The following is a 56,176-nucleotide window of genomic DNA, read 5'->3' as shown; positions in this document are numbered from 1 at the left end:
TCCCGCGTGTATGAGTATGGCGCAGACCGCCCCTATCTGGTTCGGGTCGAGGAGTCGGTGGTTGACATCGGGTTTTCGCTCTACAGCGCCAATCCGGCGTTGCGTCTGGCACGGCTGGAGGACTTGCGCGCTGCCAAATTTCAGGTGGAATACCGGCGTGGATTGTTGCTGTGTGAGAGTACGCTGAAACCGCTGGTCGCGTCCGAGCACTTGTCGGACGTTTCAACCCGGGAGCAGGGCCTGAAAAAAATGCTGACTGGCCGCACCGACCTGTACTGCGAGATTGACGTTTATGTGCAGCAGGAACTCCATTCACCCGAGTTCAAGAGCCTGGCCAATGTGGCCCAAGTGCGCAGGGTGATCAGCCTGGGCAAGAGCATCCCGACCTATCCCTATCTGAACAAAAAACATGCCGCGCTTGCCCCACGGCTGGCGGCGGTCTTGAAACAAATGAAGGCTCAGGGTTTGATGCAGGTCTACCAGCAACAGGTTGAGCGCGAACTGGGGTGGTTGCCTTGAGTCCGGAATCTGGCAGAACTAACGAACGATGAATTCATTGACCCGCTTGCTGTTTGGCGAAAAAAACCAGATCGGGCGCCGCCTGATCGTGCTCATCATCGCGTTCAGCACGGTGATCACGCTGTTCATCTCGGTGGTGCAACTGGCATTTGAATACCGAGGCCTGCGCAAGGCCCTGGATCGTGAGCTGGATGGCATTGCGATTTACGTGCCTACCATTGCCGGCAGCGTGTGGGACTTTGACGAAAAGCAGATTCAGCGGGCCATTGATGCCCTGATCTTGTTGCCTGACCTGGTGGAGGTGCGGGTGATCGCCGCCGACACCGCCAGAGCTTGGGTGTCGCGCAAGGTAGCAACGCCCAATGTCATCACCCGGCGTTATGCACTGCTGTATGAGAATCGCGGACGGGTTTCGGAGATTGGTGCGCTGGAGGTGGTCAGTAGCCTGGATGGCATCTATCAGCAGTTGCTCAACAGTGCGGTGAGCATTGTGCTCAGCAACGGGGTCAAGACACTGCTGGTGGCCTTGTTCATGGTGGTACTGATCCGCCGCCTGATCACCACGCGACTGGAAAACCTGGCCAACAAGGTACATGCGCTGGTACCGGGCATGTTGCCACTGCGTCAGGCTGTTGAAACCCATCCCCAACCCATGCCTGACACGCTGGACGAACTGGATGCCGTGGAGTGGACGCTGGACCAGACGGCGGCAGACCTGAAGGTTGCCGTGGCGGCACTGAATCAGCTCAACCAGGATCTGGAAAGCCGTATCGTCGAGCGCACCAAGGAGCTCGAGTCGTTCAGCTATTCGGTTTCACACGACTTGCGCACCCCGCTGCGGGCCATTGACGGTTTTTCCAAAATGCTGATGGAAGACTACAAGGACAAGCTCGACGACGAAGGTAAACGCCTGCTGTGTGTCGTGCGCGGCAACACCGAGCGCATGGGACAGTTGATCGATGACATCCTGCAGTTTTCGCGCCTGGGCCGCCAGCAGCTGGCGCTGGCGCCGGTCGACATGGAGCGCCTGGTGCGCACGGTGTTTGCCGAGTTGCAGCCTTGGTATGCGAATCGTGACGTGCGCCTGTCCATAGGGGCTCTGCCTCCCACCCTGGCCGATGCTTCGCTGCTGCGCCAGGTGCTGATCAACCTGCTGAGCAATGCCATCAAATTCACCCTGCCACGTGAGGTGGCTACCATCGAGGTCACGGGTACCGAGGATGGTCCGCACAACGTGTTTTGTGTGCGGGACAATGGTGTCGGCTTTGACATGCAGTATGTGGACAAGCTGTTTGGTGTGTTCGAGCGCCTGCACAGCAGTGACGAATTCGAGGGTACCGGCATTGGCTTGGCGATTGTTCGCCAGATCGTGGTTCGGCACGGCGGCAAAGTCTGGGCTGAAGGTAAACTGGACAACGGCGCAGCGTTCTGTTTCACGCTGCCACACCCCTGAGGACGACACAAGATGAGTGACGCGACGGACAAGGTTGAGGTGCTTCTCGTGGAGGACACCCCGGAAGATGCCGAATTGACCATGCGCACCTTGAGGAAACACGGTCTGGCCAACAACCTGATGTGGGTGAAAGACGGCGCCGAAGCACTGGACTTCCTGTTTGGCACCGGTGTTTATGCAGGACGTCGCATGGCTAGCCCGCCACGTGTCATCCTGCTGGACTTGCATCTGCCCAAGCTCAACGGACTGGATGTGTTACGTCGCCTGAAGGCCGACCCGCTGACCCGGCAGATTCCGGTGGTGGTGCTGACCTCGTCCACTGAAGAAAGTGATATGCGGGTCTGTTATGAGCTGGGTGTGAACAGCTTTGTCAGTAAGCCGGTCGAGTTCGATGCCTTCATGAAGGTGGTCGGCAAACTGGGCTTTTATTGGTTGCTGGTCAACAAACAACCGGGCTTGTAACCTTGCCTCACGCTGGTCATGGATCGTCCGTTACGCATTCTGATTCTTGAGGACACCCCCACCGATGCCGAACTCGCCCAGCGCGAGTTGCATAAAGCCGGTGTGGTGTTTGTTGCACAGCGTGTTGAGACACGTGAGAGCTTTGTCCAGGCCCTGGACACATGGCACCCCGATTTGGTCCTTGCCGATTACAAGCTGCCACATTTTGACGGCTTGAGTGCGCTGGAACTGTTGCGTCAGCGTTCACCGGAGCTGCCTTTTGTGTTTGTCAGCGGCACCATGGGGGAGGAGTTTGCCATCGAAACGTTACACCGTGGTGCCTCGGACTACGTGCTCAAGGGACATTTGGCCAAGCTCGGGCCGGCCGTCATGCGTGCCCTGAAAGTGGCCGAAACCCAAAGCCTGCAACGGGCGGCTGAGCAAGACCTGTTCAACTCGCGGCAGATGTTGCGCACGGTGCTCGACACCATTCCACAACGGGTGTTTTGGAAAGACCTGGACTTCAACTACCTTGGCTGCAACCGACCGTTTGCCGCTGACTACGGGTACGCCAGCCCCCAAAACCTCATTGGCAAGACCGATTTCGACATTGCGCCGGAGGTGTCGGCACAGCGGTGGCGTGTTGAGGACCGGCAGGTCATGGCCAGCGGTCAACCACGGCTGAACATCGAAGAGTCCTACATCAAAGCCGATGGCAGTCTGGGTTGGCGGGTGGTCAGCAAGGCGCCGTTGTGTGATCAGGCGGGTCAGGTGAGCGCCATTCTGTGTACTTACGAAGACATCACCGAGCGCAAGGCCAACGAAGAACGGGCCCGTTTTCTGGTCTACCACGATGGCCTGACTGGCCTGCCCAACCATTTGCTGGCGTTTGATCGTCTGCAGCAAGCCATGGCTTACGCAGACCGGGAAGGTAATAAGGTGGCGTTGTTGTTCCTTGACCTGGACAACTTCAAGACCATCAACGACTCACTGGGCCACACGGTGGGCGATAAGCTGATCCGCAAGGTGGCCACCCGCATCAGTCAGTGTGTTCGTGACACTGACACCGTCAGCCGCCAGGGGGGGGACGAATTTCTGATTGTGCTGCCGGCATTGTCCGATACCGATGCTGGCGCACCCGTGCTCGACAAGCTGTTGCAAAGCATTCACCGGCCCATGACCATTGATGGTCATGAACTGAGTACCACGGTGTCTATCGGTATTGCCATGTATCCCGACGATGGACGGGATTTTGAGTCGCTGATGAAAAAGGCCGATACCGCGATGTACCAGGCCAAGGAGGCAGGGCGCAACACCTACCGCTTCTTCAACAGGCAGATGAACGACGACGTGCTGGAGAACCTGAAGATGCGCAGCGGCATGGGGCATGCGCTGGAACATGGAGAATTTGTGTTGCATTACCAGCCACAAATCGACCTGCGCAGTGGTGCGTTGATGGGTGTCGAGGCCTTGATCCGCTGGCAGCATCCGGCGCTGGGGTTGGTGCCGCCGGGACGTTTTATCCCGGTGGCGGAAGAAACCGGTGTGATCGTGGCGGTCGGTGAGTGGGTGTTGATGGAGGCTTGTCGGCAGGCCGCTGTCTGGCAGCAGTCCGGGTTACCCAAAGTGTCGGTGGCGGTCAATCTGTCGGCCATCCAGTTTCAACGCGGCAACTTGGAAGCGATTGTGCTGCGCGCCCTGTCTCAGTCGGGGTTGGACCCTGCGCTGCTGGAACTTGAACTCACGGAGTCGATCCTGATCCGCAACACCGAGACCATTTTGGCCACGGTACAACGTCTCAAGCTGCTGGGGGTGATGTTGTCCATTGATGATTTTGGCACCGGCTATTCAAGCTTGTCTTACCTCAAGCGCTTCAGAGTCGACAAACTCAAGATTGACCAATCTTTTGTGCGCGATCTGGCGCATGATCCGGACGATGCCGCCATTGTGCGGGCCGTGGTACAGATGGCGCACAGCCTGGGGCTACGCACCATCGCGGAAGGGGTGGAGGATGACCATGTGCTGAACCATCTGCGCATCTTCCATTGTGATGAAGCCCAGGGTTACCACATCGCAAAGCCACTGACCGCCGCCGAAATGACGTCTTACCTGATTGCCGAGCAGCAGCGTGGTGACTTGGCTTCGGCCGGCAATAACGTCGCGCAGCGTTCCTTTTTGACGCAGTGAACGGCGGTCTGGCTCTGTTGGACAATCAGCGTTTTGATTTCCAGCCGGAACCCCTCATGAAAGCCAAACTCTCCAGCAGCGGCCTGGTTTACAGCACCGACAGCGGGCGCATGTGCCCGGCTTGCCGCCAGCCAATAGCGGCCTGCCAATGCACAGTGGCCAAACCCAGACCAACGTCTGACGGCGTGGTGCGAGTGTCTCGCGAAACCAAGGGCCGCGCCGGCAAAGGGGTCACCCTGGTCAAGGGGCTGAGTCTGGACGATGCCGCGCTGGTCGCTCTGGGCAAACAGCTCAAAACCGCCTGCGGCTCCGGGGGCACGGTGAAGGACGGCGTGATTGAAGTGCAGGGGGACCACTGCGAGCGTGTCATGGCGCTGTTGCAGGCCCAGGGCCACCAGGTTAAACGGGCAGGGGGCTAGGTTGAACCCTGAAGATCTGCAACTGCTGGTGACCCGCACCATGCCGTTTGGCAAATACAAGGGCCGCCTGATGGCCGATCTGCCGGGTGACTATTTGCGCTGGTTTGTGCGCGAGGGTGTGCCCAAGGGCGAAATCGGCCGCTTGTTGGCGTTGATGCATGAGATCGACCATAACGGCCTGACCGATTTGCTCAAACCTTTGCGCGAAGGCATTGGTTCATCTTGCCGGGGGCCTGTTTGACTTCAGGTGTCGGCTTTCTCCACCCATTCAAACTGCTCTGCCACCGTGTGGTCAAGGAAGGTGGGCAGCGCGTCATAGTAGCCCGCAGCGTTGAGCAGACCACATGGCTTTGGGTGGATGAATCTTCCTACATTCTGTTGTCGAATTTTTCCGTTGCGACTGTATCCCACAGCCGTGTCCCTGACACCTCCAGATGGGTCAGATACACCCGCACTTCAAACTCCAACTGGTGGTAGCGCGGCTCCATGTAGTTGCAGAGCTGGTAAAACGCCTTGTCGTGCGCGCGCTCCTTGAGGTGGGCCAGTTCGTGCACGGCAATCATCTTCAGGAAGTCCTGCGGCACGTTCTTGAACAGCGAAGCGACGCGGATTTCGCGCTTGGCTTTGAGTTTGTTGCCCTGCACCCGGGCGATGGTGGTGTGGGTGCCCAGGGCGTGCTGCACCACCTGCAGCTTGGCGTCAAACGCCACCTTGGCCAGCGGTTCGGCTCCGCGCAGGTGTTCATTCTTGAGCGCCTGCACGTAATCGAACAGCGCCTTGTCGGTGCGCACGGTGTGGCCCTGCGGGTATTTCTGGCGTAACCAGTCGGCCACACGGTCCTGCTGCAGCATTTTTTCCACCTGCGCCAGCGTGTCGGCCGGGTACCCTTGCAGATAGCGCAGGGGTGGAATGTGAGCATGATTAGCTACATTTGTCATAGCTGCTAGCCCCTTATTTGTGCGGGCTAGAGGTCGATTTTCTACTAAACTTCGCGGCGCAGGGCCGGAAACAGAATGACGTCACGGATGCTGGGGCTGTCGGTCAACAGCATCATCAACCGGTCAATGCCGATACCGCAGCCACCGGTGGGCGGCATGCCATATTCCAGCGCCCGGACAAAGTCATGGTCGTAGTACATGGCTTCGTCGTCGCCGCTGTCCTTGGCTGCCACCTGGGCCAGGAAGCGGGCGGCCTGTTCTTCGGCATCGTTGAGCTCGCTGAAGCCGTTGCCGAATTCGCGGCCGGTGATGTAGAGCTCGAAACGCTCGGTGACGCCGGGCTTGTGGTCGCTGGCACGCGCCAGCGGTGAGATTTCGACCGGGTGTTCACAGATGAAGGTCGGCTGCCAGAGCTTTTCTTCGACGGTTTCTTCAAAGTACAGCACCTGCAGGCTGGCCAGACTGCGGGTGGACAGGTGGTGTTTGGCCTCGGTCAGGCCCAGTTTGCGCAGCGCCGGCAACAGCCATTGCACACTGTCCACTTTCAACCCAGGGCCATCGCCGAGCGGCTGGCCGGCTTCGGTGTATTTGCAGATGGCTTCATGGATGGTCAGGCGCTCAAAGGGCTTGGCCAAATCCACCGGCTGGCCGTTGTAGCTCAGTTGCAAGGTACCCACGGCCTTCGTGGCGGCGTCACGCACCAGCGCTTCGGTGAAAGTCATCAGGTCCTGGTAATCCCAGTACGCCGCGTAGAACTCCATCATCGTGAACTCGGGGTTGTGGCGCACGCTGATGCCTTCGTTGCGGAAGTTGCGGTTGATCTCGAACACACGGTCAAACCCGCCAACGATCAGGCGCTTGAGATACAGCTCGGGCGCAATGCGCAGGAACATTTGCTGGTCCAAGGCATTGTGGTGCGTGACGAAGGGCTTGGCATTGGCACCGCCGGGAATCGGGTGCAGCATCGGGGTTTCCACTTCCAGGAAGTTGTGCGACACCATGAATTCGCGGATGCCACTGACGGCCTTGCTGCGGGCGATGAAACGTTTGCGCGCGGCTTCATCGGTCATCAGGTCAACATAACGCTGGCGGTATTTGACCTCCTGGTCGGCCATGCCGTGAAATTTGTCGGGCATCGGACGCAGGCTCTTGGTCAGCAGCCGGATGCTGCTGGCGTGGATCGACAATTCGCCGGTTTTGGTCTTGAACACCACCCCTTCGGCGGCCACGATGTCACCCAGATCCCAGTGTTTGAACGCGTTGTAGATGTCTTCACCCAGATCGTCGCGCTTGATGTAGACCTGGATGCGGCCGGTGCTGTCCTGCAGGGTGGCAAAGCTGGCCTTGCCCATGACACGTTTGAGCATCATGCGTCCCGCCACCTTGGCCTTGGCACCTTGTTCCAGCAGGCCTTCCGGGGTTTGACCGGCATGGGCGGCAAACAGGTCGGCGGCGTGATCAGCGGGCTTGAAATCGTTGGGGAAGGCCACGCCCTTGCCGTCTAGCTGGGCCAGGCGCATGGCCTTGAGCTTGTCGCGCCGCTCCTGAATCAGCTGGTTTTCGTCCTGGGGTAAGGCGGCAGTGGTGTGTTCAGACATGGAAGGCAATCAATGAGCTGGGGGATAAAAATGGCGCGCCGGAACACGTAGCTTGTGTCCTGGCGAAACCGGCTATTTTAAGTGGCTGGGGTGTGGCTATGATGCGGTGACCTATTTCCTGGATTTTGATGTGCCATGCTGTACCAAATTGTTTCCCTGCTGCTGGAGGTTGTGACCGGTTTTTTGAGCGGGGCCTGTTTGCTGCGCCTGTATATGCAGTACCAGCGCATCCCGATGTCGGCCCGCTCGGGCAACCCGCTGGGCCGGTTGGTGTTTGCCTTGACGGACTGGATTGTGCTGCCGCTGCGCCGGGTGTTGCCTTCGGTGGGGGCGCTTGACACGGCCAGCCTGGTGGCTGCCTATCTGCTGCAATTGGCCGAATTTGGCCTGTTATGGTTGCTGGCGGGGGCAGCCGGTGGGCTGTTTGCCGTGCCGATCCTGGCTGGTTTTGGCGTCTTGCGCATGGCGATTTCCGGCATGACCGGGATGGTGATCGTCTACGCGGTGCTGTCCTGGGTCGCCACCCAATCGGTCGTGGCCGACGTGATTGAACGGCTGGTGGCACCGCCCCTGGTGCCGATCCGGCGTGTGCTGCCGCTGGTGGGTGGGGTGGACTTGTCTCCGCTGGCGCTGCTGGTCATCCTGCAAATTGCCGCCATTGTGCTGGGGCATTTGCAGGCGGCGGCGTTGATGGCTTTTTGAGACGGCACCCTGGCGGGATGTCTATGCCTGCCGGTGGGCTGTTTCTGATCTATCAGGCTACGGCATCCGCGCTTTGGCGCGTCAGCATGGCCAGGGTGTTGGCAATGGTTTTGCGCAGCTCGCGCCGGTCGCAGATCAGGTCCACTGCCCCCTTGGTTTGCAGGAATTCGGCGCGCTGAAAGCCATCGGGCAGCTTGACCCGCACGGTCGATTCAATCACCCGTGGCCCGGCAAAACCGATCAGCGCCTTGGGTTCGGCAATCACCACATCACCCAAAAAGGCAAAACCGGCGCTGACGCCGCCCATGGTCGGGTCAGTCAGCACACTGATAAAGGGCAGGCCTTTCTTGGCCAGATGGGTCAGTGACGCATTGGTCTTGGCCATCTGCATCAGCGACAGCAAGCCTTCCTGCATGCGGGCGCCGCCGGTGGCGGTGAAACACACAAACGGTACTTTCTGCTCGATAGCGGTCTGGACACCGCGGGCGAAGCGTTCCCCCACGACCGAGCCCATGCTGCCGCCCATGAATTCAAATTCAAAGCAGGCCGCCACCAGGCCAATGCCCATGACCGTACCCCCCATAACCACCAGTGCATCGGTCTCGCCGGTGTTTTCCAGCGCTTCTTTCAGGCGTTCCGGGTACTTGCGGCTGTCCTTGAACTTGAGCGCATCCACCGGCAACACTTCCTGGCCGATCTCAAAACGGCCTTCGTTGTCCAGAAAGACGTTGAGCCGCGCGCGTGCGCCGATGCGGTGATGGTGGCTGCAACTGGGACAGACATTCTGGTTTTGCTCCAGATCGGTCTTGTACAACACCGTGTCGCAGGCCGGGCATTTGATCCACACGCCTTCTGGCACCGTGCGCCGCTCTTTCGGGTCGGTATGCTGGATTTTCGGGGGGAGCAATTTTTCGAGCCAACTCATGCTTTTCTCCTGGGTTTGTGAGCCAGGCTGACGGGGGTTGCCAGCCTGTGTCTCGCCAAATGGCAATGGCGGGATTATGAATCCAGCGCGGTGCGAATCTCGCGCAGGAAGGTCTGCGCCGTGGCCGCCACCTGGTCACGCGGCTGTGGGTCGATCAGCTGAATGATCTTGCTGCCAATCACCACCGCATCGGCCACCTTGCCAATGGCTTTGGCCGTGGTGGCATCACGGATGCCAAAACCCACACCCACCGGGACGCTGACATGCTGGCGGATGCGCGGCAACATGGCCTCGACCGCGCCGGTGTCCAGCGCACCTGAGCCGGTGACGCCTTTGAGCGACACGTAGTACACGTAGCCGCTGGCAATGCGGGCCACCTGCTGCATACGCTCATCGGTGGAGGTGGGGGCCAGCAAAAAGATCAGATCCAGCTGGTGGGCCTTGAGTTCGGCGGCGAATTCCTCGCACTCTTCGGGCGGGTAGTCGACGATCAGCACGCCGTCCACCCCGGCTGCGGCTGCATCACGGACAAATGGGCTGGTAGCGCTTGTGGATGGTGCACCAGCTGCTGAGGATGTGGTAGCGCCATGCTTCTGGTTGTAGCGTTCCACCGGGTTGGCATAACCCATCAGCACCACCGGTGTGGTGTTGTTTTGCTGGCGAAAGCGGCGCACCATGTCGAGCACCTGCACCATGCCGATGCCTGCGGCCAGCGCCTTGTCACCGGCTTGCTGGATCACCGGGCCATCGGCGCTGGGGTCGGAAAACGGCACGCCGAGTTCGATCACGTCGGCCCCACCGGCCACCATGGCATGCATCAGCTCGGGCGTGATGTCGGCAAACGGGAATCCGGCGGTGACGAAGGGGATCAGCGCCTTGCGACCCTGGGCCTTGAGTTGGGTAAAAGTGGATGCGATGCGGCTCATTTCACGACCTTCACAATGGCTTCGTCAGCGGCCAGGCTGCCTTTGACCGATTGGCCTTGGCAGCTGGGGCGGCAATAAAAGTCAGCGTGGCTCAGGTCGGCCACGGTTCCGATGTCCTTGTCGCCACGGCCTGACAGGTTGACCAGGATCGACTGGTCTGGACGCATGGTTTTCGCCAGTTTCATGGCGTAGGCCACGGCGTGGCTGGATTCGAGCGCGGGGATGATGCCCTCGGTGCGGCACAGGTAATGGAAGGCTTCCAGCGCTTCCTTGTCGGTGATGCCCACGTATTCGGCGCGGCCAATGTCGTGCAGATAGGCATGCTCGGGGCCGACACCGGGGTAGTCCAGCCCGGCGCTGATGCTGTGGGTTTCAGTCACCTGGCCGTTGTCGTCTTGCAGCACATAGGTGCGGTTGCCGTGCAGCACGCCGGGGCTGCCGCGCTGGATGGAGGCCGAGTGCTTGCCGCTGTCGATGCCCTCTCCAGTCGCTTCCACCCCAATCAGTCGGGTGGCTTCATAAGGGATGTAGGGGTAGAAGATGCCCATGGCGTTGGAGCCGCCGCCCACGCAGGCGACCACCGCGTCGGGCTGGTCGGTTTTGCAGCCTGCGGCTTTGAGCATGTCGGGCAGCTGCACCAGGCATTCCTTGCCGATGACGCTCTGGAAATCGCGCACCATCATCGGGTAGGGATGGGGGCCGGCCACGGTGCCGATGATGTAGAAGGTGTTGTCCACATTGGCGACCCAGTCGCGCATGGCTTCGTTCAGCGCGTCTTTGAGGGTGCGGCTGCCGCTGGTGACGGGCACCACGGTGGCCCCGAGCAGTTTCATGCGGTAGACGTTGGGGCTTTGGCGCTTGACATCTTCGGCCCCCATGTAGACCACACATTCCAGCCCGTAGCGGGCGCAGATGGTGGCGGTGGCGACACCGTGCTGACCGGCGCCGGTTTCGGCAATCACGCGCGGTTTGCCCATGCGTTTGGCCAGCATGGCCTGGCCGATGGTGTTGTTGATCTTGTGCGCGCCGGTGTGGTTGAGGTCTTCACGCTTCAAGAAGATTTGCGCGCCGCCTTGCTCGCGGCTCATGCGCGCGGCGTGGTAGGTGGGGGAGGGGCGGCCGACAAAGTGGGCCAGTTCGTACTCGAACTCGGCGATGAAGGCCGGATCGAACTGGTATTTGGCGTAAGCCTGTTTCAGCTCATGGATGGCGTGGGTCAGCGTCTCGGAGGCAAAACTGCCCCCGTAGATGCCGAAGTGACCGCGTGGGTCGGGTTGTTGGTAGTGGAACATGGCGTTATTAAATTCATAGCGCCCTGCGATTGATTGACGCGGGCTAAGGGGTTATTTGGCATTCAAGAGTTGGTCAGCCTGACGAACGGCGGCGACAAACTCGCGGATTCTGGTGGGGTCTTTGATGCCTTTGTGGCCCGGCACTTCAATGCCTGAGCTGACATCAACCGCCAGTGTTTGACAGCGCGGGCGCACCTGCCTGATGCCATCGATCACGTTGGCAGCGTTCAGCCCACCACTCAAGACGAGGTGAGCGTTGACGTTTGGTGGAAGCTGTGACCAATTGAATGTTTGCCCGGCACCACCATAACCGTCGCTGTGCGCGTCGAGCAGGATGGCTTGAGCCTGTGAATAATCTTGGGTGAATTTTAAAAGATCAAAACCCTGTCCGGCCGCGCCAAGGGGAATACGTGCGGCACGCAAGTAGGGGCGCCGGCCCAGTTCGCTGGCGGCCCAGCAGTCCTGCGGTGATTCATCGCCATGAAATTGGGCCATAGCCCCCGGCAGCAGGGCGCAGTTTGCTATTATTTTTGATAAATCTTCGTTGACAAACAACAAAACCGGGGTCACGAACGGGGGCAGTCGTCTGGCCAGTTCGGCGGCGCGCCGGGCCGATACGTACCGAGGGCTCTTGTCGTACAGCACGAAGCCGATGGCGTCGGCTCCGGCGGCCACAGCGGCATCCACATCCTGCTCACGGGTCAGTCCACACATCTTGATGCGGGTTCGACTCTGCGGGGTCGGGGGGGTGGTTTGTGCATCCGGCATCACGCGGCTCCTGGTAACCCGTCAAGCAGACTGGGGTGATCGGGCAAGCCCCAGATGGGGGCATAACGAGGGCCCAAAAAATACAGGCCATGGGGGGAGAAGGTCGGGGCGGCGGCGTCGCGATCACAGGCCGCCAGTACACCACGTACCCACTCTGGTGACCTGCGGCCATCACCGACCATGATCAGGCAGCCCATGATGTTGCGGATCATGTGGTGCAAAAAGGCGTTGGCTTCAAATTCGAAGCGCCAATAGACACCCCAGCGGGTGATATCAAGACGCATCAGGTTTTTGACCGGCGACAGCGCCTGGCAGGCACTGGCGCGAAACGAGGTGAAGTCGTGTTCACCGAGCAGGTACCCGGCAGCTTGCTGCATGCGCTGCAGGTCCAGCGGCTTGTAGACCCAGCCAACCCGTCCGGTGTCGATGCTGGGCCGCACCGGCGAGTCCAGCAGGATATAGGCGTAACGCCGTGACAAGGCACTGGCGCGGCAATGGAATTTGGCGGGAACGGATCTGGCCCATTGCACGGCGATGTCATGGGGGAGCAGGGCGTTGGGACCGCGGACCCAGGAGGCTTCAGCGCGATCCAGTGAGGTGTCAAAGTGGACGACCTGCATCAGGCCGTGGACGCCGGCGTCGGTGCGGCCGGCGCACAGGGTGGAGACGTGTTGTGCCGAAAACTCACCCAGCGCTTTTTCCAGTTTGTCCTGCACCGTCTGGCCGGATGGCTGACTTTGCCAGCCCTGATACGCCAGTCCGTTGTAGCTGATGCCAAGCGCCAGTCTCACGCTGCTCCCGTGGCTCTGCACAGAAGATCAAAGCTTGCTCAGCGCACGTTGGGCTTTGGCTTTCATGTCCCCCGAGGCTTCTGCAATCACTTCTTCAATCAGCGCACGAGCGCCATCATCATCACCAATGGCCCGGAACTCCTCGGCCAACGCCAGCTTGGTTTCCAGCGGGTCTTCCGCCGTGCTGGCGAGATGGCCCGCCTCAGTGGTCGGCTCTTCGCCCAGATCCAGTGACAGCGAGTCCAGATCAAATGACATCAAATCGCCGTCGGCAGCAGGCGCGGCCTGGGTTGTCGGCTCAGTTGCTGTCAGATTGGGGGCCTGGCTCGCAACATCACCGGCTTTCGACGAGTCGAGTTCGGGCAAGGGCATCGAAAAGTCGAGGTTGCCAAACAGACTGGCGTTGTCGATCTCGGGACTGACGGCGGGGCTGGGTATCGCCGGCGCGGCTGGTGCGGGATCGGGCAGGCTGACCAAGTTGGGTGCTGGCTCCACAGGAGGTGCGATTTCGGGTGGCTCTGTGAGGTCAAGGGAGATGTCCAGGGCGGACAGATCGGGGGCTGGAGATGTCGGTTTTGGCGTGTTTGGCGCCGTCTCGTCCAGAGAAAAATCAAGGTCCAGATCCAGATCCATCTTGCTGTCTTTGGGCAGCGTCAGCTCAGCAACAGGTTCCGGCTCGACAGCCGGCGCCATTGTTGGGGTACTGACCTCCATGGCAGCGGCAGGGGGCGCTGAACTCAGCACGGGTTCTGGCAAGCCACCTGGGCGATACAAGGCGTTGTCGGGGTCGATGGAGAGCCCTTTTTCGCATATTTGTTCCCAATCGCTGCCGCTGCCATTGGTGATGTTGAAAGCCAGCGTGGCGGTGGCCTCAAACCCCTTGGTATCGCGCCGCTTGGTGTAGATCTCCAGCAGCTTGTGGTGAATCGCCAGGCGTTGCGGGTTGTTGCGCAGGGCATCCTTGAGGATTTCCTCGGCCTGAAGGTCGCGCCCGTAGGCGAGATAGACATCCGCTTCGGCCACAGGGTCGACGTCATCGACGGCGTCGAGCTGGCTTGGCGAGTAAACCATGGAGGACCCGGTAGCGATGTTGTCGTCGTTGGTGTCCACGTTCTGGCCACCACTGGCCCCCAGGAACGAGTCGGGCCGCCACTTGCTTTCAACAAAAGAGCTGTCAAGCTGAGCTTCCTTGCGGCGTTGCCGGACTTTGTAAAAACCCAGGCCTGCCAGCAGGGCAATCAGACCGGCAGCACCTGCGGGTAGCAGGGGGTTTTCCAGAAGATCATCCAGGAAGCTTGGCTCCGGCATGGGCGTGGGTGGTGCTGCGGCTGGCTTCGGTTTGGGCGGTGGCGGCTTGACACTGGTTGAGGGGGCCGGGGCTGGTGCAGCCGAGACAGGCAACGCTGTAGAAACCGCCGGCAGTGCTGGCGCGACCGCGCTGACAGCGGGTTTTGAGGCCGCGGCTGGCGCTGGGGCACTGGCGGCAGCGGCAAGTCGGTTGAGTTCGCTGATGTTTTTGGCCAATTCGGCGCTACGGCTGCTGGCTTCTTGTTTGCTGCGTGCCTGAGCCACCTGGTCTTCAGCGGTTTTTCCCTGGATGGCGCCTTTGGATAACGTTAGCTTATCTGGCGTCGGAGCAACAGGAGCTTTGTCAACGACGGAGGCCTCAACCTTGCCACGCACCTCTCGCTTGGCAGGCGTGACTGTGGCCATGGGGGCATTGTCAGCAAATTCACGGCGGAACTTGTTGAAGTCCTGGCTTTGGGCCACGATGATCTGGCGCGCCTGTTCTGGCGCGGTCTCATTGGCCTGCTGCTCCGTGGGCAAGGACAGGATGGCACCTGCCTTGATACGGTTCACGTTGTCATGGATGAAGGCATCAGGATTGGCGCGTAGCAGGGCCACCAGCATCTGATCCAGCGAAACATTGGCCGGTTTGTTGGCCGCTGCAAGACGCCCGGCTGTGTCTCCCGCCTTCACCGTGACCGTTGCTGCCCCTGACTGGCTACGTGGCTCCGCTGTTTTGACAACGGCCACCGGGGGGGGGGCTTTGGCAACTGGGACAGGTTTGACAGGCTCAGGCGCGGGAGTTGGCGCCGGTGGTCTGACGCTGCTGGGTTGAACCGCAGGTACGGTTGGTTCGGGAACTTTGGCTTGGGCTACGGGTGCTGCGACGGTTTGTGTGGTGGTCTGTGCCGAAACGGGAGGCGTTGGTTGAGTCACGCGCAGATTTGGCGGGTCAAACAGCATGGTGTAGTCGCGCACAATGCGACCTGTGCCCCAGCTGGTTTCAAGAATCATGTCAACAAAAGGCTCACTGATGACACGATCACTGCTGATCATGATGTAGGCGCGTCCGCCGGCACGCCGCTGCAATGTGGCCTGGAGATTGCCCATGGCGGGGTTGTATTCAAGGCCGGCAGTTCTGAAAACCTCGGGTGCAGCGACTTTGACTTGCAGGGAGGCCGCTTCTTCCGCGTTGATGTCCAGGACGTCGATTTCTGCTTTGAGAGGTTCGCCCAATGCTGATTGAACGGTGATGCGTCCTAATGACAAGGCGGTTGCCTCGGTACCCCACAAGCCCATAAGCGCTGCAACCGCTATGGCGGTCAATGGCCATTGATGAGACTTCGCAATCAATTCGTGAACTCCGGTTGGAACAGCCAGTCGCAGGTGGTCTGTCTTGGGCGCCTCGCCCGGTATCCTGAAACAATAAAAAGCACCATAACATCAATGGATTAGCCTGACAAGTTAAGACGGCATCTGAACTTGCAGGCAGGGACTTTGCGTTGAATAAGCTGCAATTCTATGTTGTAGAGCGACAACGGCCCGCCGCCCTCTGAGTCAAGGGACCCGGCAGGCCGTTAGGGTGGATACCGTCAGATCAGGCTTGCAGCAAAATGCGCAGCATCCGGCGCAGCGGTTCGGCGGCCCCCCACAGCAGTTGGTCACCGATGGTGAAGGCGCCCACGTATTGCGGGCCCATCGCCAGTTTGCGCACACGGCCCACAGGAATGGACATGGTGCCGGTGACGGCGACCGGTGTCAGATCCTTGACGGTGGCCTCGCGGGTGTTGGGAACGACCTTGACCCACTGGTTGTCGGCGGCGATCATGGCTTCCAGGTCGGCCACCGGCACGTCCTTGTTCAGCTTGAAGGTCAGGGCCTGGCTGTGGCAGCGCATGGCGCCCACGCGCACGCAGAAGCCGTCCACGGGAATGGCGGGGGCGCTGAAGCCTTCGCCCAGACCCATGATCTTGTTGGTCTCGGCCATGCCCTTCCATTCTTCGCGGGACTGGCCATTGCCCAGATCCTTGTCGATCCAGGGAATCAGCGAGCCGCCCAGCGGCACGCCGAAGTTGGCGGTTTCGGCGCCGGTCAGGGCGCGCTGCTTGGCGATGACCTTGCGGTCGATTTCCAGGATAGCGCTCTTCGGGTCGTCCAGCAGTGCCTTGACTTCGGCATTGAGCGTGCCGTATTGCGTGAGCAACTCACGCATATGTTGGGCGCCACCACCGGAAGCAGCCTGGTAGGTCTGGGTGCTCATCCACTCGACCAGGCCGGCCTTGTACAGGGCGCCCACACCCATCAGCATGCAGCTCACGGTGCAATTGCCACCAATCCAGTTCTTGCCACCCTTGGACAGTGCGTTCTGGATGACCGGCATGTTGACCGGGTCCAGGATGATGACGGCGTCCTTGTCCATGCGCAGCGTGGAGGCGGCGTCGATCCAGTGGCCGTTCCAGCCGGCAGCGCGCAGCTTGGGGAAGACTTCGGTGGTGTAGTCACCACCCTGGCAGCTGATGATGATGTCGCAGCGCTTGAGCGCGTCAATGTTGAACGCGTCCTGCAACGTGGTTTCGTTCTTGGCCTGGGCTGGGGCTTCACCACCGGAGTTGGAGGTGGAGAAGAAGACCGGCTCGATCAGCGCGAAGTCGCCCTCAAGCGCCATACGGTCCATCAGGACCGAACCGACCATGCCGCGCCAGCCCACGAGGCCGACCAAATTACCTGTCTTCATGCTGTTGCCCTTTCAGAAAATTTCAAGATTGAAAATTATTTCTGCCCGGCTCGTCTGGCCGGGAGGGGCGCGACGAACCGGGCTGGATTAGCCTTTAATGGTTGTCGTCTTGGTGATCGATGGACAGGCCATCACATCACCAGCCCACGGCACCGCAAGGCCGCTGACGGGCCGTGCAAGTAGGGTGGGGGAATGGGGGTGCATGGGCCGATTGTAATCGAGGCCCTTACAACGCCTTGACAACCGCGTCGCCCATCTCGCGGGTACTGACGCGGGTCGTGCCTTCGCTGTAGATGTCGGCAGTGCGCAGGCCCTGGGCCAGCACCGCCTTCACGGCCGCTTCAATGCGCTGCGCGGCTTCTTCCTGGTTCAGACTGAAGCGCAGCATCATCGCCGCGCTCAGAATCGTGGCCAGCGGGTTGGCGATACCTTTGCCGGCAATATCGGGCGCGCTGCCGTGGCTGGGTTCGTACAGGCCCTGGTTGGCGGCATTCAGGCTGGCCGAGGGCAGCATGCCGATCGATCCGGTCAGCATCGAAGCCTCGTCCGACAGGATGTCGCCAAACATATTGCCGGTCACCACCACATCAAAACGTTTAGGTGCCTTGACCAGTTGCATGGCAGCGTTGTCCACATACATGTGATCAAGCGCCACGTCCGGGTACTGCTGGCCCACTTCGGTGACCACATCTTTCCAGAGCTGAAAGGTTTCCAGCACGTTGGCCTTGTCCACACTGGTCACGCGCTTGCTGCGCTTGCGGGCGGCCTGGAAGGCGACGTGGGCAATGCGCTCGATCTCGGGCTTGCTGTAGCGCATGGTGTCATACGCCTCCTCGGCACCGGGGAAGTGGCCATCGGTGGCGATGCGGCGGCCGCGCGGCTGGCCAAAGTAGATGTCACCGGTCAGTTCACGGATGATCAGGATGTCCAGCCCGGCAATCAGTTCAGGCTTGAGGCTCGACGCCCCCACCAGTTGCTCATAGCAGATGGCCGGGCGGAAGTTGGCAAACAGACCCAGGTTCTTGCGCAGGCCCAGAATGGCCTGCTCGGGGCGCAGCGGGCGGTCCAGCGTGTCGTACTTCCAGTCACCGACGGCACCGAACAAAACCGCGTCGGCTTCCTTGGCGAGTTTGAGCGTGGACTCGGGCAGCGGGTGACCATGGGCTTCGTAGGCGGCACCACCGACCAGGGCGGTTTCCATTTCCAGGGGCAGGCCCAGCACGTTCAAGACCTTGACCGCCTCGGCCACGATTTCGGTACCAATGCCGTCACCCGGCAACACTGCAATTTTCATGATGGATGGAGAGTTTTTAGAGAGTGGGGGACGCAGTCATCCGTCAGTGCATGGACTGCGGGCGACTCCGTGGAATATCAAAAACTATAGCTAATTAACCAATCATGGTGTGGGCTAGCCAGGGTTTTTGTGCCAAACGTTGTGCTTCAAAGGCCTTGATCTTGTCAGCATGACGCAGGGTTAGGCCAATGTCATCGAGTCCGTTAAGCAGGCAGTACTTGCGAAATGGCTGGACCTCAAACGGCAGTTCTTCGCCATTGGGCTTGACCACGACTTGACGCGCCAGGTCAATGGTCAGGGTATAGCCAGCAAAGGCCTTGACTTCATCAAACAACTGGCTGACCTGTGCTTCGCTCAGCACGATGGGGAGCAGACCATTCTTGAAGCTGTTATTGAAGAAGATATCGGCGTAGCTGGGCGCAATGATGGTGCGAAAGCCGAACTGTTCCAGTGCCCAGGGGGCGTGTTCACGTGACGAGCCGCAACCGAAATTCTTGCGCGCCAGCAAAATGGAGGCACCCTGAAAGCGGGGCTGGTTCAGGACAAAGTCGGGGTTGGGTTTGCGGCTGGCAGGATCCTGTCCAGGATAACCGGCGTCAAGATAGCGCCATTCGTCGAACAGGTTGGGGCCAAAACCGGTTTTGCGGATGGATTTGAGAAACTGCTTCGGGATGATCGCATCGGTGTCGACGTTTTCCCTGTCCATCGGGGCTACAAGGCCTTTGAGTAATGAAAATTTCTGCATGTAAACCTTAGTTTTTCTTGGCCGCGCCTTCGATTTTTTCGCCCGCTTTTTGCAGGTCTTGACCGACACCTTTAACGGTGTTGCAACCGGCCAGCGTTAAAAAACTTGCAATGAACAACCAGGTGACACATGTTTTCATGGGGCAATCCTTGAAGTGAGAGTCAGACAAATTTGCGGACATCGACAAAATGTCCCTGGATGGCCGCAGCAGCGGCCATGGCCGGGCTGACCAGATGCGTGCGCCCGCCAGCACCTTGACGGCCCTCAAAATTGCGGTTGCTGGTGGAGGCACAACGTTCACCGGGTTCAAGCCGGTCGGCATTCATGGCCAGGCACATGGAGCAACCTGGTTCACGCCAGTCAAAGCCTGCTGCTTTAAATATCTCATGCAGACCTTCGCGTTCGGCTTGCTCCTTGACTAAACCGGAACCTGGCACCACCATGGCGAGCCGGATGTTGGACGCGACCTTGCGGCCCATGGTCTTGACGATGGCCGCAGCTTCGCGGATGTCCTCGATTCGACTGTTGGTACAGGAACCGATGAACACTTTGTCCACATACAGGTCGTTCAGTGCCTTACCGGGTTCTAGTCCCATGTAGGCCAGCGCGCGCTCAATGGCACCGCGTTTGTTGAGATCCTTTTCCTTGTCGGGGTCTGGAACGCGGTCGTTGATGCCCAGTACCATTTCAGGGGAGGTGCCCCAAGTCACCTGTGGCACCAGTGTGGACGCGTCAATCTCCAATGTGGTGTCAAAGTGGGCACCGGGGTCTGAGTGCAGCGTCTTCCAGTAAGTCACGGCCTGATCCCATTCAACAGCCGCCGCGGCTTCACTGGCAGCGCCGGATCCGGGGGCCAGTGGGCGGCCTTTGATGTATTGGATGGTTTTCTCGTCCACAGCAACCAGACCGGCACGGGCACCTGCCTCGATCGCCATGTTGCAGACGGTCATGCGACCCTCCATGCTCAGGGCGCGGATGGCTGAACCAGCAAATTCAATGGTGTAACCCGTGCCGCCAGCAGTGCCGATCCGGCCAATCACAGCCAGCACGATATCCTTGCCGCTACAGCCGCGGGGCAATGTGCCCTCGACCTGGATCAGCATGTTTTTGGCCTTCTTGGCCAGCAAGGTCTGTGTGGCCATCACATGCTCGACCTCACTGGTGCCTATACCATGCGCCAAGGCGCCAAAAGCACCATGGGTCGAGGTATGGGAGTCGCCGCAGACCACAGTCATACCCGGAAGCGTTGCCCCGCTTTCAGGGCCAATGACATGCACGATGCCCTGGCGTTTGGATAAGAACGGGTAATAGGCGGCTGCGCCGTATTCATGGATATTGGCATCTAGTGTCAACACTTGTTCTTTGCTGGTGGGATCGGTGATGCCGTCATAACCGCGTTCCCATCCGTTGGTCGGTGTGTTGTGATCTGCGGTAGCCACAATGGAACTGATGCGCCACAACGGACGATTGGCCTGACGCAATCCTTCAAACGCCTGTGGGCTGGTGACTTCATGAACCAGATGACGGTCAATGTAGAGCATCGCGGTGCCATCTTCTTCGGTATGCACGACATGCTCGTCCCAGAGTTTGTCGTAAAGCGTGCGGGCTTGAGATTTTGATTCCATGCGTACCATCTTCTTCAGGTCTATCCAGTGATTTTAAACGGTGCGTAACAAAGTAGGGCGCCCAATAAAAAAGCCCGCCAGAGTTAGCAGCCGGCGGGCTTAGGGAGTGCAAGCTTGTTCAGCGCTCGTTGATTGGCTTCACGGCACGTGTCACAGAGCCTGTGAACAACTGGCGTGGACGGCCAATCTTGTATTCCGGATCTCCGATCATTTCGTTCAGTTGGGCAATCCAGCCGACGGTACGAGCCAAGGCGAAGATGCCGGTGAACAGGTTGACTGGTATGCCGATGGCTCGCTGAACGATGCCGGAGTAGAAGTCCACATTGGGATACAGCTTGCGTTGGACGAAATAATCGTCCTCCAGCGCGATCTTCTCGAGCTGTTTTGCCAGTTTGAACAGCGGGTCGTTTTCCAGGCCCAGTTCGGCGAGCACTTCATTGCAGGTCTCTTGCATGAGCTTGGCACGTGGGTCGTAATTCTTGTACACGCGGTGGCCAAAACCCATGAGCTTGACACCGGAGTTCTTGTCCTTGACCTGTTCCATGAACTGGCCCACCTTGGCGACACCGCCTTGACGCTGGATGTCTTCAAGCATGTTCAGGCAGGCTTCGTTGGCACCACCATGCGCCGGACCCCACAAACAGGCCACACCTGCAGCAATGGCTGCAAAGGGGTTGGTACCCGACGAGCCGCACAAACGCACGGTGGAGGTTGAGGCGTTCTGCTCGTGGTCAGCGTGCAGGATGAAGATGCGATCCAGGGCGCGTTCCAGCACCGGGTTGACCTTGTAGTCCTCGCAAGGAGTGCCGAACATCATGCGCAGGAAGTTGCCTGCGTAGCTTAGGTCGTTGCGTGGGTACATGTAGGGCTGGCCGACACCGTATTTGTACGCCATGGCCACCAGGGTTGGCATTTTGGCAATCAAACGGATGGCTGCAATCTCACGGTGTTCTGGATTGTTGATATCCGTACTGTCGTGATAGAACGCCGACAGGGCCCCCACCAAGCCAGTCAATACCGCCATGGGGTGAGCGTCGCGACGGAAACCACGCAGAAAGAACTGCATTTGCTCATGAACCATGGTGTGGTTGATGATGAGCTTGTGGAAATCCGTGCGTTCATTTTGCTTGGGCAGTTCACCCTTGAGCAGCAGATAACAGGTGTCAAGGTAATCACACTGGGTCGCCAGCTGTTCGATGGGGTAGCCGCGATACAGCAGTTCACCCTTATCGCCGTCAATGTAGGTGATGGCCGATTGACACGATGCTGTTGACAGGAAACCGGGGTCATAAGTGAACATGCCGGTTTGCGCGTAGAGCTTACGGATGTCGATCACATCGGGGCCGACATTACCTTGATAAACGGGCAACTCGACGCTGGGGCTGCCGTTGCTGAACGACAGGGTTGCTTTATTTTCAGCTAGTTTCATTTTGACCTTTCGGGGTGGCTCTTAACATACTCAAAACTTCAGAAACATCATCGCGAACCAGATCTGGATGAGCCTGCGCGAGCGACTTGCGCCCAAGATGCAGGTCAAGAAGATCGGCATCGCTTAGCTCCATTAGAGCGCTCAGACCTTGCGCCTGCTTGACAGTCAAGGTGGAGGAAAACTGATTGAAAAAACGATCAATGAACAAATCGTTTTCAAGCAGACCTCGGCGGCTACGCCACTTGAGTTTGCTCAGTGCTCTTTCGTCGATCAGCTCGTCCGATGCGACCTGCGAAATGTTTCCCATGACGTATCAAATGGCGCGGCGGACCATCAATTCCTTGATCTTGCCAATGGCCTTGGTCGGATTTAAACCCTTGGGGCACACATCGACACAATTCATGATCGTCGTGCAACGGAAGAGACGGTAGGGATCTTCCAGATTGTCAAGTCGCTCGCTGGTGGCCGCATCTCGGCTGTCTGCGATGAAGCGATAGGCTTGCAACAGACCCGCGGGGCCAACAAACTTGTCAGGGTTCCACCAGAAAACGGGACAGCTTGTCGAGCAGCTGGCGCACAAGATGCATTCGTACAAGCCGTTGAGTTCATCGCGCTCTTCCGGGCTCTGCAGGCGCTCCTTTTCGGGAGGACGGCTGTCGTTGATCAGGTAAGGCTTGATGGAGTGATATTGCTGGAAGAACAGCGTCATGTCGACGATCAAGTCGCGAATCACCGGTAGCCCAGGCAGTGGTTTAAGCACGATGGTATCGGGCAACGTGCGCATGTTGACCAGGCAGGCCAAACCGTTCTTGCCATTGATGTTCATGGCATCGGAACCACAGATACCTTCGCGGCAAGAGCGGCGGTATGAAATCGTCGGGTCGATTTGTTTGAGTTTGGTCAACACATCGAGCAGCATGCGCTCGGTGCCATCGAGCTCAATCTCAATGGTCTGCATGTAGGGCTTGCTGTCGGTATCAGGGTTGTAGCGGTAAATTTGGATAGTACGTTTAGCCATGATTCGCTTTCTAGGTCAAAGGGGCAGAGCGTGGAGCCAAGATGGCAGGTTGTCAGAACGTGCGGACCTTGGGTGGAATGGATGCCACACTCTGCGGCTTGAGGTTGACCGGCTTGTAGCTCAGACTGTTGGTGGCGCTATCCCACAAGGTGTGTTTCAGCCAATTGACATCATCACGGCCAAGTGGGCAGGTGGGGTCATCTGCAGGACGGTCGTAATCCAGCACACTGTGGGCACCCCGGCATTCATGGCGCGCAGCGGCTGACACCATGGTCGCTTGTGCGACTTCAATCATGTTTTCGACTTCAAGCGCCTCGATGCGTGCGGTGTTGAAGATGTTGGATTTGTCAGCCAGGGCAATATTGCCAACACGCTCTCTCAGTTTGGCAATTTTGCCCACACCTTCATCCATGCTGGCTTGGGTACGGAAAACGCTGGCGTGTTGTTGCATGATGTCACGCATGTCATTGGCCACCGCCTGCGCATATTCACCTGTCTTGGCTGAATTCAGGCGGTTGAGGCGTTCCAGGGAGATGTCAGCTGCGTTTTCTGGCAGGGGTTTGTGCTCTTTGTTCTTGTCGTTGAACTCAATGATGTGCAAACCGGCAGCGCGCCCAAAGACGACGATGTCAAGCAAAGAGTTGGTACCCAGGCGGTTGGCACCATGGACACTGACACAAGAACATTCGCCAACTGCATACAAACCGTTCACAATTTTTTGTGCCCCGGCACCATCAGGAACAACCACCTGGCCGCTGATGCTGCTCGGAATACCACCCATCTGATAGTGGTTGGTCGGAATCACCGGAATTGGCTCTTTGGTGATGTCCACGTTGGCAAAGTTGTGGCCGATTTCTTGCACACTGGGCAGTCGCAAAGCAATGGTGTCTGCACCCAGGTGGGTCATATCCAGATTGATGTAATTCTTGTTGGGGCCGCAGCCGCGACCTTCCTTGATTTCCTGATCCATGCAGCGCGACACGAAATCACGGGGTGCCAAATCTTTCATCGTGGGGGCATAACGCTCCATGAAGCGCTCGCCGTTGCTGTTGCGCAAAATGGCGCCTTCGCCGCGGCAACCTTCAGTCAACAGTACCCCGGCACCGTGCACACCGGTGGGGTGGAATTGCCAGAACTCCATGTCCTGCAGCGGAATGCCTGCACGTGCGGCCATTCCCAGACCATCACCGGTATTGATAAACGCATTGGTGGAGGCCGCAAAGATGCGGCCTGCACCGCCGGAGGCCATCATCACGCATTTGGCTTGCAGAATGTGTACTTCGCCGGTTTCCATCTCAAGGGCAGTGACACCCACCACATCCCCATCCGCGTCGCGGATCAGATCCAGCGCCATCCATTCGACAAAGAAGTTGGTGCGCGCTTTGACGTTTTGCTGGTAAAGCGTGTGCAGCATGGCGTGACCCGTACGGTCGGCAGCCGCGCAGGCGCGTTGCACTGGCTTTTCACCGTAGTTACTGGAGTGGCCGCCAAACGGGCGCTGGTAAATCGTGCCGTCTGGATTGCGGTCAAATGGCATGCCAAAGTGTTCAAGTTCATAAACGACCTTGGGTGCTTCGCGGCACATGAATTCGATGGCATCCTGGTCACCCAGCCAGTCAGAGCCTTTGATCGTGTCGTAGAAGTGGTAGTGCCAGTTGTCCTCGGCCATGTTGCCAAGACTTGCGCCAATACCACCTTGTGCCGCCACCGTGTGTGAGCGGGTCGGAAACACTTTGGTCAGAACGGCGACGTTGAGGCCCGCGTTTGAAAGTTGCAATGATGCGCTCATGCCAGCGCCACCGGCGCCGATGATCACTACATCAAATTTACGGGTTGAGAGTTTGGAAGTTGCAGTCATGATATTTTGAGAATCTTGTTTTCTGGATGTCGCAACCAAGCAGGGGACTCAGGGGTCTTGCATTGATGGCGTTGAATAACTACTTCAAAGACGCCACAGAACCTGAATGGCCCAGCCGGTGCAACCAACCAGCCAAACGATAGCAAAGACATGCATGACGAAGCGCACGGCATAAGGTTTGACGTAGTCCATAAAAACGTTGCGCATGCCAACCCAGACATGAAAGAGCATGGACAGAATCACAACAAAGGTCAGGAATTTCATCCATTGTGCAGAAAAGATGCCGGCCCAGAGTTCATAGCTGACCGGGCCTTTGCTGAAGATGACCTGCGCCAGAACCAGCACTGTGAAAAGTGCCATGACAACAGCCGTAACGCGCTGTGACAACCAGTCGCGCATTCCGTAATGCGCACCAACGACAGTGCGGTGGGAACCAAAATTGACGGACATGAGTGACTCCTGAAAATTAGTAAAGACCAAAAAGCTTGGCACCGAGTGCCACGGTCAGGCTAAGCGTCAGTACCAGCACCACGGCTGCTGTTTGCCGACCAAAATCCTTGCTCACGTGTTCGTGGTGTGTGTCCATCCACAAGTGTCTGATGCCGGCAATGAAATGATGCAGACCAGCCCAGATCAGGCCAAGTACCACCAATTTCCAGATGAAGCCTGGTAGCCCCAACATGCCGACGTTGAACGCCGCCTTGAATTTCATGAACGAAATCTCGGAGGAGATGGAGTTGTCAAACATCCAGATGATGAAGGGCATCAGGAAGAACATGATGGCACCACTGACCCGATGCATCCCGGACGCCAGCGACGCCAATGGCCACCGGTAACTGACCAAGCTGGGGAAATCGATGTTACGGAACTCGGGACGTTTTTTTGCTGTGCTAGCCGCTGTTTCAGACATAAGTTGCTTTCTATGTTTTGAGTAACTGCTTGGTAACCAGTGAATGCTGGCCAGACGGAAATTCTATTGCAATGCAGCATCATATGCCGCGATGACTGAGGATTAAATTGCTCCAAATAGATCCCATCTTCATCAAGAATCGTGATTTTGTGATCCGTGGTCAAACTGAGTCAACTCAAGTGTCTAATTGATGACGTTGTGGTAGTGGTGAGTGTCTGTTCTGTAGTAGCCCCTGCGTAACTCCATGGGTTCGTCTTGATAGGTATAGGCGATGCGTTCGACACTGAGAAGCGGCGTCCCCAGCGCAACTTTCAGCAATGCTGCATGGATTTCGGTTGCAGAAATGGCGCGTATTTTTTCTTCGGCGCGAACCATGCGAACGTTGAATTCTGTTTCAAACAAAGCGTACATCGGTCCCTGGTAGTTGGCAAGTCGTTCGGCCGTCAGGCCTTTGAAGGGGGCTGCTGGCAGCCAGATGTCTTCCAGAATCACCGGCATGCCGCCAAAGCTGAGTACCCGGCGGGCCTGAAGCACGGTGTCGCCGGAGCGTAGCGCCAGGGCACGGGAGACATCTGCAGTAGCTCGGGCGCGACGACATTCGATGATGTCGCGCTGGGCCGGTCCTTCGCTGCCGCGTGTGCCACTGTCGGGGACCAGCTTGAGGAAGCGAAATTGCACCTGTTGCTCGGCGTGTGTGGCCACAAAGGTTCCTTTGCCCTGGCGGCGCAGTAGCAGGTTCTCTGCCGCGAGTTCGTCGATGGCCTTGCGTACGGTGCCTTGGCTGACTCGAAAGCGCAGAGCCAGGTCCATTTCGCTTGGAATGGCTTCCCCGGGCTTCCATTCGCCGTCTCGCAGACTGCCAAGAATCAGTCCCTTGATTTGCTGGTACAGGGGGCTGAATGCCGGAGTGACATTGGCGGTATTTGAGGTGGCCGCGTTGGTCTGAGGCTGACTGGATTCGGTACTGGATTCTGGCGTGGTTTGCATGGAAAAATGTCTCGTGTTGGCCAATGCCGTTTTTTGCCAATCATATCTTATATAAGATATAAGACAAGTTGACGATAACCTGTTTTCAAGAGTACACTCCACAGGCTTGACGCGGATGGACTTTGATCGACCGCCCGGCACTACCGAATCTTTTCTATATAAATCTCTGGAGTTTTACTATGAGCAAGAAACCCGTCCGTGTTGCTGTCACTGGCGCAGCAGGTCAAATTGGTTATGCCATTTTGTTTCGCATCGCCTCTGGCGAAATGTTGGGCAAGGATCAGCCGGTGGTTTTGAGCTTGTTGGAGGTGCCTGTTGAGAAGGCTCAACAAGCGCTCCAAGGGGTGATGATGGAGCTTCAGGATTGTGCTTTCCCGTTGCTTGTGGGCATGGAGGCACACAGTGATCCCATGACGGCTTTCAAGGATGTGGATTACGCGTTGTTGATTGGTTCCCGTCCGCGTGGTCCAGGTATGGAGCGTGCCGAGTTGTTGGCCGTGAATGCCGAGATTTTCACGGCACAAGGCAAGGCGCTGAATGCTGTGGCCAGCCGCAATGTCAAGGTGCTGGTGGTGGGTAATCCGGCCAACACCAATGCCTACATTGCCATGAAGAGTGCGCCAAATCTGCCGCGCAAGAACTTCACTGCCATGCTGCGTCTGGATCACAACCGCGCTCTGAGCCAGCTGGCCTCCAAGACCGGCAAGGCTGTTGCCGACATTGAAAAAATGGCGGTTTGGGGTAACCACTCGCCGACCATGTACGCAGATTACCGTTTTGCCACCATCAATGGCGAAAGTGTCAAGGACATGATCAATGACCAGGATTGGAATGCCAACACTTTCCTGCCCACCGTGGGTAAACGTGGTGCCGCCATCATTGCCGCACGTGGTGTGTCGTCTGCAGCGTCGGCCGCCAACGCGGCAATTGACCACATGCGCGACTGGGCTCTGGGCACCAATGGCAAATGGGTCACCATGGGGATTCCATCCGATGGGCAGTATGGCATTCCGAACGACACGATGTTCGGCTTCCCGGTGACTTGTTCAGGTGGCGAATACAAGGTGGTCGAAGGCTTGGCCATTGACGCCTTCAGCCAGGAATGCATCAACAAAACGCTCAAAGAGTTGCAGGACGAACAGGCTGGCGTCGCACATCTGCTGTAACGATTGGGTTGTAGAGTCGGGATCGTGACCCATCCACGCCACGTTCTGCTGGGCGCTGCTGTGGCAGCGCCCTTGCCGGTGTGTGATCACTACTGTGGCGTCGAGTCGCGTATGGTCAAGAGTTTGGCCTTGCAGGCCGAATTGGCGCAGGAGTTCGGTACCTGTGTTTTTGATGTCACGCTGGATTGCGAAGACGGTGCACCTGTTGGTGGCGAAAAAGACCATGCAAATATGGTTGCGACCCACGTCAATAGACATTTTAATGCTATTAATAACATAGCAATAAATGGTGTATCTCGGGTTGCGGTGCGGGTTCATCCGGTGGATCATCCTGCGTTCGAGCAGGATGTGGCTATTGTTGTGGGTGGCGCCGGTGCAGCCTTGTGTCATCTGATGTTGCCCAAAGTGGAGTCGGTCATCGACATCCATCGGGCATTGCAGTTGATTGATGCGGTGTTGCCGTCTTCGGTCCGATCTGAACCCTTGCCGATTCATGCCTTGATCGAGTCGCCACTGGCAGTGCAGCAGGTGGCGGCCATTGCGGCCCATCCGCGTGTTCAGTCACTCAGTTTTGGACTGATGGATTTTGTGTCTGCGCATGGCGGTGCCATCCCGGCTGCGGCGATGGGCATGGCGATGCCGGTCCCGGGTGAGGATCTGGATCAGTTCAGTCATCCGCTGGTGGTGCGTGCCAAGCTTGAAATCGCCTCGGCCTGTCATGCTCATGGCAAGGTGCCATCACATTGTGTGGTGACCGAATTCAAAAAACCGGAGGTTGTGCAATTGGCCGCGCAGCGCGCGAGTCGTTTGTTCGGCTTTACACGGATGTGGAGTATTCACCCTGACCAGATTCGTCCAATTCTGGCGGCTTTTGCACCCGCCGAGAGCGAGGTTGCTCTGGCAAGTCATATTATTTGTGCCGCACAAGCAGCAGATTGGGCGCCGATATCGGTCAGTGGCCGGTTGCATGATCGGGCCAGTTACCGCTATTTCTGGCAAGTGCTGGAAAAGGCGCACCAAACTGCCCGTTTGCATCGCGATGATCCAGCGCAAAAGTTTTTTATGTCGTGAGTGTTGGTTGTTATCAGTCACAGGAGAGTTTCATCATGAATTCACGCTTCGAGAATGGCCGGTGTTTCCCGCTCAAGCGGCTGCTGGTGCTGGGGATGCTGGCGACGACAACAAGCTGGTGCATGGGGCAGCCGGAAAAAAAGCCTGCCAAATCCCTGTCCAAGAGCCGTCTTGAGCTAAAAACCAAGGCGAACCAAATGGCTTCTGGCGTCCGGGCTGCTGAAGCTGCGTTGACGCCAGCTGAATTGGCCATCGCACAACAAGTGGAAGTGGGGCGACTACCTTGTGAGTTGGGGGACTATGTCAATGTTGTGGCCGATGCCAAGATGCCAGGGTATTTTGATATTCAGAGCAAACAACACAAATTCCGTATGGTGCCGGTGATCAGCAGTACCGGAGCGATCCGCCTGGAAGATACCCATGCTGGCGCCGTCTGGCTGCAGTTGTCGAACAAATCCATGTTGATGAGTCAAAAACTGGGCTCCAGGCTGGCTGACGCCTGCATGAGCCCATCTCAGGTGGCCGTGGCTGCTGCCATGGAAAAAAATCCGCCGCCGAGTTTGCTGGAGCCCTTGCCCGGTAACGGGCAGCCTGCGACATCTTCCCAGGCTGCCATCCCGTCTTCATCAAGCGCTGTTCAGTAAATAACGCTTGATCACTTCACCGAAATATTTTTTTGATCGATAAGGAGTTAATCATGTTGCAAGCCTATCGTGCACACGTCGCTGAGCGTGCGGCCCTTGGCATTCCCGCTTTGCCCCTCACTGCGCAACAGACCGCTGCGCTGATTGAGTTGCTGAAGAATCCTCCTGCGGGGGAGGAAGCGTTTTTGCTGGAGTTGATCACTTATCGTGTGCCTGCCGGTGTGGACGATGCAGCCAAGGTCAAGGCCAGTTACTTGGCGGCTGTCGCGCATGGCACTGAAACCTGCCCGCTGATCAGTCCTGAAAAAGCCGTGGAACTGCTGGGGACCATGTTGGGTGGTTATAACCTGACTCCATTGATTGATTTGCTCGACAGCGCTGCCGTTGCCAGTGTTGCCGCTGAAGCGTTGAAAAAAACCTTGCTGATGTTTGATCAGTTTCATGATGTCAAAGAGAAGGCGGACAAAGGCAATACGTATGCCAAGGCGGTTTTGCAGAGCTGGGCTGATGCTGAGTGGTTCACCAGCCGTCCTGAAGTGCCACAAAGCATCACTTTGACCGTGTTCAAGGTGACTGGCGAAACCAATACGGATGATTTGTCTCCCGCCCCTGATGCCTGGAGCCGGCCTGACATTCCGCTGCATGCGCTGGCCATGTTGAAGAACAAGCGTGATGGCATCACGCCCGAGGAAGACGGCAAGCGTGGTCCGGTCAAGTTCATTGAAGACCTGCGTGCCCGTGGTCATCTGGTGGCCTATGTGGGGGATGTGGTTGGCACGGGTTCCAGTCGCAAGTCGGCGACCAACAGTGTGTTGTGGTTTACCGGCGAGGACATTCCCTTCGTGCCCAACAAGCGTTTTGGGGGTGTTTGCCTGGGCTCGAAAATCGCCCCGATTTTCTACAACACCATGGAAGACGCGGGGGCCATGCCGATTGAGCTGGACGTGAGCCAGATGAACATGGGTGACACCATTGAGCTGCGTCCTTATGAGGGCAGGGCACTGAAGGATGGCAAAGTCATCGCCGAGTTCAAGCTCAAGAGTGACGTGTTGTTTGACGAGGTGCGGGCTGGTGGCCGGATTCCGCTGATCATCGGTCGCGGCTTGACCGCCAAGGCACGCGAAGCCCTGAGCCTGCCCGTCTCCACGCTGTTCCGCTTGCCACAAAACCCCAAGGCGACTGGCAAGGGCTTCACGCTGGCGCAAAAAATGGTGGGACGTGCCTGCGGCCTGCCCGAAGGTCAGGGTGTGCTGCCCGGTACCTACTGTGAACCCAAGATGACCAGTGTCGGTTCTCAGGATACGACTGGACCGATGACCCGTGACGAACTCAAGGACTTGGCTTGCCTGGGTTTCAGCGCGGACCTGGTGATGCAGTCGTTTTGCCACACGGCGGCATATCCGAAGCCGGTGGACGTGAAAATGCACCACGAGTTGCCTGAGTTCATCAGCAATCGTGGTGGCATCCCGTTGCGCCCAGGTGACGGCATCATCCACAGCTGGCTCAATCGCATGTTGTTGCCTGATACCGTGGGCACTGGCGGGGATAGCCACACCCGTTTTCCGATCGGCATCAGCTTTCCAGCAGGTTCTGGTCTGGTCGCCTTTGGTGCAGCTACGGGCGTGATGCCTTTGGATATGCCCGAAAGTGTGTTGGTGCGGTTCAAGGGGAAAATGCAGCCTGGAATCACCTTGCGTGATCTGGTCAACGCCATTCCCTTGTACGCGATCAAATCAGGCGAGTTGACGGTCGCCAAGCAGGGCAAAAAGAATGTGTTCTCCGGACGTATTCTCGAAATTGAAGGGTTGCCCGATCTCAAGGTCGAACAAGCCTTTGAGTTGAGCGACGCGTCGGCCGAGCGCAGTGCCGCCGGTTGCACGGTTCACCTCAATAAGGAACCCATCATCGAGTACATCAACAGTAACATTGTCATGCTCAAGTGGATGATTGCCAATGGTTACTCGGACGTGCGGACCATCAACCGTCGCATCAAAGCCATGGAAGCCTGGCTGGCCAATCCACAATTGCTCAAGGCGGACTCGGATGCTGAATATGCCAGTGTGATCGAAATCGATCTGGCTGACATTCATGAGCCGATCGTGGCTTGTCCGAACGATCCCGATGACGTGAAAACCCTGTCCGAAGTGGCTGGTGCCAAGATCGATGAAGTGTTCATCGGCTCGTGCATGACCAACATCGGGCACTTCCGTGCGGCCTCCAAGTTGTTGGAAAACAAGCGTGACATTCCGGTCAAGCTGTGGATGGCGCCTCCTACCAAGATGGATGCCAAACAACTGACCGAAGAAGGTCATTACGGTGTGCTGGGTTCGGCCGGTGCACGCATGGAAATGCCCGGCTGCAGTTTGTGCATGGGCAATCAGGCACAGGTGAAAGAAGGCGCTACGGTGTTTTCCACTTCCACACGTAACTTCCCGAACCGTCTGGGCAAGAACAGTTATGTGTATCTGGGAAGCGCCGAGCTGGCAGCGATCTGTTCCAAACTGGGGCGTATTCCCAGCAAAGAGGAGTACATGGCCGATATGGGGGTGTTGACAGCTGCCAGCAGCAAAATCTATCAATACCTGAACTTTGACAAGGTGCAGGATTACACCGATGCTGCTGCCACCGTCAAGGAAACCACTTCGGCCTGAGATCGCCGATAGCCGGGGCGGGTAACGCAGCCGGGGTGTGCCTGGACTGTGTTGCCTTGAGTGCACCCCAGACAAGAGCAGGTGTTTTTGCGCCCCGCAGTTCGAACTGCGGGGCGTTTTTGCTGGAGTGTGATGGAGCCTGAAGGTTAAACTCCCAGCATTGACGGTTTGTTCATCAAACTGGCCTATCCCCTAAGGAGTTCACTGTGTTTTTTGGCAAGCTGCTTCCGCGTGACGACAATTTTTTCAATATGTTCAACCAGCATGCGGACCACATCGTTGACGCTGCGCATGCGTTTTCCAACTTGGTCACGCATTACAGTGATCTGCAGTTGCGAGAGAAATACCACCGGGAAGTTGATTCTGCAGAAGGGTCAGCAGATCGGGTCACCCACGAGGTCAACAAGGCCCTCCACAAGACGTTTATCACGCCGATTGATCGTGAGCAGATTCACGGCCTGATCAACACCATGGATGACGTGGCTGACCTGCTCCAGGATTCGGCCGAAACCATGGCCCTGTATGACGTGCGGCACATGACGGAAGAAATCACACGATTGACCGATCTCAGTGTCAAGTGTTGTGAGCGGGTGCGTGATGCTGTCAACTTGCTTGGGAAAATTGCAGAACCATCGACCGCCGAGGCTGCCTTGAAAACCTGTGATGAAATTGACAAGCTCGAAAGTGATGCAGACCGGGTCATGCGCAGCGCCATGAGCAAGCTGTTCCGCGAAGAACCAGATGTGCGTGAGGTGATCAAACTCAAGGCCATTTATGAGTTGCTTGAGACCATCACCGACAAATGTGAGGATGTGGCAAATCTGATCGAGGGTGTCATCCTCGAAAACTCCTGATCTGTCGGGGATCATCACATTATGGAAACGGTTCAAGCGGCATTGTGGGTGGTGGCGGTTTTGGTGTTGCTGGCGATCCTTTTTGACTTCATGAATGGATTTCACGACGCAGCCAATTCGATTGCGACCGTGGTTTCCACTGGCGTTCTCAAACCCGGGCAGGCGGTGATCTTTGCCGCGTTTTTCAACGTGATTGCGATCTTTGTCTTTCACCTGAGTGTGGCGGCTACGGTTGGCAAAGGCATTGTGTTGCCCGGAGTGGTCGACACCCACGTGGTGTTTGGCGCGCTGGTGGGGGCGATTGTCTGGAATTTCGTCACCTGGTACTACGGTATCCCCAGCAGCTCATCACATGCCCTGATCGGAGGGATTGCCGGGGCAGCAGTGGCCAAGGCCGGAACGGCTTCCCTGATTTCCTCGGGGATTCTGAAGACCATTGTTTTTATCTTTGTTTCCCCCTTGCTGGGATTCTTGTTGGGTTCCGCCATGTTGGTGTTGGTGGCCTGGATTTGCCGGGACGTCAGACCCCTGAAGGTTGACAAGTGGTTCAGGCGCTTGCAACTGCTCTCGGCAGGAGCATATAGCCTGGGGCACGGTGGCAATGATGCGCAAAAGACCATCGGCATCATCTGGATGTTGCTGATAGCGACGGGTTACACCGCCTCTTCTGATACATCGCCGCCCACCTGGGTGATTCTGGTCTGTTATTCAGCCATTGGCCTGGGGACGATGTTTGGTGGCTGGCGCATTGTGAAAACAATGGGTCAGAAGATCACCAAACTCAAGCCGGTGGGTGGTTTTTGTGCCGAAACCGGCGGCGCGTTGACCTTGTTTTTGGCAACGGCCATTGGTATTCCGGTGTCGACCACCCACACCATCACTGGAGCCATTGTGGGGGTTGGTTCGGTGCAGCGTGCCAGCGCGGTGCGTTGGGGGGTTGCGGGCAACATCATCTGGGCCTGGATTTTGACCATCCCGGCCAGTGCTTTTGTGGCTGCCTTGGCTTATTGGGTCAGTGTCCATGTGATGTAGCCGTCATCGGTCCGGGCGCGGCATTCAGCACGGTGCGCAGGAGTCGCCCTGACCCAGGGCTTTTTCCATCATCACCACATCCAGCCAACGGTCAAATTTCCAGCCGCAGGACTTCAGTATGCCAACGTGCTCAAAGCCAGCGGCCCGATGTACACCGATGGAGCCGGTATTGCCAGAATCTCCGATCACGGCAATGAGTTTTCTGATGCCTACTCGTTCGGCCTGGGTACTCAATTCGCCCAACAGGGCGCGCCCCAGGCCCGTGCCCATGGCTTGGGATGCGATGTAAATCGAGTCCTCGGCGGAGTAGCGGTAGGCTGGTCGGGGCTTGAACCAGTTGCAATAAGCAAATCCGAGCACGGTGTCGCCATCAGCGGCGACCAGATAAGGCAATCCGCGGTTCAAAACGTCGTCACGGCGCTGGGTCATGTCTGCTTCGGTGGGCGGCTCCACTTCAAAAGTGCCGGTGCCATGCAGGACATGGTGGGCGTAAATGCGGGTAATTTGGGGAATGTCCTTGGTTTGGCTTGGTCGAATGATGGGCATGGTGCTGGTATGGATATAATGATAGGTTGTCTGGCGTGTCGCTGGCCGGGTGGTCAAGTCGCGTGTCTCAAACGTCAGGCTAAGTGCTCAATTTTCGTGGAATTAAAACGCCACTTCCCAAAGGATAAATCATGGTCGTCATTCGACTCGCCCGTGGCGGTGCAAAAGCTCGCCCGTTCTTTAATATTGTTGTGGCAGACAAACGCACCCGTCGTGACGGGCGCTTCATTGAACGCATCGGCTTCTACAACCCGATCGCCACTGCCAACGAAGAAAGCATCCGTATTGCACAAGATCGCCTGACCTACTGGAAGAGCGTTGGTGCACAGGCATCCCCCACAGTGGAGCGCCTGATCAGCCAAGCTGCCAAAAAAGCAGCCTGATTGGTGACCATGCTGCCCGGCCTGGAGGCTGCCGAACTGCCGGCAGATGCCATCGAAGTCGGGCGGGTCTCAGATGCCTGGGGCATCAAGGGGTGGTTCAAGGTCCACTCCTACAGCGCCAATCCCGAGGCGCTTTTTTCTTCCAAACACTGGTTTTTGCTGCCTGCCGAAAAAGGTGCTAAAACTTTTCAGGGTGTTGGAAGATTAAACATCAAAGAAGTCAAAATCCATTCCGATGCTGTCGTGGCGTGTGCCCATGACGTGGATGATCGCACGGCGGCCGACGCCTTGCGCGGTGCACGCATTTTTATTGCCAAATCGAGTTTCCCCGCGCCGGAACAAAACGAGTACTACTGGGTCGATTTGATCGGGCTCGAAGTGGTCAACCGTGAAGGGCTTTTGCTGGGGCAAGTGAACGACCTGCTGGCCACCGGCCCGCAGACGGTTCTGGTGATTGATTTCCAGCAAGATGGCAAAACGCAACAACGCATGATTCCCTTTGTTTCCATGTACGTCGATGATGTTGATTTGACGGCGCGGCGGATTCTGGTGGACTGGCAACCGGACTATTGAGCGGCGCATCATGCAATTTGATGTTGTGACGCTGTTTCCAGAGTTGTTCGCTCCGTTTTTGAGCACGGGGATCACCCGACGGGCTTTTGAATCCGGTCGGGTCAAGGTCCGCTTGAGTAACCCGCGTGACTTTGCCGAAGGCAATTACCGGCGCGTGGATGACCGCCCGTTTGGTGGTGGTCCGGGTATGGTCATGATGGCCGAGCCCCTGTCCCGGTGCTTGTCTGACATCCGCTCACAACGCACAGATGCAGCGCCGGTGGTGCTGTTCTCGCCAGCGGGTCAGCCGTTGACGCATGCCATGGTGACCCGCTGGGCTGCCAGTCAGGGGGCGGTGCTGGTTTGTGGTCGCTATGAGGGCATTGATCAGCGTTTTATTGATGCCCACGTCACGGAGCAGATTAGCCTGGGCGATTTTGTGCTATCGGGCGGTGAGATTGCAGCGATGGCACTGCTGGATGCCGTGGCACGGTTGCAGCCCGGCGTGCTCCATGATGCCGATAGCCATGTACAGGACAGTTTCAACCCGGCGCTGGATGGCTTGCTGGATTGTCCGCATTACACCCGGCCGGAAGTCTGGCAAGACAGGGAAGTGCCTGAGGTGTTGTTGTCGGGTCATCACATTCGCATTGAACGCTGGCGGCGTGACCAGCGTCTGGCGATCACAGCCCACCTGAGGCCTGACCTGATAGAGCAGGCTCGCGGCGCCGGCCGGTTGGATGCCAGAGACGAAACCTTCCTGACCGCGCTATAATGGCAGGCTAACCGATCCTCTGTGGGGCCGCCTTGGTGTAAATGCTGGGGCATGTATCAATCCTGATGCTGGCGCTTGCAAGATCATTTGAGGTCTTTTATGAATCTGATCCAAACTCTTGAGCAAGAAGAAATTGCTCGTCTGAACAAGACAATCCCAGACTTTGGCCCTGGCGACACCGTGGTGGTGAACGTGAACGTGGTTGAAGGTACCCGCAAGCGTCTGCAGGCTTACGAAGGCGTTGTGATCGCCAAGCGTAACCGTGGTCTGAACAGCGGTTTTACCGTTCGCAAGATCTCCAGCGGTGAAGGTGTCGAGCGTACCTTCCAGACCTACAGCCCGCTGATCGCCAGCATTGAGGTCAAGCGCCGTGGTGATGTGCGTCGTGCCAAGCTGTACTACCTGCGTGACCGCAGCGGCAAGTCGGCTCGTATCAAGGAAAAACTGCCGGCCCGCAAGGTTGCTGTGGCTGCTTAAGCGAGCAGGCTTTTCGAGAAAACCGCCTTCTGGTGACAGTGGCGGTTTTTTTTCGTCCCATCCTTTGGTGTGCGCTTGCCGGTGAAGCCGGGCTTGGGCGACACTGTAGCCATGATCCAGGTGATGACCCCAAACAAGCCGCCGTCCATTGATCCGCGCCAGGTGCCTGTGGTGCAGGTGGATGGGCATTTGCCTGCGGTCGCCGCGTCGGCGCTGGCGCCGCAGGCCTTGCGTGCACGTTTTGCTTCGCCACCGGTCTGGCAGCCGGAACTGGTGGCGGAGAGAAAATTTCTGGACCGGCCACCTACACACGCGGCGGTGCTGGTCCCGATCGTCATGCGTGATGCACCTACCGTGCTGCTGACCGAGCGCCCCTCCCACATGTCGACCCATGCCGGACAGATCGCTTTCCCCGGGGGCAAGGTCGATGACACCGATGCCAACGCGGTGGCAGCGGCGCAGCGCGAGGCGTTTGAAGAGGTGGGGTTGGTGCCGGAGTTGGTCGAGGTTCTGGGACAACTGCCCATCTACACCACCGGGTCGGCTTTTCTGGTGACCCCCGTGGTAGCGCTGGTTCAGCCTGGTTTTGTGCTGCAGCCCAACGCGCAGGAAGTGTCCGATGTGTTTGAGGTGCCGTTGCAGTTCCTCATGGATCCGGTCAACCACCGGCACCATCAGTTGATCTGGCAGGGCGTGCAGCGGCATTGGCTGTCCATGCCGTATCAGGATGGTGCCCAAGAGCGCTTTATCTGGGGTGCCACCGCCGGCATGTTGCGCAACTTTTATCGTTTCCTGATGGCATGAGCAAAGCAGCCGCTATGATCATTGCATGAGCTTCATTTCGGTGCTTTTTGCCCTGTTGCTGGAACAGGCCAGACCGCTGGTCCGTGGCAACCTGATCCATGCCGCCATGCGTGCGTGGGTGCGCTGGTGTACCCGCAGCCTGGATGCCGGCCAACCGGTGCACGGCTGGCTGGCCTGGGGCGTGGCGGTGGGGGGCCCCGCCGCGGTTGCCCTGATCATTTACTGGCTGCTGAACTACTTTGTGGGCTGGCCGCTGGCCGTGGCCTGGAGTGCGCTGGTGCTGTATACCTCGCTGGGGTTTCGGCAGTTCAGCTTTCATTTCACCCAGATTCGTGATGCGCTGGCTGACGGCGACGATGCGCTGGCCCTGCGCCTGTTGGCTGACTGGCAACAGCTTGAAACCAGGGACATGCCGCGCAGCGAGATGATTGGCAAGGTTATTGAGTTTTCTGTGCTGGCGGCCCATCGCCATGTGTTTGGTGTGTTGGCCTGGTTCTCGGTGCTGGCGGCTTTTGGGCTGGGGCCTACCGGTGCGGTGGTGTACCGGCTTGGTGAATTTGTCGCGCGTTATTGGCGTCATCAAAGTGAGGCGCACCACCAGCCGGTCAGTGCTGCCTTGCAGAAAGATGCCTTGCAAGCCTGGGCCTGGATGGACTGGCTACCGGCCAGGGTCACCGCCATTGGTTTTGCGGTGGTTGGTAATTTTGAAGAAGCCATTGACGACTGGCGGCGTTACGCCCAGCGGGGTTCGGCGAACGCCGATGGTGTGGTGCTGGCCGCCACAGCTGGCGCTGTGAACATCCACCTGCGTGGCCTGGACGGGCGCATGAGCACGCAGCCGGCGTCATCGGTGCTGCCGCTGGAGGAGGATGTCTGCGCAGAGCGGCCGCAGCCGGAGCTGTCGCATCTGGCGACCGTGGTCGGACTGGTGTGGCGCACCGTGGTCATGTGGGTGGTGTTGCTGGCACTGCTGACATTGGCCCGCTTGCTCGGCTGAATTTTGAGGAAATTGACCTCTAGCCCGCTTGAAATAAGCCTTTATAGCTATTGAATTTATAGTATTTGTGATGACCTCGAATTTTTACAGTCCTGTCGTGGGGCGCCTGACGCCATATGTGCCAGGGGAGCAGCCCAAGATCAGCAATCTGGTCAAACTCAACACCAACGAAAACCCCTACCCACCGTCCCCGCGCGTGATCGCGGCCATCACCCAGGCCGCGCAGCAGGGATTGCAGTTGTACCCGGACCCGGAGTCGACGGCCTTGCGCCAGGCCATTGCGGCACAGCATGGGCTGGCCGAGCAACATGTTTTTCTGGGCAATGGTTCCGACGAAGTGCTGGCGCATGCTTTTTTTGCCTTTTTCCAGCAGGGCTGCCCCTTGCTGCTGCCCGACATCAGTTACAGCTTCTACAAGGTGTACTGCGGCCTGTATGGCATTGAGGCGCAACTGGTGCCCCTGGCGGACGACTTGCGGCTGCAGGTGGCCGATTACGCCCGCGCCGACGGTCAGCGAGTGGCCGGCGTGGTGATTGCCAACCCGAACGCCCCCACCGGCATCGGTCTGCCGCTGGCGGACATTGAGCAACTGCTGCAGCTGCACCCGCACCGAGTTGTGCTGGTGGATGAAGCCTATGTGGATTTTGGCGGCCAGAGCGCGTTGACGCTGATCGCCCGTTACCCGAACTTGCTGGTGGTGCACACCCTGTCCAAATCACGTTCGCTGGCTGGCCTGCGGATTGGCTATGCCTGTGGCCAGGCCCACCTGATTGATGCGCTGGAGCGGGTGAAAAACAGTTTCAACTCCTATCCGCTGGATCGCCTGGCGATTGCCGGCGGGGTGGCGGCCTTCGAAGACCAGGCCTATTTTGCCCAGACCTGCCAGGCCGTGATGAACAGCCGCGAAGGCCTGATCCTGGCGCTTGAAGACCTGGGTTTTGCCGTGTTACCTTCCCAGGCCAATTTTGTCTTCGCCCGTCATCCGGCCCATGATGCCGCTGGTTTGGCCACTGATCTGCGTGCCCGTGGTGTCCTGGTGCGCCATTTCAAGCAGGCGCGTATTGACCAGTACTTGCGCATCAGTGTCGGGACTCCGGCGCAGTGTGACCAGCTGATCCAGGCCTTGGCCGACGTGCTGCAGCTGCGCGGCTGAGGTCGCGCCCGGGGTGCGTCAATAACGCCGGACCTGTTTCAGTTCGGCGTATAAGTCACTATAAATCTTGTAGCGATTGGGGCTGATGCCATCCGGGTTGGCGTCCGATTGGATGGCTGCCATCACGCCACAACCGGGTTCGTGCAAATGGCTGCAGTTGTAGAACTTGCACTGCGCCACATGTGGCTTGAGGTCGGGCATGTAGGCCGCCAGTTGCGCCGGGTCGATGTGGTTCAGGCCAAACTCCTGAAACCCGGGCGAATCCAGCAGGGCAGTACGCTTGGCGGCATCCATCCAGTACCAGGTGGTGCTGGTGGTGGTGTGTTTACCCGAGTTGAGCGCCTGCGACAGCTGGCCGGTCTGGGCCAGCGCGCCCGGAATCAGGCAATTGATCAGGGTACTTTTGCCGGCCCCTGAGGGGCCCAGCACCAGCGTGGTTTTGCCAGACAACCGCTGTCGTAGCGTTTGCCGGTCAGCCTCGTTGTGATTGGCCAGGCACAGTGGCAACACGTCGTAACCCATCTGCCGGTAGGGTGCAAGCCACGCCCAGGCGCGGGCAAAAGGCTCGGCCAGATCACGCTTGTTGAGCGCAATGATCGGGGTGATGTGCTGCGCTTCGGCCGCGATCAGCGCACGTGACAGTTGGCTGCTGGAAAACTCGGGCTCGGCGGCCAGCAGAATCAACACCTGGTCCAGGTTGGCGGCAAACGACTTGGTGCGCACCTCATCCTGGCGGTAAAACAGGTTGCGTCGTGGCTCAATTTTTTCGATGGTGCCTTCGTCCTGCGAGGCTTGCCACAGCACCCGGTCACCCACTACCCCCTGGCTTTTCTTACCGCGCGAGTGGCAGATGCGCCGCTCGCCAGTGGCGTCTTCCACCAAAAAATGGCGGCCATAGTTGGCCACGATCAGGCCGGGTTGCGGTGTTGGCTTGGTCATCAGGCGGACGCCGGCCCGGCCAGCAGGGCGTCCACCTGTTTGGCGCAGGCAAAGTCGGCCAGCGAGATGCCACTCACATCATCGCTGCGCCAGCGCACCAGGCACTGGTGCTGCTGCACGATCAGCTCCGGGTGATGGTCCTGCGCATGGGCGATAAACGCCAGCGCGTTCACAAATGCCATGGTGCGGTCGTAGTTGGCAAAGGTGAAGGTCTTTTCAATTGCCACCGTGGTGCCATCACCAGACAGCCGCCAGCCTTCCAGTTTTGCCAGATTTGCTACAACTTCAGTAGCTCTCAATGCACGTTTTGTCTGGGCTAGAGGCATATTTTCCATAAATTTTTTTCAGGCGTTCCGGGTGGCCGGCTGCATCCGGGCCAGTCGTTCCGAGGCACCGGGGTGGGAGTAATAAAACGCCACGTACAAGGGATCGGGTGTCAGGGTCGAGGCATTGTCTTCGTACAGCTTGAGCAGCGCCGAGGACAGGTCCTGCCCGCTGGTCTGCGCCACGGCGTAGGCGTCGGCCTCAAACTCATGTTTGCGTGAGAACTGGGCAAAGATCGGCGCAATAAAAAAGCTCCCTACCGGCATGGCCAGCAAAAACAGCAGCAGCGCCAGCGCATCATTGGCGCCGGTCACATTGGGTTGCACGCCCAGGCCGGTGTAAAACCAGACCTGGTCCGCCAGCCAGCCCAACAGCGCAAAACCGGCCAGACTCATGGCAAACATCACCACGATGCGCTTGACGATGTGCCGGTGTCGGAAGTGGCCCAACTCGTGCGCCAGCACGGCATCCACCTCTGCCGGGCTCAGCCTGGACAGCAGCGTGTCGTAAAACACCACCCGTTTGGCGGCACCAAAGCCGGTGAAATAGGCGTTGGCATGGGCACTGCGCTTGCTGCCATCCATCACAAACAGCCCCTTGGCCGAGAAGCCGCAGCGCTGCATCAGGGCGGTGACGCGTGTTTTCAGCGTGGCATCTTCCAGGGGGGTGAACTTGTTGAACATCGGGGCAATCAGCGTCGGGTAAATCACCAGCAACAGCAGGTTGAAGCCCATCCAGAACAACCAGGCCCACAGCCACCACAGGCCACCGCTGGCGCCCATCAACCACAGGACCAGCGCGGCTATCGGCAGGCCGATCAGCGCCCCCATCAGGCTGGACTTGAGCAAGTCGGTCAGCCAGAGCTGCAGTGTCATCTTGTTGAAGCCAAAACGCTGCTCCAGCACAAAGGTCTGGTACAGCGACAGCGGCAGATCCAAAAGGCCGCTGATCAGCACAAAGCCGGCCAACAGCGCCAGTTGTTGCGTCATGCCCGCGCCCAGCCAGGCCACCAACCCGTGGTTCAGCGCCGACAGGCCGCCCAGCAGCGTCCAGCCCAGCAGCACGGCGGCCCCCAAGGCCAGCTCCAGCAGGCCAAGGCGGGCCTTGGCCAGGGTGTAATCAGCAGCCTTCTGGTGCGCTGCCAGTGTGATGGTGGTGGCAAAGGCGGCAGGAACCTGCCCGCGGTGACGCGCCACATGCCGGATCTGCCGGGAGGCGAGCCAGAATTTCAGCAGCAGGCTCAGCAGCAGTGCCACGGCAAAGCCGGTCGTCAGCAGCAGGGACGGGTCGGAGAACAGGTTGGTATCACGCATGGCGGCGAAGTTTAGGTGATCGGCGACAATTTGCCGCATGCCTGCATCCAACACCCCCACCACCAGCCCCGTTGTCCAAGCTGTTTTGCCCAAGTCCGACCAGAATCTGGTCTGGCTGGACTGCGAGATGACCGGCTTGAACCCCGAGACAGACCGCATCATTGAAATTGCCGTCATCGTGACCGGCCCGCAGCTGGAGAGCCGCATTGAAGGCCCGGTGCTGGTGCTGCACCAGAGTGACGCGCTGCTCAACGGCATGGACAAGTGGAACAAAAGTACCCATGGCAAGAGCGGTCTGATTGACAAGGTCAAGGCCTCGACCCTGACCGAAGACGAGGCACAGGCGCAGATCCTGGCGTTCCTGGGTCACTACGTGCCCAAGGGCACCACACCCATGTGTGGCAACAGCATCGGGCAGGATCGGCGCTTCCTGGCGCGTTATATGCCCAAGCTGGAAGCGTTTTTCCATTACCGCAACCTGGACGTGAGCACCCTCAAGGAGCTCTCCAAACGCTGGGCACCCGAGGTCTACAAAAGCTTCAAGAAAAAGCAGTGGCACACCGCGCTGGCTGATGTGCACGAGTCGATTGACGAACTGGAACACTACCGCGCGCACTTCATCAAATACCCGGCTGCCTGAAGGAAATTAGGTAGAAACCCGAACTTGTGCCATAATCCTTGGCTGCGCTGTTAACAGCGGCGCTAATTTGCACATCTCCCAACATTCACCGGGTTCAATGTCATGCTGCTTGCAGCCTGATCCGAAAAGAACCCCTGGCGCTGAAAAACACTCACACCCGTGAGTCAGAGCTGGTTCCGTTTGATGGTTGATGTTTTTTAACCATGAACGGAGCCCACCGCACCACGTGCGGCGCTCGTGTATTCGTATTGAAAGAAATCATGACTGACGCTATTTTGGCGACAGGCGATTTGTCGTCTGCCGAAACCATTTCCAATGACCTGCACCTGATCGCCGATGACGCGGTGATCACCCCCGAGGCTGTCGTGGCCGAACCTGAGGTGCCCAACGGTTTTATCACGCTGGGCCTGGCCCCTGAGCTGATCCGTGCGGTGAAAGACCTGGGATTCACCCAGCCGACCATCGTGCAGCAAAAAACCATTCCGCTGGCTATGCAGGGCCACACTGATGGCGGCAAGGCATCCCGTTTCACGGACCTGATGGTTTCCAGCCAGACCGGCAGCGGCAAGACCGCCGCGTTCTTGTTGCCGGTATTGCACACCCTGCTGACGCAGCAGGCCGAGGCGGAAGCCCAGGCGCGGGCCGACTATGAGCGCGCCGTGGCCGAAGCGGCTGCCAAGGGTGAGGCCCCCCCGAAGCGTGCCAAACGCAAGGACCCAACCAACCCACGCCACTTTACCGCGCCCAGTCCCGGTGCGCTGATTGTTTGCCCGACCCGTGAACTGGCCCAGCAAGTGGCGCACGACGCGATCGATCTGGTGCAGCACTGCCGCGGCCTGCGTGTCGCCAACATCGTCGGTGGCATGCCCTACCAGCTGCAGATTGCCAAGTTGCAAAATGCCAATCTGGTGGTGGCCACACCGGGCCGCCTGCTGGACCTGCAGCGTTCGATGCAGATCAAGCTTGACCAAGTGCAGTTCCTGGTGGTGGACGAAGCCGACCGTATGCTCGACCTGGGCTTCTCGGACGACCTGGCTGAAATCAACCAGCTCACCATCGACCGCAAGCAGACCATGATGTTCAGCGCCACCTTTGCGCCGCGCATCCAGCAACTCGCTGCCCGCGTCATGCGTGAACCCCAGCGCGTCACCATCGACAGCCCGCAGGAAAAACACGCCAACATCAAGCAGGTGCTGTTCTGGGCCGACAACGCCCAGCACAAGCGCAAGCTGCTCGACCACTGGCTGCGTGACACCACCATCAATCAGGCCATTGTGTTTGCCAGCACCCAGATCGAGTGTGATGGCCTGGCCAATGACCTGCAGCAAGACGGCTTTGATGCCGTGGCCTTGCACGGTGCCTTGAGCCAGGGCCTGCGCAACCGCCGCCTGATGGCGCTGCGCCAGGGCCATGTGCAGATTCTGGTGGCCACCGATGTGGCCGCTCGCGGCATTGACGTGCCCACCATTACCCACGTGTTCAACTTTGGCCTGCCGATGAAGGCCGAGGACTACACCCACCGCATTGGCCGTACCGGCCGCGCTGGGCGTGATGGTCTGGCCGTGACCTTTGCCGAATTCCGCGATCGCCGCAAGATTTTTGACATCGAAGCCTACAGCCGTCAGCCGATCAAGCCCGAAGTGATTCCGGGTCTGGAGCCGCAGCAGCGTCTGCCAGAGTCCCGTCCGAACGGCGGTTTTGGTGGCCGTGGTGGTTCTGACTTCCATTCGCGTGACCGCAAATTTGGCGCTGGCCGCCCGGCGGGTGGCGGTTTTGGTGGCAATCGTGGTGGTTTCGGCGACAGCCGCCCGAGCTTTGGTGATCGCAAGCCCAGCGGTCCGCGCGTGGTTGGCGGTGTCGCCCAGCGCGACGAACAGCGTCCTGCCGCGCCGCGTGAAGGTTTCAGTTACGAGCGCAAGGGTGGTTTCAATGACCGTTTTGCCGGTGACCGCAATGGCGGCGCAGCACCACGTGGTGATTTCGCGCCGCGAGGCGACTTTGCGGCCCGCAAACCCGCTTTTGGCAAGCCGGCTTTTGGCAAACCCGCAGGCGGTGGCAAGGTGTTTGTGCCGCGCGACGCACAAAAGCGCTTTTCCAAGAACGAGCGCTGATGTCTGACCCGCGCTGGGGCTGACGTTTACCCCGCGCGGGCCGACGTCAGCAACACCACCAGCGCGCCGGCGCCACCGTCGGCCGGTTTGGCCTGCACAAAGGCCAATACCTCGTTTTTCTGCACCAGCCAGCTGTGCACCCGGCTTTTCAGGACGGGCGCCTTGCCCGGTGATCCCAGCCCTTTGCCGTGGATGACCCTGACGCAGCGGATACCCTGTTTGTACGCTTCCCGGATGAAAAGACCCAGGGCCTCACGCGCGTCGTCACGGCGCAGACCGTGCAGGTCCAGTTGGCGCTGGATGGTCCAGTCACCGCGGCGCAGCTTGCGCGTCACGTCCGGGCCAATGCCAGGACGGCGAAAACTCAGGTGTTCGTCGGTGTCGAGCAGGGTGGAGACATCAAATTCGTCACTGATCGCCTCTTTCAGCACGGCTTGTTCATCTTTCTGGTACTGCATCGCCTGCGGCAGCCTGGGTTCAGGTTGGTGCAGCACCCGGCGTTTGTCGGGCAGCGGCTGCACGGCGCCGGCGGCGCGCCGGAACAAGTCCTTGTCGCTGGCTGCCTGTTTGGCGGCCTTGGCCTGCGCGCTGGCCTGGCTGGCGCGCAGCTGGGCCTGTTCGGTCAAAGCGCGTTTGACCAATTTGAGGTCGGTCAGCGCCCGGACTTTGACCACGGTCACAACAGCCCCCGTTCTGCCATCGACAAGGCCTCACCCGGTGCCACGATGACATGGTCCAGCACCCGCACGTCGATCAGCGCCAGCGTGGTTTTCAGGGTCTGTGTCAACATTTCATCCGCCCGCGAGGGCTGCACCGTACCACTGGGGTGGTTGTGCGCCAGCACCACGGCAGCAGCCTGGTGGTGCAAGGCACGCAGTACCACTTCACGCGGGTAGACACTGGTTTGTGTCAGCGTGCCGCGAAACAGCTCCTCCATCGCCAGCAAACGGTTCTGGGCGTCCAGAAACAACACGGCAAACACCTCATGGCTGCGCGCGCCCAGTTGCAGTTGCAGATAGGTCTTGACGGCGTCAGGCGAATCGAACACGGTGCGTTCCTGCAGCCGTTGGCGCAACGCACGGCGTGCCAGTTCCAGCACCGCCACCAGCTCGGCGCGTTTGGCCGGGCCCAGGCCCTTGATCCGGCGCAGGTCGTCTGCCGTGGCGTGGAGCAGTCCGGCAATGCCATCAAAACCGGCGGTCCCGTCCTGTTGCGGTTTGAGCTGCAGCAGTTCGTGTGCCAGCTGCAGCACCCCCTTGCCCTTGATGCCAGTACGCAGCAACAGCGCCAACAGCTCTACGTCGCTGAGGGCGCCAGGGCCGCGTGCCAGCAGTTTTTCACGCGGGCGGGCATCGGGGGGCAGGTCTTTGAGGGGCATGGCAGCACACACGTGTCAGGCTTTTACAATCCATGCAGTTTATGCGCCACCAGACCAGGTTTGTGCCCCTGGGGTTTTGGGGCGGCACCATTCCCTTTTTTTCAGCGACACCACGCCATGACCACCACCCCTGCCACTGTTCAACCAGGCTCTTTTCTCACCCTGCATTACCGCCTGAGTGGTCCGGCCGGTGACGTGATCAACACCTTCAACGGCACACCTTCCACACTGACGCTGGGCACCGGCCAGCTGTCACCGGCGCTGGAGGCCTGTTTGCTCGGGCTGGCCGAGGGCACGCAAACCAGGTTTGAACTACCCGCTGGTGCCGCTTTTGGTGAACGCAGTGCGGCCATGCAACAGTGGATGGCGCGTCAAGAACTCACCGACCTGGGCAACGAGGGGGAGCAGTATGCTGTGGGCGAGGTGCTGCAGTTCCCCACCCCCGACGGCAGCGGCCAGTTCGCCGGTGTCATTGTGGACTTCCGCTCGGGTGAGCAGGGCGAGGCGGTGCTGCTGGACTTCAACCACCCGCTGGCTGGCCAGCCGGTGACGTTTGAAGTGCAGGTGATCGGTGTTTTATGAACAGCCAGGCTTCGATCACTGACGGCCTGAGCGCTCCCTCGGGGGGCAGCGCCGCCCATACAGCGGCCAGCGTGGGGGTGATTTTGCTGGCGCAGCCGCGTGGCTTTTGCGCCGGTGTGGACCGGGCCATTGAAATCGTCGAAAAAGCCCTGGCCAAGTTTGGTGCGCCGATTTATGTGCGCCACGAAATCGTGCACAACACCTATGTGGTGAACGACCTCAAGGCCAAGGGCGCCATTTTCATTGAAGCGCTGGATGACGTGCCCGCCGGGGCAACCCTGGTGTTTTCGGCCCATGGCGTCAGCCGCGCGGTGCAGCAGGAGGCCGCGGCCCGAGGTTTTCGCATCTTTGACGCCACCTGCCCGCTGGTCACCAAGGTGCATGTGGAAGTGGCCAAACTGGCCAAAGAGGGTTATGAGTTCATCATGATCGGCCACAAGGGCCACCCTGAGGTAGAGGGCACCATGGGCCAGCTTGATGGCGGCATTCACCTGGTCGAAAGCGTGGCTGACGTGGCGCGGGTGACGCCCAGCCAGAGTGAGCGGCTGGCGGTGGTGACGCAGACCACGCTGAGTGTGGATGACGCCGCCGACATCGCCGCAGCCATCAAGGTCCGCTTTCCGTTGGTACGCGAGCCCAAGCAACAGGACATCTGTTATGCCACCCAGAACCGCCAGGACGCAGTCAAGCTGCTGAGCACCCAGGTGGATGTGGTGATCGTGGTCGGCAGCCCGACCAGTTCCAACAGCAACCGCCTGGCCGAACTGGCGCAGAAACTTGGCACCCCCGGCTACATGGTGGACAGTGCCGACGACCTGCAGCCGCACTGGCTGGCCAACGCCACCCGTGTCGGCCTGACAGCCGGTGCCTCGGCACCCGAAGTCCTGGTGATGCAGGTGGTCGAGCGCCTCAAGGCGCTTGGGGCCGTGTCGGTGCAGACGCTGGCTGGCACGCCCGAGACGGTCAAGTTCCCGCTGCCAAAGGGGCTGCGGCTGGCTTCGGCCGAAGCTGCGGATGACTTTGTTTAGCTATTATTTTAGTAGCTGCTTGCACAATAAAATCGTGGGCTAGAGCCCAATTTTTCATAAAGAAACCTGATCATGCTAGACCTGACCCTGCTGCGCAAAGACCTGGCCCATGTGGTGGCCCGCCTGGAAACCCGCAAGAACCCGCAAGCCTTTCTGAACGTGGAAGCCTTCACCGCGCTGGAGTCCGAGCGCAAAACCATCCAGATGCGCACCGAGGCGCTGCAGGCGCAGCGCAACGCCTCCAGCAAACAAATTGGCCAGCTCAAAGCCAAAGGCCCGGCTGGTGCGGCTGAGGTCGAGGCGGCGATGGCACAGGTGGCCAGCATCAAAGACGAGCTCGACAGCTCCGCCAAGCGGCTCGACCAGATCCAGACTGAGCTGCAGACCCTGCTGCTGGCCGTGCCCAACTTGCCGCATGAAAGTGTGCCGGTGGGGGCAGACGAGCATGGCAACGTGGTGGTGCGCAGCTGGGGGACACCGCGCAGCTTTGACTTTGCCATCAAGGACCACGTGGACGTGGGCACCCCGCTGGGGCTGGATTTTGAGATGGGGGTCAAGCTCACCGGGGCCCGCTTCACCGTGATGAAAGGGCAGGTGGCGCGCCTGCACCGTGCCCTGGCGCAGTTCATGCTGGACGTGCAGACCCAGGAACACGGCTACACCGAGTGTTACACGCCCTACATCGTCAACGGCGAGACCCTGCGTGGCACCGGCCAGTTGCCCAAGTTTGAGGGTGATTTGTTTGCCGCCAAAAAAGGCGGGCAAGAGGGTGAAGAGCAGCCTGACCACACCGCGCTGTACCTGATTCCCACCGCGGAAGTGCCCTTGACCAACTTTGTGCGTGACGTGGTGTTGGCGGAATCCGAACTGCCGGTCAAACTCACCGGCCACACCCCGTGTTTCCGCTCGGAAGCCGGCAGCGCCGGGCGCGACACCCGGGGCCTGATTCGCCAGCACCAGTTTGACAAGGTCGAGATGGTGCAGATCGTCCACCCCGAGAAAAGTTACGAGGCGCTGGAAGTCATGACCGGCCATGCCGAAGCCATCCTGCAAAAACTCGGCCTGCCTTACCGGGTGATGAGCCTGTGCACCGGTGACATGGGCTTTGGCGCCAGCAAAACCTATGACCTGGAAGTCTGGCTGCCCGCGCAAAACACCTACCGCGAGATCAGCTCGGTGAGCAACTGCGAAGCCTTCCAGGCGCGCCGGCTGCAAGCCCGCTTCAAGAACGCCCAAGGCAAAAACGAGCTGGTGCATACCCTCAACGGCTCCGGACTGGCGGTCGGCCGCACGCTGGTGGCGGTGCTGGAAAACTACCAGAACGACGATGGCTCGGTGACGGTGCCCGCCGTGCTGCAGCCCTATCTGGGTGGTCAGCAGCTGCTCAAGGGCTGAAACGTCCGGCTGTTTCTGGTCCCCGGATGTTTCGGAGTTTTATATGAAAAATCGCCTTCTAGCCCGCGTATTGATTACGCTGATTGCTCCTTTATTGATAGTATTTTCGGGCTGCGCCTATGGTCCCAGGGTGCAGGAGTCGGCGCAGCCGGTGCTGCTGGTGCATGGTGACGATGCCTCGGCCAGTTACTGGCAGGACCTGGTTTGGCGCTTTGAGTCCAACGGCTGGCCACGCGAGCGTCTGGTGGCTCTGCAGCTGGCCCACCCGCGGGCGCCGGACGATGCGGCCAAGGCGCAACCCGGCCGCAGCACGGATACCGAACAGCTCGCTTTTCTGCAGGCGCAGGTGGCGCAGGTGCTGGCTCGGACCGGTGCCAAGCAGGTGGTATTGATCGGCCAGGGGCGTGGTGCCTATGCCATTCGCAACTACATTCTCAACGGTGGGGGGGACCAGACGGTCAGCCACGCCGTGTTGTCCTGGCCCGAGGGGCCGTGGGCTGGAGCCAAAAGCCCGTTGACCGTGAAAGACTACGAAACGGCCGCGCTCAAGGGGGTCAAAAGCCTGGTGATTGCGCAGTCCGAGCAACGTGATGGCGCGTTCTCGCCGGCCTCATTTGCTGCCAGCTACCGCTTCATCACCGGTCAGGAGCCCCGCTCCCAGACGATCTGGCCGCAGGTGGCGCTGGTGCTGGACGGGCAGGTGACCGGCATGGGGGTGCAGTCCGGCGACCGTGCCAGTGAAGCCACCCACTACTTCAACAACCTGCCTGTGCCCAAGGCCCGGGTCGAGGTGTTTGCCGTGCAGGCCGACACCGGCCTGCGCCTTGGCCCGGCGGTGTACGAGAAGGCGGTAGGGGCGGATGGCCGTTGGGGGCCGTTTCGGGCGCAACAAGGGCAAGCCTATGAATTTGTCGTGCGGGCGCCGGGTTATGCCGTGACCCACATCTACCGCAGCCCGTTTCCACGCGGCAGTCAGCTGGTGCACCTGAAGGCTGACCGGATCGCCGATGCGGATTTGCGGGCCTTCTCGATCATCCAGCTGGAGCGCCCGCGTGGTTACTTGGACCCGACGGTCAGCCATGTGAGCTTTGACGGCCAGTCACCGCCCCCAGGTGTGGCCCAAACCGGTGGTGGCCGCGTCACCAGCAGCAAAATCACGCTGGGCAAGGCGCCGAGTCGGGCCATTGCCGCAGAAATCCACACCGATGCTGTGGAGCGGGTGACCGGCCGCACCTGGTCGGCCAAGGACAACCACGTGGTGCGGCTCGAATTGAGCCAATAAACGGCAGCGACCACTACAATTGCCGCTTCACCGGGGGTGTCCGTGGCAACACGGGCTGAGAAATACCCCACTCACCTGATCTGGATCATGCCAGCGTAGGGAGCGTGACGGTTCGGGACCGCAGCCGCTTGCCGGTTGGGCCTTTCACCCCGCGCTTGGCACGCGCTGGCGCACTGAAAGGCATGCCATGAACCGTCGTTTTTTTGTCCTGGCCGCCACCGCGCTGGCCACTTGTGCTGTTTCTCCGCTGGCGCACGCCGCCGATGAGCTGCGGGTGATGGTGCACAGCTCGTTCTCCCTGCCCAAACCGCTGCTGGCGCAGTTTGAAACCCAGGCTGGCGTCAAGTTGGCCATCATCAAGGGCGGCAATGCCGGCGAGATGCTCAACAAGCTCATCCTGACCAAGGCGCAGCCGCTGGCCGATGTGGTGTTCGGCATCGACAACACACTGGCCGCCAAAGCGCAGGCCGCTGGGGTGCTGGAACCTGGCTTGCCACCCGCCAAGGCCGATGCCGATCTGGGCGCCGCGGTGGCAGCGGTGGACTATGGCTTTGTCACCCTGAATTACGACAAGGCGGCAATAGCCAAAAGCGGCCTGGCCTTGCCCAAAACGCTGCAGGAGCTGACGCTGCCGGCCTACAAAGCCACCCTGGTGGTACCCAACCCGGCCACGTCAAGCCCTGGGTACGCCTTTTTGCTGGCGACCATTGCCGGTCTGGGTGAAGAGGAAGCCTTTGCCTGGTGGGCACAGATGCGTGCCAATGGCCTGAAGGTGGCCAAGGGCTGGAGTGAGGCCTACTACACCGAATTCACCCGGGGTGGTGGCACCCATCCGCTGGTGGTGAGTTACGCCACCAGCCCGGCCGCCGAGGTGTTTTATGCCAAGGAAAAACTCACCGAATCGCCCACGGCCAGTTTGAACCTCAAGGGCGGCGTGTTCCGCCAGGTCGAGGGGGTGGCTTTGCTCAAGGGCGGCAGTCAGCGTGAGGCGGCCCTGAAGTTGGTCGATTTCCTGCGTTCGGCGCCGGTTCAGGAAGCGCTGCAGACCAGCATGTGGATGTACCCGGTGCAGGCACAGACTCCGCGTGCGTCAGTGTTGCGCCATGCGGCCGAGCCCGCCAGTTTTGACAGCCTGCCGCTGCAGATGGTGGCTGACAAGGGGGCGCAGTGGGTGGCCCGCTGGACACAGGTGGTGCTGAAATAACGCCGACCCCAGCGGTGCTGGCCGACACCCCCTGACTGACCGTGAGTGAGCGCCTGCCCACATCGTCACGCTCCTGGGCCGGCTTGGGGCTGGCCTGGCTGCCGGCGGCGGCGCTGGGCCTGCTGTTGCTGGCGCCCCTGGCCAGGCTGGTGCTGGAGGGTGTGACTGGCGGGCAGAACGCTGCGGTGTCATGGTCCTTACCCTGGCAGGACGACTACTTGCGCTGGCGTCTGGGCTGGTCGCTGGCGCAGGCCGCCATCACCTGCGTGCTGGCGCTGCTGTTGGGCCTGCCGCTGGCCTGGGTGCTGGCGCGTTTTGAGTTTGCCGGGCGCACGCTGGTGCTGCGCTTGCTGATGTTGCCGTTTGTGGTGCCGACGCTGGTGGCCGCCCTGGGCGTATTGGCGCTGTGGGGGCCGCGTGGTGTGCTCAGTGGCTGGTTGGGGCTGGACCTGCAGGGCAGCCCCTGGCTGCTGTTGTATGGCAATCTGTTTTTCAATTTGTGCCTGGTGGTACGCGCCGGTGTGGACGCGCTGGGGCAAGTCAATGCCCGCCAGCTGGCGGCGGCGCGTTCACTCGGGGCCACGCCCTGGCGGGCGTTCTGGCGTGTCGAGTGGCCCACGATGGCGCCGTGGTTGATGTCAAGTTTGTGCCTGGTGTTTCTGTACTGCTTTGCCGGCTTTGGGCTGGCGCTGGTGCTGGGTGGCCAGCGTTATGCCACGGTGGAGGTGGAGATCTACACGCTGGTGGCTTATGAGCTGCAGCTGGCGCAGGCCAGTGTGCTGGCGTTGTGGATGCTCGCACTGACCGGTGCGGTGGCGCTGGCCTATGCCGCGCTGGAACAGCGGCTGGCGGCGCCCCTGCGCCGGGCGCCAGTGGCGCGCCAGCAGCCGCGTGGCTGGCTGCAATGGCTGGGTGTTTGGGCAGCTCTGTTGCTGCTGTTTTCGGTTTGTGGCCTGCCCATCGCGGCCATCCTCTGGCGCGGCCTGTTTGCCGGGTGGGACACCTGGGGGCAGGTGTTTGATGAAGAAACGCGCGGTGCCTTGTGGAACACCCTGCGTTTTTCCGGCCTGGCGCTGCTGCTGGCCACTTTGCTCGGGTTGCTGCACGCCATGGCGGCACGCGCGTCGACGCTTTGGCGTGCTGCCGCCTTTTTACCGTTCGTGGTGTCGCCAGTCACGGTGGCGTTTGGCTTGCTGTTGCTGTATCCGTCACTGAGCGCCAGCTTGCCGCTGTTGCTGGCGGCTTATGCGGTGCTGGCCTACCCGTTTGTGGCCAAGTCGCTGTCGGCTGGGCTTGACAGTTTGCCTGTGCATCTGGGGCAGGCCGCGCGCACGCTCGGGGCCAGCCCGTGGCGTTGTTTCTGGCGGGTGACCCTGCCACTGCTGCTGCCGGCGCTGCGGCGCGGCATGGCGTTTGCGGCGGCCACCGCGTTGGGTGAATTTGCCGTGACGCTGTTTTTGTCGCGCCCCGAATGGGCCACACTCACCACACTGATCTACCAGCGCCTGGGGCGCCCCGGCGCCGCCAATCTGGACGCCGCCTTTTTGTTGGCTTGCCTGCTGATGGCTTTGGCGCTAGCGGCGTTTCTGCTGATCGAATGGCCTTTGCCCGGGCACCCTCAGCCGCCGCCAGAGGGGGCCCCTGTCCGCTCTGCCACCTCGTCACCACACCATGCTTGAACTACGTCACATTGCCCAACACTATGCCGGCCGACCGTTGTTGCAGGAGGTGAATCTGCAGGTGCACGCCGGCGAAATTGTGGCGCTGCTTGGCCCTTCAGGCAGCGGCAAAAGCACCCTGCTCAATATCGTGGCGGGGCTGCAGGCCCCCGTTGCCGGCACCGTCTGGTTCGACGGGCAGGACATCACCGGTTTGCCGCCCGAACGCCGTGGCTTTGCCTTGATGTTCCAGGACTTTGCGCTGTTTCCGCACCTGAACGTGCAGGACAACGTGGCGTTTGGCCTGGTCGAACAGCGCTTGCCCAGGCGTCAGGCGCGGCTGCAGGCCTTGCAGATGCTGGGTGTGTTTGGCTTGACCGAGCTGGCGCAGCGCCAAGTCTGGAGCCTGTCCGGCGGGGAGCAGCAACGTGTGGCGCTGGCGCGGGCGCTGATCACCCGGCCACGGGCGTTGCTGCTGGATGAGCCGTTTTCCGCACTGGATGCCGACTTGCGTGTGGCCTTGCGTGACGAATTCCGCAGCCGCATCCAGGCCGCAGGCATGACCACTTTGCTGGTGACACACGACGCCTCGGAGGCTCGGGCCATGGCAGACCGGGCCGTCCAGCTGGTGGCAGGGCGCCTGCAGGCACTTTGGTGAAGGCCGGCCCGGGGATACCTCAAGGTGTTGTGGGGCGCCCAAGAGGTGCGGGCTGCGGCAAGTTGGCCGTGATCTTCTTCACGGAAACCCGCCTTTTCTGACCGCCCATGGCAGCCGGGCTGATGACAACCCGTAATATGCCGTTGACACCAACAGGCGCCTGGCGGCCTGGCTGGTGGTGAAAAGTATCGGGAAGGGGACTGACGTATGAAGCAATTTGTATTGATTGCGCTGATTCTGTGTGGCTTCTATCTGGCCGGCCTGACCTGGCTCGCGCTGGTGGCCTGAAAAAAAGCCTTATGCTACATTTTGTATAGCATAAGGCCTTTGTTCATGGCGGGCCAATAGAACAAGCAGCACCAACTTGCTCAGGTACTGAGGGTTCGAATATTGGTAGCGGTGGGGATACTGCATCTTCGACGCCAACGGAACACCCCTAACCACCACCGACTGCTGGAACCCATCGGCTACATTCCCCCTGCCGAAGCTGAAGAAAATTACTATCGGCAATTAGCCAGTCAGGCTGCGCTACAGGCCTGACTTAACCCAACGGGCCTCCACGATACCCGGGGCGATTCAGAAGCCTTCTTTGACACCCCGCTGTACCGCGAATTTGCGCGCTTGGAGGAATTGGGCCGGGTACCTGATGAAAGCACCATCCTGCGATTCCGACATCGCCTGGAGAAGAACAAACTGGCCGATGCCATACTCGAAGAAGTCAACGAACTCCTGAGCCAGCGAGGCTTCCTCTGCATCAGGAATGGGGACAGTCAGGTCAGCAATGACATGCGAGGCGTTTTTGGAATGCATGAGGCGGTCTGATAGCTCAAGCAAGAGCCTCCCAACATCTCTCTCGATCTCTCGCAATTCTTTTTGTTGCGCAACCTTCAACGATTCATCAAAGTGGCCTTGGGCTTGGGTGAAACGGCAGGGGTGCCCAAGATAATCTTTTACAACATTGTCTGTCATGGCTCAGGCCCTCCCAGTGGCGTTTACGGGGCTGGCCGGTGCCATGCCTTCGCTGGCTTGCTTGAGCAGCGTCAGCGCCCGATTGGTGCGGGCGGTAGCGGCCCACACGTTGGCGGCTGCATTGCCCGGCTGGCGCATGAAGTACAGGGCCATGGTCAAGGCGTTTTCAATGGCTTGCTGGCGCTGGATGCCGTCAGCGGCTGGGGTGGTTGGCTTGGGGGTGCGTGCAGACAGTTGCACACGGTTGCCAGCGTGGGCACGCGGCAGGTGAATGACCTTGGTCATGGTTTCTTGCTCCTTTGCGAGACTTCAAAACCCAACACTTACGTTCTTACGCGCAAATGGTGGACGGGATGTTAAGAACATGCGCAAAGACATGCGCCAGGCGTTACCGCTCTGGCCATCCCGTCCAAAAACCTGAATGCCCCAGGCGGGACGTTATGCATGTTCAGACGTGACAAAACCTCACTATCGGGGAGGTTGCACCGCTTACTGTGTGGTGTTACTAGCACCAGGCCTTTCGGCTTGGGGGGATTATGGCATGGGGGTTTGTGAGGATGTCAAGGGGTTTTATGCCATCGGTTCACAAAGTTCAGGCCGGATGTCATTACCCGGTGAGACGATTACGCAGCCACGGGTTCCCTGCACACTTCCAAGTGAAGGCCTGCACCACGCACCACGGCAAGGAATGTTTTGATGGTCGGGTTACCCGTTGGGCTCAAGGCGCGGTAAAGGCTCTCACGG

56 protein-coding genes, 2 pseudogenes and 1 riboswitch (1 of these 59 cut by a window edge) are annotated in these 56,176 nt (G+C 59.3%); of the genes and pseudogenes, 30 read left to right on the top strand and 28 right to left on the bottom strand.

Annotation, left to right across the window (positions count from 1 at the left end):
* The 6 genes in view from PHW99_RS03220 to PHW99_RS03195 are tightly spaced (at most 56 nt apart) and all read left to right on the top strand, a layout consistent with a single transcriptional unit that may run on beyond the window.
* Positions 1-519, top strand: the 3' portion of a protein-coding gene (locus tag PHW99_RS03220) for a hypothetical protein (RefSeq protein WP_300173750.1). 216 nt of this gene lie to the left of the window's left edge; only the last 519 of its 735 coding nucleotides appear in the window; the start codon falls outside the window, past its left edge; the stop codon is at positions 517-519.
* A gap of 28 nt (positions 520-547) precedes the next feature.
* Positions 548-1,972, top strand: coding sequence for an ATP-binding protein (locus PHW99_RS03215; protein ID WP_300173748.1), 1,425 nt, complete (start codon positions 548-550; stop codon positions 1,970-1,972).
* Between the two features lie 12 nt (positions 1,973-1,984).
* A complete protein-coding gene (locus tag PHW99_RS03210) occupies positions 1,985-2,434 on the top strand; it encodes a response regulator (protein ID WP_300173745.1) in 450 nt (149 codons plus the stop codon).
* Positions 2,435-2,452: 18 nt separating this feature from the next.
* The gene (locus PHW99_RS03205; RefSeq protein ID WP_300173743.1) at positions 2,453-4,600 is read left to right on the top strand and encodes an EAL domain-containing protein; all 2,148 of its coding nucleotides are present in this window, start codon (positions 2,453-2,455) and stop codon (positions 4,598-4,600) included.
* Positions 4,601-4,656: 56 nt separating this feature from the next.
* Entirely contained in the window at positions 4,657-5,019 is a 363-nt protein-coding gene (locus tag PHW99_RS03200) for a translation initiation factor Sui1 (protein WP_300173741.1), read from the top strand.
* Position 5,020: 1 nt separating this feature from the next.
* Positions 5,021-5,260 carry a DUF3820 family protein gene (locus PHW99_RS03195; protein WP_300173739.1) on the top strand — a complete coding sequence of 80 codons (240 nt, stop codon included), beginning with the start codon at positions 5,021-5,023 and terminating at the stop codon, positions 5,258-5,260.
* Positions 5,261-5,387: 127 nt separating this feature from the next.
* On the opposite strand, the gene PHW99_RS03185 is transcribed toward PHW99_RS03195, so the two are convergent.
* Together PHW99_RS03185 and lysS are read right to left on the bottom strand one after the other, a co-directional pair.
* A complete protein-coding gene (locus PHW99_RS03185) occupies positions 5,388-5,957 on the bottom strand; it encodes a YgjP-like metallopeptidase domain-containing protein (RefSeq protein WP_300173737.1) in 570 nt (189 codons plus the stop codon).
* A 44-nt stretch (positions 5,958-6,001) separates the two neighbouring features.
* Entirely contained in the window at positions 6,002-7,555 is a 1,554-nt protein-coding gene (gene lysS / locus PHW99_RS03180) for a lysine--tRNA ligase (RefSeq protein ID WP_300173735.1), read from the bottom strand.
* A gap of 135 nt (positions 7,556-7,690) precedes the next feature.
* On the opposite strand from lysS, the gene PHW99_RS03175 reads away from it, so the two are divergent.
* A complete protein-coding gene (locus tag PHW99_RS03175; RefSeq protein WP_300173732.1) occupies positions 7,691-8,257 on the top strand; it encodes a YggT family protein in 567 nt (188 codons plus the stop codon).
* A 52-nt stretch (positions 8,258-8,309) separates the two neighbouring features.
* Here PHW99_RS03175 and accD read toward each other — a convergent pair whose 3' ends face one another.
* The 18 genes from accD to PHW99_RS03085 all read right to left on the bottom strand — a co-directional run bounded on the left by accD (position 8,310) and on the right by PHW99_RS03085 (position 26,846).
* Positions 8,310-9,182, bottom strand: coding sequence for an acetyl-CoA carboxylase, carboxyltransferase subunit beta (gene accD / locus PHW99_RS03170; RefSeq protein WP_300173730.1), 873 nt, complete (start codon positions 9,180-9,182; stop codon positions 8,310-8,312).
* Between the two features lie 74 nt (positions 9,183-9,256).
* Positions 9,257-10,108: a tryptophan synthase subunit alpha gene (trpA, locus tag PHW99_RS03165; protein ID WP_300173728.1), complete on the bottom strand. Its 852-nt coding sequence runs from the start codon at positions 10,106-10,108 to the stop codon at positions 9,257-9,259.
* Complete coding sequence (gene trpB, locus PHW99_RS03160) at positions 10,105-11,400, bottom strand: tryptophan synthase subunit beta (protein WP_300173726.1); 1,296 nt, start codon at positions 11,398-11,400, stop codon at positions 10,105-10,107. Before trpB ends, trpA begins: the two co-directional genes overlap by 4 nt.
* A gap of 51 nt (positions 11,401-11,451) precedes the next feature.
* Positions 11,452-12,168 carry a phosphoribosylanthranilate isomerase gene (locus PHW99_RS03155; RefSeq protein ID WP_300173724.1) on the bottom strand — a complete coding sequence of 239 codons (717 nt, stop codon included), beginning with the start codon at positions 12,166-12,168 and terminating at the stop codon, positions 11,452-11,454.
* A complete protein-coding gene (gene truA / locus PHW99_RS03150) occupies positions 12,168-12,959 on the bottom strand; it encodes a tRNA pseudouridine(38-40) synthase TruA (protein ID WP_300173722.1) in 792 nt (263 codons plus the stop codon). The genes PHW99_RS03155 and truA overlap by 1 nt, the downstream gene beginning before the upstream one ends.
* A 27-nt stretch (positions 12,960-12,986) precedes the next feature.
* Positions 12,987-15,515, bottom strand: a complete 2,529-nt coding sequence (locus tag PHW99_RS03145; protein WP_366912952.1) for a FimV/HubP family polar landmark protein — start codon at positions 15,513-15,515, stop codon at positions 12,987-12,989.
* A gap of 328 nt (positions 15,516-15,843) precedes the next feature.
* Positions 15,844-16,980 carry an aspartate-semialdehyde dehydrogenase gene (asd, locus tag PHW99_RS03140; RefSeq protein ID WP_300173718.1) on the bottom strand — a complete coding sequence of 379 codons (1,137 nt, stop codon included), beginning with the start codon at positions 16,978-16,980 and terminating at the stop codon, positions 15,844-15,846.
* A 226-nt stretch (positions 16,981-17,206) separates the two neighbouring features.
* Entirely contained in the window at positions 17,207-18,274 is a 1,068-nt protein-coding gene (leuB, locus tag PHW99_RS03135) for a 3-isopropylmalate dehydrogenase (RefSeq protein WP_300173716.1), read from the bottom strand.
* A gap of 94 nt (positions 18,275-18,368) precedes the next feature.
* Positions 18,369-19,019: a 3-isopropylmalate dehydratase small subunit gene (gene leuD, locus PHW99_RS03130; RefSeq protein WP_300173714.1), complete on the bottom strand. Its 651-nt coding sequence runs from the start codon at positions 19,017-19,019 to the stop codon at positions 18,369-18,371.
* A gap of 7 nt (positions 19,020-19,026) precedes the next feature.
* Entirely contained in the window at positions 19,027-19,158 is a 132-nt protein-coding gene (locus tag PHW99_RS03125) for an entericidin A/B family lipoprotein (RefSeq protein ID WP_300173712.1), read from the bottom strand.
* A gap of 22 nt (positions 19,159-19,180) precedes the next feature.
* A complete protein-coding gene (gene leuC / locus PHW99_RS03120) occupies positions 19,181-20,653 on the bottom strand; it encodes a 3-isopropylmalate dehydratase large subunit (RefSeq protein WP_300173710.1) in 1,473 nt (490 codons plus the stop codon).
* 109 nt (positions 20,654-20,762) lie between these two features.
* Positions 20,763-22,073 (bottom strand): citrate synthase, encoded by a 1,311-nt coding sequence (locus PHW99_RS03115; RefSeq protein ID WP_300173708.1) that lies wholly within the window; start codon positions 22,071-22,073, stop codon positions 20,763-20,765.
* Positions 22,060-22,380 carry a succinate dehydrogenase assembly factor 2 gene (locus tag PHW99_RS03110; RefSeq protein ID WP_300173706.1) on the bottom strand — a complete coding sequence of 107 codons (321 nt, stop codon included), beginning with the start codon at positions 22,378-22,380 and terminating at the stop codon, positions 22,060-22,062. Before PHW99_RS03110 ends, PHW99_RS03115 begins: the two co-directional genes overlap by 14 nt.
* Positions 22,381-22,386: 6 nt before the next feature.
* A complete protein-coding gene (locus PHW99_RS03105; RefSeq protein ID WP_300173704.1) occupies positions 22,387-23,091 on the bottom strand; it encodes a succinate dehydrogenase iron-sulfur subunit in 705 nt (234 codons plus the stop codon).
* A gap of 52 nt (positions 23,092-23,143) precedes the next feature.
* A complete protein-coding gene (gene sdhA / locus PHW99_RS03100) occupies positions 23,144-24,949 on the bottom strand; it encodes a succinate dehydrogenase flavoprotein subunit (protein WP_300173702.1) in 1,806 nt (601 codons plus the stop codon).
* 84 nt (positions 24,950-25,033) lie between these two features.
* Complete coding sequence (sdhD, locus tag PHW99_RS03095) at positions 25,034-25,399, bottom strand: succinate dehydrogenase, hydrophobic membrane anchor protein (protein ID WP_300173700.1); 366 nt, start codon at positions 25,397-25,399, stop codon at positions 25,034-25,036.
* Between the two features lie 16 nt (positions 25,400-25,415).
* Positions 25,416-25,859 (bottom strand): succinate dehydrogenase, cytochrome b556 subunit, encoded by a 444-nt coding sequence (gene sdhC / locus PHW99_RS03090; protein ID WP_300173698.1) that lies wholly within the window; start codon positions 25,857-25,859, stop codon positions 25,416-25,418.
* A 183-nt stretch (positions 25,860-26,042) separates the two neighbouring features.
* Positions 26,043-26,846 carry a GntR family transcriptional regulator gene (locus tag PHW99_RS03085; protein WP_300173696.1) on the bottom strand — a complete coding sequence of 268 codons (804 nt, stop codon included), beginning with the start codon at positions 26,844-26,846 and terminating at the stop codon, positions 26,043-26,045.
* Between the two features lie 179 nt (positions 26,847-27,025).
* On the opposite strand from PHW99_RS03085, the gene PHW99_RS03080 reads away from it, so the two are divergent.
* The 6 genes from PHW99_RS03080 (at position 27,026) to PHW99_RS03055 (ending at position 34,264) form a co-directional block, all read left to right on the top strand.
* Positions 27,026-28,012, top strand: coding sequence for a malate dehydrogenase (locus PHW99_RS03080; protein WP_300173694.1), 987 nt, complete (start codon positions 27,026-27,028; stop codon positions 28,010-28,012).
* A gap of 24 nt (positions 28,013-28,036) precedes the next feature.
* Positions 28,037-29,083 (top strand): aldolase/citrate lyase family protein, encoded by a 1,047-nt coding sequence (locus tag PHW99_RS03075; protein ID WP_300173692.1) that lies wholly within the window; start codon positions 28,037-28,039, stop codon positions 29,081-29,083.
* A 35-nt stretch (positions 29,084-29,118) separates the two neighbouring features.
* The gene (locus PHW99_RS03070; protein WP_300173690.1) at positions 29,119-29,727 is read left to right on the top strand and encodes a hypothetical protein; all 609 of its coding nucleotides are present in this window, start codon (positions 29,119-29,121) and stop codon (positions 29,725-29,727) included.
* Positions 29,728-29,780: 53 nt separating this feature from the next.
* Positions 29,781-32,378 (top strand): bifunctional aconitate hydratase 2/2-methylisocitrate dehydratase, encoded by a 2,598-nt coding sequence (acnB, locus tag PHW99_RS03065; protein WP_300173688.1) that lies wholly within the window; start codon positions 29,781-29,783, stop codon positions 32,376-32,378.
* Between the two features lie 206 nt (positions 32,379-32,584).
* The gene (locus tag PHW99_RS03060) at positions 32,585-33,232 is read left to right on the top strand and encodes a DUF47 domain-containing protein (protein WP_300173686.1); all 648 of its coding nucleotides are present in this window, start codon (positions 32,585-32,587) and stop codon (positions 33,230-33,232) included.
* A 21-nt stretch (positions 33,233-33,253) separates the two neighbouring features.
* On the top strand, positions 33,254-34,264 hold the full coding sequence (locus tag PHW99_RS03055; RefSeq protein WP_300173684.1) for an inorganic phosphate transporter: 1,011 nt from the start codon (positions 33,254-33,256) through the stop codon (positions 34,262-34,264).
* A gap of 24 nt (positions 34,265-34,288) precedes the next feature.
* Here PHW99_RS03055 and PHW99_RS03050 read toward each other — a convergent pair whose 3' ends face one another.
* Positions 34,289-34,810, bottom strand: coding sequence for a GNAT family N-acetyltransferase (locus PHW99_RS03050; RefSeq protein ID WP_300173683.1), 522 nt, complete (start codon positions 34,808-34,810; stop codon positions 34,289-34,291).
* Between the two features lie 131 nt (positions 34,811-34,941).
* On the opposite strand from PHW99_RS03050, the gene rpsP reads away from it, so the two are divergent.
* The 7 genes from rpsP to hisC all read left to right on the top strand — a co-directional run bounded on the left by rpsP (position 34,942) and on the right by hisC (position 39,951).
* Positions 34,942-35,193 carry a 30S ribosomal protein S16 gene (rpsP, locus tag PHW99_RS03045; RefSeq protein WP_300173682.1) on the top strand — a complete coding sequence of 84 codons (252 nt, stop codon included), beginning with the start codon at positions 34,942-34,944 and terminating at the stop codon, positions 35,191-35,193.
* Between the two features lie 3 nt (positions 35,194-35,196).
* Complete coding sequence (gene rimM, locus PHW99_RS03040; RefSeq protein WP_300173681.1) at positions 35,197-35,766, top strand: ribosome maturation factor RimM; 570 nt, start codon at positions 35,197-35,199, stop codon at positions 35,764-35,766.
* A gap of 10 nt (positions 35,767-35,776) precedes the next feature.
* Positions 35,777-36,520, top strand: coding sequence for a tRNA (guanosine(37)-N1)-methyltransferase TrmD (gene trmD / locus PHW99_RS03035; RefSeq protein WP_300173679.1), 744 nt, complete (start codon positions 35,777-35,779; stop codon positions 36,518-36,520).
* A gap of 99 nt (positions 36,521-36,619) precedes the next feature.
* On the top strand, positions 36,620-36,997 hold the full coding sequence (gene rplS / locus PHW99_RS03030) for a 50S ribosomal protein L19 (RefSeq protein WP_300173677.1): 378 nt from the start codon (positions 36,620-36,622) through the stop codon (positions 36,995-36,997).
* 123 nt (positions 36,998-37,120) lie between these two features.
* Positions 37,121-37,801: a CoA pyrophosphatase gene (locus tag PHW99_RS03025; protein WP_300173675.1), complete on the top strand. Its 681-nt coding sequence runs from the start codon at positions 37,121-37,123 to the stop codon at positions 37,799-37,801.
* A gap of 25 nt (positions 37,802-37,826) precedes the next feature.
* Entirely contained in the window at positions 37,827-38,798 is a 972-nt protein-coding gene (locus tag PHW99_RS03020) for a cobalamin biosynthesis protein (protein ID WP_300173673.1), read from the top strand.
* 70 nt (positions 38,799-38,868) lie between these two features.
* Positions 38,869-39,951, top strand: a complete 1,083-nt coding sequence (gene hisC, locus PHW99_RS03015) for a histidinol-phosphate transaminase (protein WP_300173671.1) — start codon at positions 38,869-38,871, stop codon at positions 39,949-39,951.
* A gap of 18 nt (positions 39,952-39,969) precedes the next feature.
* On the opposite strand, the gene rsgA is transcribed toward hisC, so the two are convergent.
* Genes rsgA through PHW99_RS03000 form a run of 3 tightly spaced genes read right to left on the bottom strand, consistent with a single transcriptional unit; the run spans position 39,970 to position 42,527 of the window.
* Complete coding sequence (gene rsgA / locus PHW99_RS03010) at positions 39,970-40,890, bottom strand: ribosome small subunit-dependent GTPase A (protein WP_300173669.1); 921 nt, start codon at positions 40,888-40,890, stop codon at positions 39,970-39,972.
* On the bottom strand, positions 40,890-41,225 hold the full coding sequence (locus tag PHW99_RS03005) for a 4a-hydroxytetrahydrobiopterin dehydratase (RefSeq protein WP_300173668.1): 336 nt from the start codon (positions 41,223-41,225) through the stop codon (positions 40,890-40,892). The genes rsgA and PHW99_RS03005 overlap by 1 nt, the downstream gene beginning before the upstream one ends.
* Positions 41,226-41,234: 9 nt before the next feature.
* Positions 41,235-42,527, bottom strand: a complete 1,293-nt coding sequence (locus PHW99_RS03000) for a M48 family metallopeptidase (protein ID WP_300173774.1) — start codon at positions 42,525-42,527, stop codon at positions 41,235-41,237.
* 37 nt (positions 42,528-42,564) lie between these two features.
* Here PHW99_RS03000 and orn point away from each other — a divergent pair, with 37 nt between their 5' ends.
* Both orn and PHW99_RS02990 read left to right on the top strand, forming a co-directional pair.
* Positions 42,565-43,167 (top strand): oligoribonuclease, encoded by a 603-nt coding sequence (orn, locus tag PHW99_RS02995; RefSeq protein ID WP_300173665.1) that lies wholly within the window; start codon positions 42,565-42,567, stop codon positions 43,165-43,167.
* Between the two features lie 260 nt (positions 43,168-43,427).
* Positions 43,428-45,278, top strand: a complete 1,851-nt coding sequence (locus PHW99_RS02990; RefSeq protein ID WP_300173663.1) for a DEAD/DEAH box helicase — start codon at positions 43,428-43,430, stop codon at positions 45,276-45,278.
* Positions 45,279-45,304: 26 nt separating this feature from the next.
* Here the strand turns inward: PHW99_RS02990 and PHW99_RS02985 are convergent, their stop codons facing one another.
* Both PHW99_RS02985 and radC read right to left on the bottom strand, forming a co-directional pair.
* On the bottom strand, positions 45,305-45,958 hold the full coding sequence (locus PHW99_RS02985; RefSeq protein WP_300173661.1) for a Smr/MutS family protein: 654 nt from the start codon (positions 45,956-45,958) through the stop codon (positions 45,305-45,307).
* Positions 45,955-46,656 (bottom strand): DNA repair protein RadC, encoded by a 702-nt coding sequence (gene radC / locus PHW99_RS02980; protein ID WP_300173659.1) that lies wholly within the window; start codon positions 46,654-46,656, stop codon positions 45,955-45,957. The genes PHW99_RS02985 and radC overlap by 4 nt, the downstream gene beginning before the upstream one ends.
* Positions 46,657-46,773: 117 nt before the next feature.
* Between radC and PHW99_RS02975 the strand changes: the two genes are divergently transcribed.
* From PHW99_RS02975 to PHW99_RS02940, 8 genes and pseudogenes are all read left to right on the top strand, one after another.
* Positions 46,774-47,238 (top strand): FKBP-type peptidyl-prolyl cis-trans isomerase, encoded by a 465-nt coding sequence (locus PHW99_RS02975; RefSeq protein WP_300173657.1) that lies wholly within the window; start codon positions 46,774-46,776, stop codon positions 47,236-47,238.
* A complete protein-coding gene (gene ispH / locus PHW99_RS02970) occupies positions 47,235-48,266 on the top strand; it encodes a 4-hydroxy-3-methylbut-2-enyl diphosphate reductase (RefSeq protein WP_300173655.1) in 1,032 nt (343 codons plus the stop codon). Before PHW99_RS02975 ends, ispH begins: the two co-directional genes overlap by 4 nt.
* Before the next feature lie 72 nt (positions 48,267-48,338).
* Positions 48,339-49,661: a serine--tRNA ligase gene (gene serS / locus PHW99_RS02965; RefSeq protein ID WP_300173653.1), complete on the top strand. Its 1,323-nt coding sequence runs from the start codon at positions 48,339-48,341 to the stop codon at positions 49,659-49,661.
* 43 nt (positions 49,662-49,704) lie between these two features.
* Positions 49,705-50,943: a twin-arginine translocation pathway signal gene (locus PHW99_RS02960; RefSeq protein ID WP_300173651.1), complete on the top strand. Its 1,239-nt coding sequence runs from the start codon at positions 49,705-49,707 to the stop codon at positions 50,941-50,943.
* Positions 50,944-50,965: 22 nt separating this feature from the next.
* Positions 50,966-51,063: riboswitch (TPP riboswitch) on the top strand.
* 67 nt (positions 51,064-51,130) lie between these two features.
* Positions 51,131-52,147 (top strand): thiamine ABC transporter substrate-binding protein, encoded by a 1,017-nt coding sequence (locus PHW99_RS02955; RefSeq protein WP_300173649.1) that lies wholly within the window; start codon positions 51,131-51,133, stop codon positions 52,145-52,147.
* Between the two features lie 41 nt (positions 52,148-52,188).
* Positions 52,189-53,826, top strand: coding sequence for an iron ABC transporter permease (locus PHW99_RS02950; protein ID WP_300173647.1), 1,638 nt, complete (start codon positions 52,189-52,191; stop codon positions 53,824-53,826).
* Entirely contained in the window at positions 53,819-54,463 is a 645-nt protein-coding gene (locus PHW99_RS02945; protein WP_300173645.1) for an ABC transporter ATP-binding protein, read from the top strand. Before PHW99_RS02950 ends, PHW99_RS02945 begins: the two co-directional genes overlap by 8 nt.
* 579 nt (positions 54,464-55,042) lie before the next feature.
* A pseudogene (locus PHW99_RS02940) lies at positions 55,043-55,213 on the top strand (transposase); the annotation flags it as partial.
* Positions 55,214-55,435: 222 nt separating this feature from the next.
* Here PHW99_RS02940 and PHW99_RS02935 read toward each other — a convergent pair.
* Positions 55,436-55,717, bottom strand: coding sequence for a hypothetical protein (locus PHW99_RS02935; RefSeq protein ID WP_300173643.1), 282 nt, complete (start codon positions 55,715-55,717; stop codon positions 55,436-55,438).
* Positions 55,718-56,055: 338 nt separating this feature from the next.
* Positions 56,056-56,176: pseudogene (locus tag PHW99_RS02930) on the bottom strand (transcriptional regulator); the annotation flags it as partial.

This window comes from Rhodoferax sp. (assembly GCF_028689305.1).
Lineage (GTDB): Bacteria > Pseudomonadota > Gammaproteobacteria > Burkholderiales > Burkholderiaceae_C > Rhodoferax.
The sequence above is the reverse complement of the archived record's forward strand: the minus strand, read 5'-3'. Positions and strand labels throughout refer to the sequence as shown.

Bases quoted from the DNA above. Each gene is read 5' to 3' on its own strand.
- PHW99_RS03215 (WP_300173748.1), top strand. From the start codon at position 548: ATGAATTCATTGACCCGCTTGCTGTTTGGCGAAAAAAACCAGATCGGG.
- PHW99_RS03210 (WP_300173745.1), top strand. From the start codon at position 1,985: ATGAGTGACGCGACGGACAAGGTTGAGGTGCTTCTCGTGGAGGACACC.
- PHW99_RS03205 (WP_300173743.1), top strand. From the start codon at position 2,453: ATGGATCGTCCGTTACGCATTCTGATTCTTGAGGACACCCCCACCGAT.
- PHW99_RS03200 (WP_300173741.1), top strand. From the start codon at position 4,657: ATGAAAGCCAAACTCTCCAGCAGCGGCCTGGTTTACAGCACCGACAGC.
- PHW99_RS03185 (WP_300173737.1), bottom strand. From the start codon at position 5,957: ATGACAAATGTAGCTAATCATGCTCACATTCCACCCCTGCGCTATCTG.
- lysS (WP_300173735.1), bottom strand. From the start codon at position 7,555: ATGTCTGAACACACCACTGCCGCCTTACCCCAGGACGAAAACCAGCTG.
- PHW99_RS03175 (WP_300173732.1), top strand. From the start codon at position 7,691: ATGCTGTACCAAATTGTTTCCCTGCTGCTGGAGGTTGTGACCGGTTTT.
- accD (WP_300173730.1), bottom strand. From the start codon at position 9,182: ATGAGTTGGCTCGAAAAATTGCTCCCCCCGAAAATCCAGCATACCGAC.
- trpA (WP_300173728.1), bottom strand. From the start codon at position 10,108: ATGAGCCGCATCGCATCCACTTTTACCCAACTCAAGGCCCAGGGTCGC.
- trpB (WP_300173726.1), bottom strand. From the start codon at position 11,400: ATGTTCCACTACCAACAACCCGACCCACGCGGTCACTTCGGCATCTAC.
- PHW99_RS03155 (WP_300173724.1), bottom strand. From the start codon at position 12,168: ATGCCGGATGCACAAACCACCCCCCCGACCCCGCAGAGTCGAACCCGC.
- asd (WP_300173718.1), bottom strand. From the start codon at position 16,980: ATGAAGACAGGTAATTTGGTCGGCCTCGTGGGCTGGCGCGGCATGGTC.
- leuB (WP_300173716.1), bottom strand. From the start codon at position 18,274: ATGAAAATTGCAGTGTTGCCGGGTGACGGCATTGGTACCGAAATCGTG.
- leuD (WP_300173714.1), bottom strand. From the start codon at position 19,019: ATGCAGAAATTTTCATTACTCAAAGGCCTTGTAGCCCCGATGGACAGG.
- PHW99_RS03125 (WP_300173712.1), bottom strand. From the start codon at position 19,158: ATGAAAACATGTGTCACCTGGTTGTTCATTGCAAGTTTTTTAACGCTG.
- leuC (WP_300173710.1), bottom strand. From the start codon at position 20,653: ATGGTACGCATGGAATCAAAATCTCAAGCCCGCACGCTTTACGACAAA.
- PHW99_RS03115 (WP_300173708.1), bottom strand. From the start codon at position 22,073: ATGAAACTAGCTGAAAATAAAGCAACCCTGTCGTTCAGCAACGGCAGC.
- PHW99_RS03110 (WP_300173706.1), bottom strand. From the start codon at position 22,380: ATGGGAAACATTTCGCAGGTCGCATCGGACGAGCTGATCGACGAAAGA.
- PHW99_RS03105 (WP_300173704.1), bottom strand. From the start codon at position 23,091: ATGGCTAAACGTACTATCCAAATTTACCGCTACAACCCTGATACCGAC.
- sdhA (WP_300173702.1), bottom strand. From the start codon at position 24,949: ATGACTGCAACTTCCAAACTCTCAACCCGTAAATTTGATGTAGTGATC.
- sdhD (WP_300173700.1), bottom strand. From the start codon at position 25,399: ATGTCCGTCAATTTTGGTTCCCACCGCACTGTCGTTGGTGCGCATTAC.
- sdhC (WP_300173698.1), bottom strand. From the start codon at position 25,859: ATGTCTGAAACAGCGGCTAGCACAGCAAAAAAACGTCCCGAGTTCCGT.
- PHW99_RS03085 (WP_300173696.1), bottom strand. From the start codon at position 26,846: ATGCAAACCACGCCAGAATCCAGTACCGAATCCAGTCAGCCTCAGACC.
- PHW99_RS03080 (WP_300173694.1), top strand. From the start codon at position 27,026: ATGAGCAAGAAACCCGTCCGTGTTGCTGTCACTGGCGCAGCAGGTCAA.
- PHW99_RS03070 (WP_300173690.1), top strand. From the start codon at position 29,119: ATGAATTCACGCTTCGAGAATGGCCGGTGTTTCCCGCTCAAGCGGCTG.
- acnB (WP_300173688.1), top strand. From the start codon at position 29,781: ATGTTGCAAGCCTATCGTGCACACGTCGCTGAGCGTGCGGCCCTTGGC.
- PHW99_RS03055 (WP_300173684.1), top strand. From the start codon at position 33,254: ATGGAAACGGTTCAAGCGGCATTGTGGGTGGTGGCGGTTTTGGTGTTG.
- PHW99_RS03050 (WP_300173683.1), bottom strand. From the start codon at position 34,810: ATGCCCATCATTCGACCAAGCCAAACCAAGGACATTCCCCAAATTACC.
- rpsP (WP_300173682.1), top strand. From the start codon at position 34,942: ATGGTCGTCATTCGACTCGCCCGTGGCGGTGCAAAAGCTCGCCCGTTC.
- trmD (WP_300173679.1), top strand. From the start codon at position 35,777: ATGCAATTTGATGTTGTGACGCTGTTTCCAGAGTTGTTCGCTCCGTTT.
- rplS (WP_300173677.1), top strand. From the start codon at position 36,620: ATGAATCTGATCCAAACTCTTGAGCAAGAAGAAATTGCTCGTCTGAAC.
- PHW99_RS03025 (WP_300173675.1), top strand. From the start codon at position 37,121: ATGACCCCAAACAAGCCGCCGTCCATTGATCCGCGCCAGGTGCCTGTG.
- PHW99_RS03020 (WP_300173673.1), top strand. From the start codon at position 37,827: ATGAGCTTCATTTCGGTGCTTTTTGCCCTGTTGCTGGAACAGGCCAGA.
- hisC (WP_300173671.1), top strand. From the start codon at position 38,869: ATGACCTCGAATTTTTACAGTCCTGTCGTGGGGCGCCTGACGCCATAT.
- rsgA (WP_300173669.1), bottom strand. From the start codon at position 40,890: ATGACCAAGCCAACACCGCAACCCGGCCTGATCGTGGCCAACTATGGC.
- PHW99_RS03005 (WP_300173668.1), bottom strand. From the start codon at position 41,225: ATGGAAAATATGCCTCTAGCCCAGACAAAACGTGCATTGAGAGCTACT.
- PHW99_RS03000 (WP_300173774.1), bottom strand. From the start codon at position 42,527: ATGCGTGATACCAACCTGTTCTCCGACCCGTCCCTGCTGCTGACGACC.
- orn (WP_300173665.1), top strand. From the start codon at position 42,565: ATGCCTGCATCCAACACCCCCACCACCAGCCCCGTTGTCCAAGCTGTT.
- PHW99_RS02990 (WP_300173663.1), top strand. From the start codon at position 43,428: ATGACTGACGCTATTTTGGCGACAGGCGATTTGTCGTCTGCCGAAACC.
- radC (WP_300173659.1), bottom strand. From the start codon at position 46,656: ATGCCCCTCAAAGACCTGCCCCCCGATGCCCGCCCGCGTGAAAAACTG.
- PHW99_RS02975 (WP_300173657.1), top strand. From the start codon at position 46,774: ATGACCACCACCCCTGCCACTGTTCAACCAGGCTCTTTTCTCACCCTG.
- ispH (WP_300173655.1), top strand. From the start codon at position 47,235: ATGAACAGCCAGGCTTCGATCACTGACGGCCTGAGCGCTCCCTCGGGG.
- serS (WP_300173653.1), top strand. From the start codon at position 48,339: ATGCTAGACCTGACCCTGCTGCGCAAAGACCTGGCCCATGTGGTGGCC.
- PHW99_RS02960 (WP_300173651.1), top strand. From the start codon at position 49,705: ATGAAAAATCGCCTTCTAGCCCGCGTATTGATTACGCTGATTGCTCCT.
- PHW99_RS02955 (WP_300173649.1), top strand. From the start codon at position 51,131: ATGAACCGTCGTTTTTTTGTCCTGGCCGCCACCGCGCTGGCCACTTGT.
- PHW99_RS02945 (WP_300173645.1), top strand. From the start codon at position 53,819: ATGCTTGAACTACGTCACATTGCCCAACACTATGCCGGCCGACCGTTG.
- PHW99_RS02935 (WP_300173643.1), bottom strand. From the start codon at position 55,717: ATGACCAAGGTCATTCACCTGCCGCGTGCCCACGCTGGCAACCGTGTG.